Annotated in this window: 51 protein-coding genes and 1 tRNA gene (1 of these 52 cut by a window edge); 40 read left to right on the top strand and 12 right to left on the bottom strand. The window is 71.9% G+C overall.

From position 1 onward, the window contains the following. Both ACIQUC_RS06810 and ACIQUC_RS06805 read left to right on the top strand, forming a co-directional pair. Positions 1–214: the 3' end of a ribose-phosphate diphosphokinase gene (locus ACIQUC_RS06810; RefSeq protein WP_022907051.1), read on the top strand. Its footprint begins 764 nt before the window's first position; the window shows 214 of its 978 coding nt (coding positions 765–978); its start codon lies beyond the left edge, outside the window; its stop codon occupies positions 212–214. Then, positions 211–990, top strand: coding sequence for a putative protein N(5)-glutamine methyltransferase (locus ACIQUC_RS06805; RefSeq protein ID WP_402264746.1), 780 nt, complete (start codon positions 211–213; stop codon positions 988–990). The genes ACIQUC_RS06810 and ACIQUC_RS06805 overlap by 4 nt, the downstream gene beginning before the upstream one ends. Positions 991–1,111: 121 nt before the next feature. Here ACIQUC_RS06805 and ACIQUC_RS06800 read toward each other — a convergent pair whose 3' ends face one another. Further along, entirely contained in the window at positions 1,112–2,695 is a 1,584-nt protein-coding gene (locus ACIQUC_RS06800; protein WP_402264743.1) for a molybdopterin-dependent oxidoreductase, read from the bottom strand. Positions 2,696–2,959: 264 nt separating this feature from the next. Between ACIQUC_RS06800 and ACIQUC_RS06795 the strand changes: the two genes are divergently transcribed. Further along, on the top strand, positions 2,960–3,649 hold the full coding sequence (locus ACIQUC_RS06795) for a hypothetical protein (protein WP_402264741.1): 690 nt from the start codon (positions 2,960–2,962) through the stop codon (positions 3,647–3,649). 224 nt (positions 3,650–3,873) lie between these two features. On the opposite strand, the gene gndA is transcribed toward ACIQUC_RS06795, so the two are convergent. Then, positions 3,874–5,331 (bottom strand): NADP-dependent phosphogluconate dehydrogenase, encoded by a 1,458-nt coding sequence (gene gndA, locus ACIQUC_RS06790; protein WP_402264738.1) that lies wholly within the window; start codon positions 5,329–5,331, stop codon positions 3,874–3,876. 111 nt (positions 5,332–5,442) lie between these two features. On the opposite strand from gndA, the gene ACIQUC_RS06785 reads away from it, so the two are divergent. Beyond that, entirely contained in the window at positions 5,443–5,982 is a 540-nt protein-coding gene (locus ACIQUC_RS06785) for a gluconokinase (RefSeq protein ID WP_402264736.1), read from the top strand. Here ACIQUC_RS06785 and ACIQUC_RS06780 read toward each other — a convergent pair. Continuing rightward, entirely contained in the window at positions 5,969–6,196 is a 228-nt protein-coding gene (locus ACIQUC_RS06780) for a hypothetical protein (RefSeq protein WP_402264733.1), read from the bottom strand. The genes ACIQUC_RS06785 and ACIQUC_RS06780 overlap by 14 nt on opposite strands. A gap of 214 nt (positions 6,197–6,410) precedes the next feature. On the opposite strand from ACIQUC_RS06780, the gene ACIQUC_RS06775 reads away from it, so the two are divergent. The 6 genes from ACIQUC_RS06775 to ACIQUC_RS06750 all read left to right on the top strand — a co-directional run bounded on the left by ACIQUC_RS06775 (position 6,411) and on the right by ACIQUC_RS06750 (position 10,472). Then, a complete protein-coding gene (locus ACIQUC_RS06775; protein WP_402264731.1) occupies positions 6,411–7,718 on the top strand; it encodes a sensor histidine kinase in 1,308 nt (435 codons plus the stop codon). After that, entirely contained in the window at positions 7,715–8,407 is a 693-nt protein-coding gene (locus ACIQUC_RS06770) for a response regulator (RefSeq protein WP_402264728.1), read from the top strand. The genes ACIQUC_RS06775 and ACIQUC_RS06770 overlap by 4 nt, the downstream gene beginning before the upstream one ends. 41 nt (positions 8,408–8,448) lie before the next feature. Then, the gene (locus ACIQUC_RS06765) at positions 8,449–8,652 is read left to right on the top strand and encodes a hypothetical protein (RefSeq protein WP_402264725.1); all 204 of its coding nucleotides are present in this window, start codon (positions 8,449–8,451) and stop codon (positions 8,650–8,652) included. After that, positions 8,649–9,029 carry a type II toxin-antitoxin system death-on-curing family toxin gene (locus ACIQUC_RS06760; RefSeq protein ID WP_022907041.1) on the top strand — a complete coding sequence of 127 codons (381 nt, stop codon included), beginning with the start codon at positions 8,649–8,651 and terminating at the stop codon, positions 9,027–9,029. Before ACIQUC_RS06765 ends, ACIQUC_RS06760 begins: the two co-directional genes overlap by 4 nt. A gap of 67 nt (positions 9,030–9,096) precedes the next feature. Next, positions 9,097–9,897 carry a sugar phosphate isomerase/epimerase family protein gene (locus ACIQUC_RS06755; RefSeq protein WP_402264723.1) on the top strand — a complete coding sequence of 267 codons (801 nt, stop codon included), beginning with the start codon at positions 9,097–9,099 and terminating at the stop codon, positions 9,895–9,897. Further along, complete coding sequence (locus ACIQUC_RS06750) at positions 9,894–10,472, top strand: GNAT family N-acetyltransferase (RefSeq protein WP_402264720.1); 579 nt, start codon at positions 9,894–9,896, stop codon at positions 10,470–10,472. Before ACIQUC_RS06755 ends, ACIQUC_RS06750 begins: the two co-directional genes overlap by 4 nt. On the opposite strand, the gene uxaC is transcribed toward ACIQUC_RS06750, so the two are convergent. Together uxaC and ACIQUC_RS06740 are read right to left on the bottom strand one after the other, a co-directional pair. Next, the gene (gene uxaC, locus ACIQUC_RS06745) at positions 10,469–11,908 is read right to left on the bottom strand and encodes a glucuronate isomerase (RefSeq protein WP_402264717.1); all 1,440 of its coding nucleotides are present in this window, start codon (positions 11,906–11,908) and stop codon (positions 10,469–10,471) included. The two genes, ACIQUC_RS06750 and uxaC, sit on opposite strands and share 4 nt — an antisense overlap. Positions 11,909–11,919: 11 nt before the next feature. Next, on the bottom strand, positions 11,920–12,957 hold the full coding sequence (locus ACIQUC_RS06740) for a LacI family DNA-binding transcriptional regulator (protein WP_402265690.1): 1,038 nt from the start codon (positions 12,955–12,957) through the stop codon (positions 11,920–11,922). Between the two features lie 254 nt (positions 12,958–13,211). Between ACIQUC_RS06740 and ACIQUC_RS06735 the strand changes: the two genes are divergently transcribed. The 13 genes from ACIQUC_RS06735 to mfd all read left to right on the top strand — a co-directional run bounded on the left by ACIQUC_RS06735 (position 13,212) and on the right by mfd (position 30,225). Beyond that, positions 13,212–14,570: an ABC transporter substrate-binding protein gene (locus ACIQUC_RS06735; RefSeq protein WP_402264714.1), complete on the top strand. Its 1,359-nt coding sequence runs from the start codon at positions 13,212–13,214 to the stop codon at positions 14,568–14,570. Then, positions 14,570–15,598, top strand: a complete 1,029-nt coding sequence (locus ACIQUC_RS06730) for a carbohydrate ABC transporter permease (RefSeq protein WP_022907261.1) — start codon at positions 14,570–14,572, stop codon at positions 15,596–15,598. Before ACIQUC_RS06735 ends, ACIQUC_RS06730 begins: the two co-directional genes overlap by 1 nt. Then, positions 15,595–16,545, top strand: a complete 951-nt coding sequence (locus ACIQUC_RS06725) for a carbohydrate ABC transporter permease (protein ID WP_402264710.1) — start codon at positions 15,595–15,597, stop codon at positions 16,543–16,545. The genes ACIQUC_RS06730 and ACIQUC_RS06725 overlap by 4 nt, the downstream gene beginning before the upstream one ends. Before the next feature lie 93 nt (positions 16,546–16,638). Next, positions 16,639–17,475 carry a sugar phosphate isomerase/epimerase family protein gene (locus ACIQUC_RS06720; RefSeq protein WP_402264707.1) on the top strand — a complete coding sequence of 279 codons (837 nt, stop codon included), beginning with the start codon at positions 16,639–16,641 and terminating at the stop codon, positions 17,473–17,475. Next, a complete protein-coding gene (locus ACIQUC_RS06715) occupies positions 17,472–18,662 on the top strand; it encodes a Gfo/Idh/MocA family oxidoreductase (RefSeq protein ID WP_402264704.1) in 1,191 nt (396 codons plus the stop codon). Before ACIQUC_RS06720 ends, ACIQUC_RS06715 begins: the two co-directional genes overlap by 4 nt. Beyond that, positions 18,659–19,546, top strand: a complete 888-nt coding sequence (locus tag ACIQUC_RS06710) for a sugar phosphate isomerase/epimerase family protein (RefSeq protein WP_402264701.1) — start codon at positions 18,659–18,661, stop codon at positions 19,544–19,546. Before ACIQUC_RS06715 ends, ACIQUC_RS06710 begins: the two co-directional genes overlap by 4 nt. Then, positions 19,543–20,841 carry a mannitol dehydrogenase family protein gene (locus ACIQUC_RS06705; RefSeq protein ID WP_402264698.1) on the top strand — a complete coding sequence of 433 codons (1,299 nt, stop codon included), beginning with the start codon at positions 19,543–19,545 and terminating at the stop codon, positions 20,839–20,841. The genes ACIQUC_RS06710 and ACIQUC_RS06705 overlap by 4 nt, the downstream gene beginning before the upstream one ends. Continuing rightward, positions 20,838–22,190: a D-mannonate dehydratase ManD gene (gene manD / locus ACIQUC_RS06700; protein ID WP_402264695.1), complete on the top strand. Its 1,353-nt coding sequence runs from the start codon at positions 20,838–20,840 to the stop codon at positions 22,188–22,190. Before ACIQUC_RS06705 ends, manD begins: the two co-directional genes overlap by 4 nt. A gap of 17 nt (positions 22,191–22,207) precedes the next feature. Further along, entirely contained in the window at positions 22,208–23,137 is a 930-nt protein-coding gene (locus ACIQUC_RS06695; protein WP_402264693.1) for a hypothetical protein, read from the top strand. A 409-nt stretch (positions 23,138–23,546) separates the two neighbouring features. Beyond that, positions 23,547–24,995: an RbtT/DalT/CsbX family MFS transporter gene (locus ACIQUC_RS06690; protein ID WP_402264690.1), complete on the top strand. Its 1,449-nt coding sequence runs from the start codon at positions 23,547–23,549 to the stop codon at positions 24,993–24,995. A gap of 279 nt (positions 24,996–25,274) precedes the next feature. After that, complete coding sequence (locus ACIQUC_RS06685) at positions 25,275–25,895, top strand: 50S ribosomal protein L25/general stress protein Ctc (protein WP_402264687.1); 621 nt, start codon at positions 25,275–25,277, stop codon at positions 25,893–25,895. Between the two features lie 30 nt (positions 25,896–25,925). Then, positions 25,926–26,510, top strand: a complete 585-nt coding sequence (gene pth, locus ACIQUC_RS06680) for an aminoacyl-tRNA hydrolase (RefSeq protein WP_402264684.1) — start codon at positions 25,926–25,928, stop codon at positions 26,508–26,510. A 100-nt stretch (positions 26,511–26,610) separates the two neighbouring features. Further along, positions 26,611–30,225, top strand: a complete 3,615-nt coding sequence (gene mfd, locus ACIQUC_RS06675) for a transcription-repair coupling factor (protein ID WP_402264682.1) — start codon at positions 26,611–26,613, stop codon at positions 30,223–30,225. Between the two features lie 271 nt (positions 30,226–30,496). On the opposite strand, the gene nhaA is transcribed toward mfd, so the two are convergent. Then, the gene (nhaA, locus tag ACIQUC_RS06670) at positions 30,497–31,675 is read right to left on the bottom strand and encodes a Na+/H+ antiporter NhaA (protein ID WP_402264680.1); all 1,179 of its coding nucleotides are present in this window, start codon (positions 31,673–31,675) and stop codon (positions 30,497–30,499) included. A gap of 121 nt (positions 31,676–31,796) precedes the next feature. On the opposite strand from nhaA, the gene ACIQUC_RS06665 reads away from it, so the two are divergent. The 8 genes from ACIQUC_RS06665 (at position 31,797) to ACIQUC_RS06630 (ending at position 40,157) form a co-directional block, all read left to right on the top strand. Further along, positions 31,797–32,555: a MazG family protein gene (locus tag ACIQUC_RS06665; RefSeq protein ID WP_402264677.1), complete on the top strand. Its 759-nt coding sequence runs from the start codon at positions 31,797–31,799 to the stop codon at positions 32,553–32,555. 237 nt (positions 32,556–32,792) lie between these two features. Next, positions 32,793–34,037 carry a histidine--tRNA ligase gene (hisS, locus tag ACIQUC_RS06660; RefSeq protein WP_402264674.1) on the top strand — a complete coding sequence of 415 codons (1,245 nt, stop codon included), beginning with the start codon at positions 32,793–32,795 and terminating at the stop codon, positions 34,035–34,037. A gap of 98 nt (positions 34,038–34,135) precedes the next feature. Continuing rightward, positions 34,136–35,419: a phosphopyruvate hydratase gene (gene eno / locus ACIQUC_RS06655; RefSeq protein ID WP_022906199.1), complete on the top strand. Its 1,284-nt coding sequence runs from the start codon at positions 34,136–34,138 to the stop codon at positions 35,417–35,419. Positions 35,420–35,760: 341 nt separating this feature from the next. After that, positions 35,761–36,294 (top strand): septum formation initiator family protein, encoded by a 534-nt coding sequence (locus ACIQUC_RS06650; protein WP_031261700.1) that lies wholly within the window; start codon positions 35,761–35,763, stop codon positions 36,292–36,294. Positions 36,295–36,329: 35 nt separating this feature from the next. After that, positions 36,330–36,878 carry a DUF501 domain-containing protein gene (locus ACIQUC_RS06645; protein WP_022906197.1) on the top strand — a complete coding sequence of 183 codons (549 nt, stop codon included), beginning with the start codon at positions 36,330–36,332 and terminating at the stop codon, positions 36,876–36,878. Between the two features lie 39 nt (positions 36,879–36,917). Further along, complete coding sequence (locus ACIQUC_RS06640; protein ID WP_022906196.1) at positions 36,918–38,405, top strand: NAD(P)/FAD-dependent oxidoreductase; 1,488 nt, start codon at positions 36,918–36,920, stop codon at positions 38,403–38,405. 74 nt (positions 38,406–38,479) lie between these two features. Continuing rightward, a tRNA-Leu gene (locus ACIQUC_RS06635) sits at positions 38,480–38,553 on the top strand. Between the two features lie 272 nt (positions 38,554–38,825). After that, positions 38,826–40,157, top strand: coding sequence for a threonine/serine exporter family protein (locus tag ACIQUC_RS06630; RefSeq protein WP_402264669.1), 1,332 nt, complete (start codon positions 38,826–38,828; stop codon positions 40,155–40,157). Positions 40,158–40,302: 145 nt separating this feature from the next. Here ACIQUC_RS06630 and ACIQUC_RS06625 read toward each other — a convergent pair whose 3' ends face one another. Both ACIQUC_RS06625 and ACIQUC_RS06620 read right to left on the bottom strand, forming a co-directional pair. Next, positions 40,303–41,976 (bottom strand): class I adenylate-forming enzyme family protein, encoded by a 1,674-nt coding sequence (locus ACIQUC_RS06625; protein WP_402264666.1) that lies wholly within the window; start codon positions 41,974–41,976, stop codon positions 40,303–40,305. 124 nt (positions 41,977–42,100) lie between these two features. Further along, the gene (locus ACIQUC_RS06620; RefSeq protein WP_402264663.1) at positions 42,101–44,470 is read right to left on the bottom strand and encodes a hypothetical protein; all 2,370 of its coding nucleotides are present in this window, start codon (positions 44,468–44,470) and stop codon (positions 42,101–42,103) included. Between the two features lie 240 nt (positions 44,471–44,710). Here ACIQUC_RS06620 and ACIQUC_RS06615 point away from each other — a divergent pair, with 240 nt between their 5' ends. Continuing rightward, a complete protein-coding gene (locus ACIQUC_RS06615; protein WP_402264661.1) occupies positions 44,711–45,292 on the top strand; it encodes a LemA family protein in 582 nt (193 codons plus the stop codon). 22 nt (positions 45,293–45,314) lie between these two features. Next, positions 45,315–46,214, top strand: a complete 900-nt coding sequence (locus ACIQUC_RS06610; protein WP_402264658.1) for a M48 family metalloprotease — start codon at positions 45,315–45,317, stop codon at positions 46,212–46,214. Between the two features lie 166 nt (positions 46,215–46,380). Here the strand turns inward: ACIQUC_RS06610 and ACIQUC_RS06605 are convergent, their stop codons facing one another. Further along, on the bottom strand, positions 46,381–47,640 hold the full coding sequence (locus tag ACIQUC_RS06605; protein ID WP_402264655.1) for a winged helix-turn-helix domain-containing protein: 1,260 nt from the start codon (positions 47,638–47,640) through the stop codon (positions 46,381–46,383). 95 nt (positions 47,641–47,735) lie between these two features. On the opposite strand from ACIQUC_RS06605, the gene ACIQUC_RS06600 reads away from it, so the two are divergent. Continuing rightward, a complete protein-coding gene (locus ACIQUC_RS06600) occupies positions 47,736–49,001 on the top strand; it encodes an AI-2E family transporter (RefSeq protein ID WP_049973540.1) in 1,266 nt (421 codons plus the stop codon). 45 nt (positions 49,002–49,046) lie between these two features. Further along, on the top strand, positions 49,047–50,291 hold the full coding sequence (ilvA, locus tag ACIQUC_RS06595) for a threonine ammonia-lyase (RefSeq protein WP_022907929.1): 1,245 nt from the start codon (positions 49,047–49,049) through the stop codon (positions 50,289–50,291). Positions 50,292–50,362: 71 nt separating this feature from the next. On the opposite strand, the gene greA is transcribed toward ilvA, so the two are convergent. Together greA and ACIQUC_RS06585 are read right to left on the bottom strand one after the other, a co-directional pair. After that, on the bottom strand, positions 50,363–50,851 hold the full coding sequence (gene greA / locus ACIQUC_RS06590; protein WP_031262982.1) for a transcription elongation factor GreA: 489 nt from the start codon (positions 50,849–50,851) through the stop codon (positions 50,363–50,365). Between the two features lie 67 nt (positions 50,852–50,918). Then, positions 50,919–51,470: a DUF4307 domain-containing protein gene (locus tag ACIQUC_RS06585; protein WP_022907931.1), complete on the bottom strand. Its 552-nt coding sequence runs from the start codon at positions 51,468–51,470 to the stop codon at positions 50,919–50,921. Here ACIQUC_RS06585 and mca point away from each other — a divergent pair. Together mca and ACIQUC_RS06575 are read left to right on the top strand one after the other, a co-directional pair. Beyond that, positions 51,444–52,334, top strand: a complete 891-nt coding sequence (mca, locus tag ACIQUC_RS06580; protein WP_402264650.1) for a mycothiol conjugate amidase Mca — start codon at positions 51,444–51,446, stop codon at positions 52,332–52,334. The two genes, ACIQUC_RS06585 and mca, sit on opposite strands and share 27 nt — an antisense overlap. Continuing rightward, positions 52,331–52,660, top strand: coding sequence for a hypothetical protein (locus ACIQUC_RS06575; RefSeq protein ID WP_022907934.1), 330 nt, complete (start codon positions 52,331–52,333; stop codon positions 52,658–52,660). The genes mca and ACIQUC_RS06575 overlap by 4 nt, the downstream gene beginning before the upstream one ends. A 115-nt stretch (positions 52,661–52,775) precedes the next feature. Here the strand turns inward: ACIQUC_RS06575 and ACIQUC_RS06570 are convergent, their stop codons facing one another. Beyond that, entirely contained in the window at positions 52,776–53,519 is a 744-nt protein-coding gene (locus tag ACIQUC_RS06570; RefSeq protein ID WP_402264646.1) for a hemolysin III family protein, read from the bottom strand. Positions 53,520–53,618: 99 nt separating this feature from the next. On the opposite strand from ACIQUC_RS06570, the gene ACIQUC_RS06565 reads away from it, so the two are divergent. The 3 genes from ACIQUC_RS06565 to ACIQUC_RS06555 all read left to right on the top strand — a co-directional run bounded on the left by ACIQUC_RS06565 (position 53,619) and on the right by ACIQUC_RS06555 (position 57,414). Then, complete coding sequence (locus ACIQUC_RS06565; protein WP_031262986.1) at positions 53,619–54,404, top strand: isoprenyl transferase; 786 nt, start codon at positions 53,619–53,621, stop codon at positions 54,402–54,404. A gap of 146 nt (positions 54,405–54,550) precedes the next feature. Continuing rightward, the gene (locus ACIQUC_RS06560) at positions 54,551–55,660 is read left to right on the top strand and encodes an aminotransferase class V-fold PLP-dependent enzyme (RefSeq protein WP_022907937.1); all 1,110 of its coding nucleotides are present in this window, start codon (positions 54,551–54,553) and stop codon (positions 55,658–55,660) included. Between the two features lie 392 nt (positions 55,661–56,052). Next, complete coding sequence (locus tag ACIQUC_RS06555; protein WP_402264643.1) at positions 56,053–57,414, top strand: PhoH family protein; 1,362 nt, start codon at positions 56,053–56,055, stop codon at positions 57,412–57,414. The last annotated feature ends 257 nt before the right edge of the window (positions 57,415–57,671 follow it).

The raw sequence follows: 57,671 nt of genomic DNA, 5'->3' as shown, positions 1-57,671 counted from the left end.
CGCTGCGACGCACGCGGTGTTCTCCGACCCGGCGACCGAGCTGCTGCAGAGCGAGTTCATCGACCGGGTCGTCGTCACCGACACCCTGCCGCTGCCCGAGGACAAGCGCTGGGACCGCCTCGAGGTCCTGCCGATCGCACCGCTCATCGCCCGCGCCATCCACGAGGTCTTCGACGACGGGTCGGTCACCTCGATGTTCGACGGCGCCGCTTGACCGCACCCGTGCGTGACGCGCTCGCGGCCCGACTCCGGGCCGCGGGCAGCGTCTTCGCCGAGGACGAGGCCGACCTGCTGCTCGAGGCCGGCGACGGCGACGCGGTCCGCCTCCGCGCGCTCGTCCAGCGGCGGCTCGGCGGCGAACCACTCGAGTACGTGCTCGGCTGGGCGGCCTTCGACGGGCACCGTCTGCGCGTGACGCCGGGTGTCTTCGTGCCGCGTGCCCGCACCACGGTGGTCGTGGAACAGGCTGCTCGGCGGTTGCGCCGCTACGACCGGGTCGTCGACCTCTGCTGCGGTGCCGGGGCGATCTCGATCGCCCTGCTCCAGCGTGTGGGTGCGCTGGACCTCGTCGCGTCGGACGTCGATCCGGCGGCGGTCGACGTCGCGGCCGAGAACATCGGCGACCGCGGCATCGTCGTGGCCGGCGACCTCTTCGCGCCGCTGCCGGACCGGTTCCGTGGCGTGGTCGACGTCATCGCCGTGAACGCCCCCTACGTGCCGACGGCGTCCATCGCCACGATGCCGTCCGAGGCCCGCGACCACGAGCACCGGGTTGCGCTCGACGGGGGAACGGACGGCCTCGACCTGCACCGGCGGATCGCCGCGGGTGCGGGGGAGTGGCTCCGCCCGGGCGGCGCTCTCGTCATCGAGGTCTCCACCGGGCAGTCCGAGGCGTCGGCAGCTGCCTTCGCGGCGGCCGGGTTCCAGGTGTCGGTGGAGTCGGACGACGAGGTCGACGGCACCTGCGTCGTGGCGACGCGTCCCGCCTGACGCGACGCCAGTCGCGGGGCCGACCCGCGCCTCCTGTCCGACCCGCGTCTCCGGTCTGCCTCACGTCTCCGGTCCGACCCGCGCCGCCGTCTGCGGCACAGCCGGTCAGCCGGACAGGCGGTCAGGCGGCGCGGACCTCGACCGTGTGCCATCCGCTCGCGCCGTTCGGTGCGGGCGGCCGTTCCACGCTCGTCTGCACTTCGCCGTCCGCGCTCACGGCTCGGACCTGGATCCGGTGCGATCCCTTCGTCGGGGTCCAGCGGTAGACCCACTGCCGCCACGTGTCCGCCGAGACGGAGTCCGCGAGGGTTGCCGTCTCCCACGCCCCGTCACCGATCCGGACCTGCACGGCCTTCACCCCGGTGTGCGGCTGCCAGGCGACCCCGGCGATCGCGACGGTCGTCCCTGCGTCGACGGTCGAACCGGCACGCGGGGTGTCGATGCGAGACTCCAGCTTGACCGGGCCACGCTCCGACCAGCCGCGAGGCGTCCAGTAGCCCTGTGCATCGGCGAAGCGGGTGATCTCGAGCTCGGTGACCCACTTCGTGGCGGAGACGTACCCGAAGAGTCCGGGCACCACCATGCGCACCGGGAAGCCGTGTTCCGGCGGCAGTGGCTCGCCGTTCATCCCGACCGCCAGGAGCGCCGCCGTCCCGGCGTCCTGCAGCACGTCGAGCGGCGTCCCCGCGGTGAACCCGTCGACGCTGCGCGACAGCACCATGTCGGCGCTCGCGTGCGGCGCGGCCCGCTCGAGCAGCTTCCGGATCGGGTAGCCGAGCCACAGCGCGTTCCCGATGAGGTCACCCCCGACCTCGTTCGAGACGCAGCTGAGGGTCGCGTGGTGTTCCTCGAGCGGGAGGGCGAGCAGGTCGTCCCAGGTCAGCTCGACCTCGTGGTCGACCGCGCCGTGGATGCGGAGCTTCCAGTCGGCGGTGTCCACCGACGGCACGCGCAGCGCAGTGTCGATCCGGTAGAAGTCGCTCGTCGGCGTGACGTACGGCGTGATGCCGGGTACGTCGAGGGACGCTCCCGCCGGGACCGCGGGCGCCGCGGTGGCAGGGGCAGGCAACCGGATCGCCCGCCGTGCCGCGGCGGTGGCCTGCGCGGCGGCGGTCCCCAGTCGTGCGGCGCCACCGACCATGACCGCGACGGCCGCCGCCGTGACGCCCCAGACGAGGAACGCGCGCCGTTCGGCGGACGCGGGCCGCGCGGCCGCCGACGGCACGGCTGCGGCGGACTCCCACCGACGGAGCCGGGCGGTGAGGAGTCGGAGCACGACGACGGCTGCCGCGACGCCGAGGACCGAGGGGGCACCGTCCAACGTGCCGCTGCCGGAGCGGGTGGTGACGGCCAGGAGCGAGAGGACACCGCCGACGGCGAACACGACGGCGCCGAACGGCGGGCGCGCACGCTCGAGCACGCCCGCACCTGCGCTGACCGCCGCGACGATCACGGACATCAGGACGAACAAGGCGATCTTGTCGCCGGTGCCGAACAGCGACACCATGAGGTCCTTCGCGCCGGGCGGGGCGAGGTCGATGACCGCCGACCCGACCGCGACGAGCGGGCTGCCTGCACCGCTGAGCACGAGGGCTCCGAGTTCCGCGGCGGCGAAGAACGCGAGCGCGGCGACGATGCCGATCGCGGCAGCGAGCAGTCGGGGGCGCGGGACCGCCGCGGGGGCGGGCGCGAGATCAATGGTCACGAGCCGAGCGTAGGTCGACCCCACCGCGTGTGTGCTGACAGTCGCGCACACGGTGGACGGGACCGGCGGCGGCACCGCCTGTGGAGGACCCGTACCCCACCACCGATCCGCACCCCGACCACTGGCCCGCATCCCGACCACTGGCCCGCACCCCACCACCGGCCCGCACCCCACCCCACCACCGGACCGCCCCGTCCACCGGTTCGTCGGGCGTTCACCGGCACCGGCCAGCCGACGGCAGGTGGACCATGCGAGGATCGGGGTGTGCTGAGGCGTCCCGACCGTGTCCCGGGCTTCGGTCGCGCCTGGCGGCGGAACCGCCACCCGATGTCGCAGGCACGGCGGCTCCTGGTGCTCCGCTGGGTCATCGTCGGGGTCTGGGCCGCGCTGCTCACCGCACGCATCATCGTCGTCTCCACCACGCCCGACGCCGACCTGACGTACTTCGGTGTCGCCGAGGTCGCCGTGATCGGTGCCGGCCTCCTCGTCATCGCCGGTGCCGTGCTGCGCGGCTGGACGCTCCGCCGCCGGCACGAGGACGAGGCGCTTGCACTCGCGATCCGTCGGATCGACCCGACCGTGTGGCTCGTCCCGGCAGCGCCGACCCCCGAACTGCGAGCCTCCGTCGCGGCCGTGCGTCCCGACGTCGCCCTCGGGCACCGGGTCACCTGGGCCTTCGGCGCGACCGAGGCGTCACTGTGGGAACTCGAGGAACGCCGAGCCACCAGACTGCTCGTCATCCGGTGGAGCCGGATGGTGCACGTCGGGCTCGAGGACGTGCACGGCGACGGCCGCTCGTGGGCGATCGCGATGCACTACGTCCGGCCCGACGACACGACCGCGGTGGCGACCTTCTTCGTCCGCTCGGCACCGGGTTCCAGACGGATGCTCGGCCGGGGGCCCCGGATGGAGCGGCTCGTGGCCGACCTCGCGCGCGAGCGCATCGTGGCCTGACCGCGAGACGGGAGCGCGAGCGGCGGGACGGACGACACCGAGCGGCGGAACGGACCACACCGCGAGCGGCGGAACGGACCACACCGCGAGCGGCGGAACGGACCACACCGCGAGCGGCGGAACGGACCACACCGCGAGCGGCGGGACGGACGACACGGCGAGCGGCGGGACGGACGAAAAACGGAAGGCCCCGCCGACCGACGGGGCCTTCCGTGTGGAGCGCGCTAGTGGGTCGAGGGCTCCTGCTCGACCTCGCGGCGGTCGTCGTCCGACCACAGCGTGTGGAAGGTGCCGTCCTTGTCGATGCGCTGGTAGGTGTGCGCGCCGAAGAAGTCGCGCTGTCCCTGGATGAGCGCGGCCGGTAGCCGGTCCGAGGCGAGCGAGTCGAAGTACGCCAGCGCCGACGAGAAGCCGGGCGCCGGGATCCCCGAAGCCGCGGCGATGCCGACGATGCGACGCCATGCGGCTTCGCCTTCCTGCACGGCGTTCGCGAAGTACGGGTCGACCAGCAGGCTCTCGAGCTTCGGGTTCTTGTCGTACGCCTCGACGATGCGGTTGAGGAACTGCGCACGGATGATGCAGCCGCCGCGCCAGATCTTCGCGATGTTGCCGAGGTCGATGTCCCAGTCGTACTCCTTCGCCCCGGCGATGATGAGGTCGAAGCCCTGCGCGTACGCGACGACCTTCGAGGCGTAGAGCGCCGCACGGACGTCGTCCTCGAACCCGTCGGGGACACGGGCGATGTCGGGACGGTCGGGGAACGCCTGCTGCACCGCGGCGCGCTGCGTCGGCTTCGACGACACCGCCCGGGCGAACACGGCCTCGCCGATGCCGGACACGGGGATGCCGAGGCCGACGGCGTTCTGCACGGTCCAGACGCCGGTGCCCTTCGACCCGGCCTCGTCGCGGATGACGTCGACGAGCGGCTTGCCGGTGTCGGCGTCGCGCTGCTTGAGGACCTCGCCGGTGATCTCGATCAGGTACGACTCGAGGTCGCCCTTGTTCCACTCGTCGAAGACCTTGACGAGGTCCTCGACGCTCAGCCCGCCGACGCGGCGGAGCAGGTCGTACGACTCGGCGATGAGCTGCATGTCGGCGTACTCGATGCCGTTGTGCACCATCTTCACGAAGTGGCCGGCGCCGTCGGAGCCGATGTGGGTCACGCACGGCTCGCCCTCGGCGACCGCGGCGATCGACTTGAGGATCGGACCGAGGGTCTCCCAGGCCTCCTTCGACCCGCCGGGCATGATCGAGGGGCCCTTCAGCGCGCCCTCCTCGCCGCCGGATATGCCGGTGCCGACGAAGTTGAGGCCCTTCTCGCGCAGGTCGTGCTCGCGGCGGATGGTGTCGTGGAAGTTCGCGTTGCCGCCGTCGACGATGATGTCGCCGTCCTCGAACCGCTCGGCGAGCTGCTCGATGACCGCGTCGGTGCCCTTGCCCGCCTGCACCATGATGATCGCGGTGCGGGGCTTGGACAGCGAGGCCACGAAGTCGTCGATCGACTCGGACGCGATGAAGCCGGCGTCGGCGTGCTCGTTCAGCAGTTCCTCGGTGCGGGCGTACGTGCGGTTGTAGACCGCGACGGTGTTGCCCTCCCGCGAGGCGAGGTTCCGAGCGAGGTTCGAACCCATCACCGCCAGACCGACCACGCCGATGTTCGCCTGTCCGTTGTTCTCTGCCACGAGGTCTCCTTCGTCCTGTCGTTCGGCACCAACCTACGGTCCGCAGCCTGGGACCGCCCGGGTGTTACGGCAACTGGGGACGACTGTTCACCGGCCCAATACGGTGGAGGGATGACCGAGCGCGCTGTCCTCCCGCCCCTGCTCGTGATGGGGGTCTCCGGTTCCGGCAAGTCGACGATCGGGCGGGCCCTCGCCGACGCCCTCGCCGCCGACGGGCAGCCGACGGTCTTCGTCGACGCGGACGATCTGCACCCCGCCGCGAACAAGGAGAAGATGCGGCAGGGCATCCCGTTGACGGACGAGGACCGCTGGCCCTGGCTGGACGCCTGCGCCGCCCGGATCGCCGAGGTCGAGGACTCCGGACACCGCTGCGTGATGGCGAACTCGGCGCTCAGGCGCGCGTACCGGGACCGGCTGCGCGGATCGGCACCGACGCTCGTGATCGCCTTCCTCGACGGGTCACACGACCTCATCGCCGACCGTCAGGCGCACCGCCACCACGAGTACATGCCGAGCTCGTTGCTCGACTCGCAGTTCGCCACGCTCGAGCGACCGCAGCCGGACGAGGCCGCCGTCACCGTGTCGATCGAGGGATCGGTCGACGAGACGGTGGCGGCGATCCTCGCCGCGCTGTCGGTCACTTCCGGCTGAGTTCGGACAGGCGTGAGCGGTACTCCTCCGCGTCGATGTCACCCCGGGCGAAGCGGTCGGCGAGCACCGACCGCGCGTCGGACCGCGCCCGCCAGCTGCCCCGCCGGAACACCCCGAACACGAGGAACACGACCAGGAACGCGACGAAGAAGAACACGGGGAAGACGAAGAACGGGAACCCGCCGCCGTGCCAGTAGGGCGCGGTGGTGAGCATGGTGACCTCCTGTGGTCGGTTCGGCGTCGCTGTCACGACCCTCCAAGACTCGGTACCGGAGGCGCGGTGCGCGTCCGTCCCGCAGCCCCACTTCCGTCTGCTCCCGCCGTCGTAGTGCCCGTTCTCCTCCACACCCGGCTGCTCCCGCGGGAGTAGTCCACAGGTCGTGCTCCCGCCCGATGCCGCGGGCGGGAGCCGACCCTAGGCTCGAGCCATGGACACCGACCGGACCCTCGCCGACCCGGCGACCGACGACCCCCGCTGGCGCGGGCGCCGTCGGTTCGCCCGGGTCGGACGAGTGCTGCCGGTGGCGTTCCTGCAGGTCCCCGGGACGCTCGTGGCATCGCGGTGGGCATCGGGCGCAGCCGACGGGTCCGCGGGCGGTCCGCCCTGGGCGCGCGGCGTCGCGGGCGGCCTCCAGCCCGTCGAGATCGGTCCGGCGGCCCTCGCCCTGCTCGTCGTCGGCGTCGTGGTGCTCCCGTGGCGGTGGCGGTTCCCCCGCTCGGTGCTCCTCGTGACCCTCGCGACGACCGTGGGGTACGCCGCCCTCGTGAGCCCGCGGGGCCCCTTCGTCGCCGCGCTCACCATGGCGCTGGCGAACGCGTGGCTGCGCGGACACCGGTGGTGGGCGACCGCCGCGGCCGGGGCGGCGGTGGTGCTGCTCCCGTCCGCCGAGCCCGTGCTCGGACGCTCCCCGGTCCTCGACCTCGGCGCGGTGCTGCTCGCGGTCGCCTGGGCGACCGTCACCCTCGCGGTGTCGGAGCTCGTGCGCGTCCGACTCGAACGGGTCGCGGAACGCCGACGGCAGCGTGCCGAGGCCGACCGGCGTCGCGCTGCCGACGAGCGGGTGCGGATCGCCCGCGAGCTCCACGACTCGGTCGCGCACAGCATGTCGCTCATCAACCTCCAGGCCGGGGTCGCCCTCCACCTCGGCGCCGACCTGCCCGACCAGACGCGGGGTTCTCTCGCCAACATCCGTGACTCCAGCCGCGAAGCCCTCGTCGAACTCCGCACCATCCTCGGCGTGCTGCGCTCCGTCGACGGAACCCCCGACCGAACCACCAACGGAGCCTCCGACGGAGCCGAGCGCACCCCGACCGCCGGCCTCGACCGCGTCGCCGACCTCGTGGAACGCGCGCGAGCCGCCGGTGTCGACGTCGGGTTGACCATCGACGGCGATCGTTCGACCGTGCACGGCATCACGGACCGGAACGCGTTCCGCATCGTGCAGGAGTCGGTGACCAACGTCATGAAGCACGCCCCCGGGCACCGAGCCGACGTGACGATCTCGATCGGTCCGGACGTCGTCGACCTGGTCGTCGCCGACCGCCCGTCGGGACCCCGATCGGCCGACGTCGGCTCGAGCGGACCGCTCGCCCCGACCGGCAACGGGATCATCGGGATGCGGGAACGTGCGAACGCCGTCGACGGCACCCTGTCCGCCGGCCCGACGACCGACGGCGGCTGGCGGGTGGCCGCCCGCCTCCCGGTGGTCGGTCCCGACCGAGAGGACCCCCGATGACCACGGACCCCACCGCCCCGGGCCCGATCCGCGTGCTCCTCGTCGACGACCAGGTGCTCGTCCGCGCCGGACTGCGTGCGCTCGTCGACGCCGAACCCGGGATGACCGTCGTCGGTGAGGCGGGTGACGGCGACGCCGCGGTGGACGTCGCACGGCGGGAGCGCCCCGACGTCGTCCTCATGGACATCCGGATGCCGGGCACCGATGGGCTCGCGGCGACGCAACGGATCTCGGCCGATCCCGACCTGGCCAGCGTGCACGTGGTCGTCCTCACCACCTTCGAAGAGGACGACTACGTGTTCGAGGCCATCCGTGGTGGGGCCGCCGGCTTCCTCGTGAAGGACACCGAACCGGCCGAGCTCCTCCGGGCGATCCGGACGGTCGTCGCGGGGGAGTCCCTGCTCTCGCCCCGGGCGACCCGCTCCCTGGTCGAGGCGTACGCCACACACGCGAAACCGTCGTCCCTCGCGCCGGAGCTCGACGTCCTCACCGATCGCGAGCGCCAGGTCATGCAGCTCGTCGCCGTCGGGATGACGAACGCCGAGATCGCCCAGCACCTCTTCGTCAGCCCGATGACCGCGAAGACCCACGTCTCCCGGGCGATGATCAAGCTCGGTGCCCGTGACCGCGCCCAGCTCGTCGTCTTCGCCTACGAGACCGGCCTCGTCACCCCGGGCTGGCGCCCGTGAACACCCTCGTGGCAGGTATCACGAGTGATACCATCAACTGCATGGCCATGACGCTCCGACTCGACGACGACGAAGCCAGCGCGCTGCGGAAGCGCGCTGATCTCGAAGCGCGCTCGATGCAGGAGATCGCCCGGGCCGCGATCCGTGAGTACATCGAGCACCACAGCCGGAGCGACCTGATCGACAGCATCCTCGACCGCGAACTCCCGCGGTACGCCGAGGCGCTCGACCGGCTCGGCAGGTGATCCACCTCACGACCGACGAAGCGCTGCACATCGCTCGTCGAACGCTCGGCGACGGGTTCCTCCTCCGCGACGTCGGGCTGCTCGAAGCTGCCGTCGCACGGCCGGCGACCTCGGTCGGCGGCACTGACGCCTACCCGACCATCGTGGAGAAGGCTGCGGCGCTCGTGCACTCGGCGGTGCGGAACCACGCCCTCGTCGACGGCAACAAGCGCGTCGGACTCATGCTCCTCGTCGTCTTCCTCGGCATGAACGGACGACGGCTGACCGCGACGAACGACCAGGCCTACGACTTCATCATCGCCGTCGCAGAAGGGCGCCTCGACGCAGTGCCCGAGATCGCTCGAGTCCTCTCCGAGCTCGTCGAGTCCGCCGACTGACGGCGGACACCGTGGCAACGGACGGCAACGGCTGCAGGACCGCGGCACCCCGGGTTGCATGGACCCCATGTCCTTCACCGGGTTCGGCGTCGTCGCCGGAGCAGCACTGACCGAGGCCGTCCGTCGCGCGGGCGCCGACCACGTGGAGCCGACGATCGCGGGCAATCTGGCGGTGCCGTCGGACGACATCTGCGGCTGGACGCGCAACGAGGCCTACGCCGGAGGCCGGTTCGGCTCGTTCGCGATCCTCGTCCCCGGTGCCCTCCGGCTGCTGACGGCCGACCCCGATGCGGTGCGCGCGTACTTCGCGGCCGTCCTCCCCATCGTCCGCTCCGTAGCCGAACCGGGCGCGAAGATCGTGTTCGGTTCAGGGGCCGCCCGCACGGCGCCCGACGGCATGTCCGGCGCCGAGGCCCTCCGCCGGTTCGCCGAGGTGCTCCGCACGGCCCGGGACACCGCTGCCGCGTCCGACCTGCGCATCGTCCTGGAACCGCTGAGCCGTTCGGAGACGAACGTCCTGCACTCCGTCGCCGAGACCGTCCGGTTCCTCGACGAGGCCGGCGTCGACGGTGTGGAGGTCGTCGCCGACCTCTTCCACATCCGGAACGAGGGCGAGTCGCTCGATGTCCTCCGCGAGCTCGGCACCCGCATCGGCCACGTGCACGTCAGCGATCGTGACCGTCGCCCACTCGGTGCCGCGGGCGGCGACGACGTGTGGCGCGACTTCCTCGCCGCCGTGCACGACGGCGGCTACCGCGGCTCGGTGTCGCTGGAGTGCACCTGGTCCGGCGACACCGCGACCGCCGAGCAGGAGATCGCTCGATCGCTCGGACTCCTCCGCCAATCGGGTGCCATGCTCGGGGCATGACGATCGAGGTGCGCCCCGCGACGTCCTTCGACGACGTCCGGACGATGGTGGGTCCGAAGCGCCCGGACGCGACCGTGTGCTGGTGCCTGAGCTACCGCATCCCGTCGGCGGAGAACCGGGCCCTCGGCGGCACGGCCCGTGGGGATCGCGTCCGCGCGCTGCTCGACGAGGACCTGCCGCCCGGTGTCCTGGCGTACGACGGCGACGAGGTCGTCGGTTGGGCTGCGGTCCACCCCCGCCCGGACACCACGTTCGCGCGCAACCGGAAGGTCCCGCACCTCGACGATCCGGACGACCGGAGCGTGTGGAGTGTCTGGTGCATCCGGGTGCGACCGGGCCACCGGGGCGGGGGCATCTCGCACGTGCTCCTCGCGGGCGCGGTCGACTTCGCGCGCGACCACGGCGCCCGGGTGCTCGAGGGGTACCCGGTCGACAACCGCGGCGAGAAGGTCGACCTCACCATGGCGTACGTCGGCACCCGCGCCCTGTTCGAGCACGCGGGCTTCGAGCACGCGGCGGACACCACCTCGGTGCTGAACGGTTTCCCCCGCGTGCTCGTGCGGCAGACGCTCTAGAGCTTGAACGTCGCCTTCGGGATGTCCGACACGATCCGACGTGCCGTCCGCACGGCGTCCTCCTCCGACAGCTGGTGCGTCACCACGAGCGACGCCAGGTAGGCCGCGTCCGCCCGTCGGGCCATGTCGTGCCGCGCGGGGATCGAGCAGTAGGCGCGGGTGTCGTCGATGAACCCCGAGGTCTTCGTGAACGACGCCGAGTCGGTGATCGCCGCCCGGTAGCGGCCGATCGCTGCGGGGGTGTCGATGAACCACCAGGGAGCGCCCGCGTAGACGGCGGGGTAGAAGCCGGCGAGGGGCCCGATCTCGCGCGAGAAGACGGTCTCGTCGACGGTGAACAGCACGAGGTGGAATCCAGGCGCCGTGCCGAAGGACTCGAGCAGGGGACGCAGGGGCTCGGTGAACGAGCCGACGGCGGGCAGGTCGTGCCCGGTGTCGGGTCCGAAGCGCTCGAGCGTGGGCGCGTGGTGGTTCCGCAGCACACCGGGGTGGAGCTGCATGACGAGACCGTCCTCGACGCTCATCTCGGCCCAGCGGTAGAGCATGTCGTGCCGGTACGCGACGGCCTCCGACGGGGTCACCCCGGACGGGCCCTGCATCGCGGCCGCGTGGATCCGCGAGCGCTCCGAGGCCGACAGCGGCGTCGACCCGGCGTCGAGGACGCCGGTGTCGGTGGCGGTGGCACCGTGCTGGACGAAGTACTGGCGACGTGCGCGCAGTGCCGCCAGCAGCCCGTCGTGGGTCCCCGTGTCGATGCCGGCGGCCTCCCCGATCGACGCGACCACGTGCCTCCAGTCCGACCGCGACGGGTCGAAGACGGCGTCCGCGCGGAACGTGGGGACCACCCGGCCGGTGAACGTGGGGTCGGCGGCGAGCCGCGCGTGCGCGGCGAGGTCGGCCGTCGGGTCGTCGGTGGTCGCCAGCACCTCGATGCCGAAGGCGTCGAACAGGGCGCGGGGACGGAACGCGGGCGTGGTGAGCAGCTCGGCGATGTGGTCGTACTGGGCGTCCGCGTTCGCGGCCGACGGCTGCTCCGTCAGGCCGAAGACGTCGTGCAGCTCCGTCTCGAACCAGTAGCGGACCGGGGTGCCGAGGAAGTCGTCCCAGTGCTCGGCCAGGTTCCGCCAGACGGCGCGACCGGTAGGCACGGCACCGGTTCCCGACAGGTCGACGCGACCCAGCGCCTCCAGTCCGACACCGTTCGCGTGCAGGAGCCGCAGGACGTAGTGGTCCGGGGTGATGAGCAGCGACGCGGGGTCCCGGAACGGCTGGTCGTCCGCGATGAGCGTGGCGTCGACGTGTCCGTGCGGCGAGATGATCGGCGCGTCCTTGACGGCGTCGTGGACCGTGCGGGCGACCGCTCGCGCTCCCGGTTCTGCGGCGAAGAGCCGGTCCGGGTGCGGGGCGAGCGGTGTGGCGGTGGTGGTCTGGGTCATCGTCGACTCCTTCAGGACGCGTGGGGGACGGGTGCGGGACCGGTGGACTCGCGGACGGTGAGGTGGGTCGGCAGCGCGACCGCACCGCTCATGTGCTCGCCGGGCAGTTCCTCGGCGGGGATCGCGCCGAGCCGTCCGAGCAGCATCCGGATCGCGACCCGTCCGGCGCGTTCGATCGGCGAGGTCATCGTGGTGAGCGGTGGGTTGCAGAAGTCGGCGCCGAAGATGTCGTCGCACCCGACGATGCTCATGTCCTCGGGCACGCGTACCCCGCGCTCCCGCAGGCGGGCGAGCATGCCGATGGCGATGAGGTCGTTGAAGGCGATGCAGGCGGTGGCCCCGGCGTGCACGGCGGCGTCGGCGGCCGCGGCACCCGAGTCGACGAACGGCGCGTGCGGTCCGACGCGGGCGACCCGCACACCGAGGCGCTTCGCGACCCGGACGAGGGCGCGCCACCGCCGTTCGTTCGACCACGAGCTGTCCGGACCGGCGACGTACAGGACGTCCCGGTGCCCGAGCGAGACGAGGTGCTGCACGGCCTGCTCGACCCCGCCGGGGGTGTCGATGAGCACCGACGGGACTCCGGCCGGCCGACGGTTCACGACGACGAGCGGCGTGCGCTCGGCGAACCGGGCGATCTGCGCGTCGGTCAACCGGGACGCGGTGAGCACGGCGCCGTCGGCCTTGCCCGCGATCGCGCTGAGGGCGGCCATCTCGGCGTCGGCGGACTCCTCGGTGTCGACGAGCAGCTGGGTCCACCCCGCGCCGGCGAGCTGGTGCTGCGTGCCGCGGATGACGTCGAAGTAGAAGGGGTTCGTGATGTCCGACACGAGCACGGCCACCGCACGGGTGCGACCGGAGGTCAGGGCGCGGGCCTGCGAGTTCGGCACGTAGCCGAGCTCCCGCGCCACGCGCTGGATCCGCTGCTGCGTCGCCTGGTTCACGCGGTCCGGCAGGGAGAGGGCACGCGAGACGGTGGAGGGGGCGACGCCGGTCGCGTCGGCGATGTCGCGGATGGTCACCCGCCGGGCGGTGTCGGCCTCGCGCACGGTCTCCCGCCGGGCGGCGTCGGCCTCGCGCACGGTCACCCGCCGCGCGGTGTCGGTGTCGGTCACGGTTCCTCCGTCGTCCGGGCCGGGGCGTGGGTGCACCGGTGCGGTCTGCCGGTGCCTCGATGCGCCGGTGCAGCGACCGTAAACCGGTCTGGCAACAAGTGGCAACCGATTGCCGCATGTTGCCAGTGGCGCGACAGTGGTGCCACCGGGCAGTGCCGCCCGGAGGAGGTCTCGAGGAGGAAACCCCCGTGAACACGCGAAGACTCCATGTCCGCACCGTCATCGGTGCCGCGGCCGTGATCGCCCTCGCCGCACTGTCCCTCCAGGGATGCGCGGTGGTCAACGGCAGCGGCGACGACCCCAACACCCTCCGCGTCATGATGGGCGCGGACACCACGTACCCCAAGGAACGCAAGCAGTGGCAGCAGGACGTCGCCGCCGAGTTCCAGCGGACCACCGGCGCGAAGGTGCAGTGGGAGACGTACTCCTCCGCGCAGGAGGAGCTGACCGCCATCCAGACCAGCGTCATCTCCGGGCAGGGCCCCGACGTGTACGCGATCGGCAGCACGTTCACCCCGACCGCGTACGCCACCGGCGCCTTCGTCGAGATGGGGTCGAAGGAGTGGAAGGCCGTCGGGGGCAAGGACCAGTTCGACCCCGCGTCCTTCGGCATCTCCGGACCGAGCACCTCGAAGCAGATCGGCATCCCGTTCGCCAGCCGGCCGTTCGTGATGGCCGTGAACAAGGACCTGCTCGCGAAGGCCGGCATCACCCGGATGCCGACGACGTGGGACGAGCTCACCGCCGACGCGAAGGCCACCACCAGCGGTGACGTGCACGGCATGGCGATCGCCTACGCCGACGGCTTCGACCCGTGGAAGTTCATCTGGGGCATGGCGCAGAACGCCGGCAACACCATCGTGTCGAAGAACGGCAAGGCCGAGATCGACACGAAGGCCGTGCAGAACGCCTACCGCACCTACTTCGACTGGGTCACGAAGGACGGCGTGGTCGACAAGGCCGCGATCGGGTGGAACAACGCCCAGGCCCTCGCGCAGTTCACCGAGGGCAAGGCGGCGTTCTTCCCGATGACGACGACCACGGCGATCAACTCGTTCACGAACACCCCCGTGGACGGCAAGTACGAGTTCGCACTGCTGCCGACGGTGCCCCCGGGAGCGACGTCGCGTCCGAGTGACGGGATCGAGGCCGCGAGCATCCTCTCCGGCGACAACTGGGTCGTCGCGGACTACGGCACGAAGCAGGACCTGTCGTTCGACTTCATCAAGCAGCTCAGCACGCCGAAGGCCCAGTTGGAGTACTACCGGCTCTTCGGCAACCTGCCCACGAACGCCGACGCCGCGGCCCAGCTGGCGGCCGACAACCCGCAACTCGCCCCGATCATCCAGGCCGGGAAGCTCTCGAAGCCCACCGCCTTCACCGGCGCCTGGTCCGACATCCAGCTGTCGCTCGTCGACGTCGTCGTGCAGTCCATCCCGCAGCTCAAGAGCGGCTCGGTCTCCGACGACCAGCTCCGGAAGCGTCTGCAGGACGCGCAGCAGGACGCCCAGTCCACGCTGAACCGCCAGAAGAACGGAGGCCTGTGATGACCGCCACGCAGACCCGGCCCGACGCGCAGCGTTCGCGGCCCCACGAGGTCCGCCCCGTCGGCAAGACGCCGTTGTACAAGCGGGAGCGTCCGCTCTGGATGCTCCTGCCCGGCGGCGTCCTCATGCTCGCCGTCATCGTGGTCCCGCTCCTGGTGGGCGTCTTCATCGCGATGCTCGACCTCGACCAGTACACGCTCCGTCAGTGGTTCAGCGCCCCGTTCATCGGGTTCCAGAACTTCGCCGAGGCGTTCACGGACTCGCCCCTGCTCCACTCGATCTGGATCTCGGTGTCCATCTCGGTGCTCGTCACCGCGGTCACGGTGCCGATCGGCGTCGCCGCGGCGATCTCCACGCAGAACCGGTTCCCGGGTCGCGGACTCGTCCGGTCGATCTACCTCGTCCCCTACGTCCTCCCCGCCTTCGTCGTCGGCACGTTCTTCCGCACGATGCTGCAGCCGCAGGGCGTGGTCAACTCGATCCTGCACACCGACGTGCTCTGGCTGAACGGCTCGGCGTCGTACTGGGCGCTGGCCGGCGTCATGATCTGGACGAGCTGGCCGTTCGTCTACCTGCTCTCGCTCGCCGGACTGCAGGCGGTCGACAACGAGGTGCACGAAGCCGCCGCCCTCGACGGGGTGACCTGGTGGGCGAAGCTCCGCTACATCATCTTCCCGTACCTGCGCGGACCGCTCTCGCTCGCGATCATCATCTCGATCCTGCACAACATCAACAACTTCACCCTGCCGTTCGTGCTCTTCGGGATCCCGCTGCCGTCGAGCGTCGAGGTGATGCCCGTCCTCACGTACATCGCCAGCTTCCAGTCGTTCCGCTTCGGGCTCTCCGCCGCGATGGCGATCTGCTCGCTCGTGATCGTCGCGATCCCGCTCTTCGTCTACCTGCGGGCCGTGAAGCTCGACACCGGCGACGACGCCGGACCCGACCGCCGGCAGCGCCGGGCCGACCGGGCGACCCTCGCCGCGGCGACCCCGGCCGCCGCCGCAGACATCGACGGAGCCCGAGCATGAGCGCCTTCACCACTACCCGGACCCGCCCCACCGCGACGCTCACCGAGAGCATCACCGCCGGGGACCGCGGCCGCCGGCACAAGCGTCCGTACGACACCGACGTCACCCGACTGCTGCCCCGGTGGCTGCTCGTGACCGTGATCGCGGTCATCATCGCGTTCATCGCCGTCCCCGTGCTCTACATCCTGTTCGGCTCGGTCAACTCCGACGTCGCGGTCGCTCGCGGCGAGTACTTCCCCTCGGAGTTCACCCTGTCGAACTACGTCGAGATCTGGTCGACCGTCGCGCTCGGGCAGGGCCTCGTCAACTCGATGCTCACGGCCGGGGCCGTCGCCGTGGCGAGTGCGGCGCTCGCCGTGTCCACCGCGTACGTCCTCGTCCGGTTCCGGTTCCTCGGGCGGTTGACGATCCTCCGTGGACTGCTCGCGCTGCAGTCGATCCCGGGCACGCTCCTGCTGCTCCCCGTCTTCGTGGTGTTCTCGAACATCGCGAGCGCCACAGGCATGCAGATCATCGGCACCCGCTGGGGCCTGTTCGTCACCTACCTGACGTTCGCCCTGCCGTTCTCGACCTGGGTGATGGTCACCTACCTGCGTGGCCTCCCGAAGGAGCTCGAGGAAGCGGCCCGCATCGACGGTGCCTCGAGCACGAAGATCCTCACCAAGATCGTCCTGCCGCTCTCGTGGCCCGGCATCGTCGTGTCGGCGATCTTCGCCTTCCTGCTCGGCTGGAACGACGTCCTGTTCTCGACGATCATGACGACCCCGAACACGCGCACGGTGGCGGTCGTCCTGCAGGTCCTCGGCACCACGCAGGAGGGCGGCGCCGTCCCGATCTACGGTCAGATGATGGCCGCGTCGATCGTCTGCGCCGTGCCGGTCGTCGCGCTCTACCTCATCTTCCAGCGCTACCTCGTCGGCGGTCTCACCGCCGGTTCCGTCAAGTAGCGCTGTGCAGTCTTCCGACTTGTCCACAGTCTGCCTGGAGGCGCGGTGCCAGCCCGCCCCGCGCCTCCAGACTGCCTCCATGAAGGGAATGCAATGACCCAGCCCAGTTGGGAGCTCTCCGGTTTCGGCGACGAGATCGACGCCGACCCGGCGATCCAGGTCGCGGTGCTGCAGGCGCTCGGCGCCAGCGCCATCGAGGTCCGCAGCGCCTGGGGGGTGAACGTCGTCGACCTCGACGAGGACCAGCTCGCCGGCCTCCACCGCCTGTTCGAGGAACGCGGGCAGACCGTGTCCGCCATCGCCTCGCCGATCGGCAAGGTGTCGGTCGACGAGCCCGTCGAGCACGAGGTCGGACGACTCGGTCGCGCGATCGCTGCGGCGCACGCTCTCGGCACGACGAACATCCGGATCTTCTCCTTCTACTTCGCGGGGCGGCAGCCCGAGGACGTCCGTGACGACGTCCTCGTCCGGATGCGGGCGCTCGCCGACCTCGCCGAGCGCGAAGGGGTGACCCTGCTGCACGAGAACGAGAAGGACATCTACGGCGACGTCCCCGCACGCGTGCTCGACATCGTCGAGAGCGTCGGCTCGCCCGCGCTCCGGCTCGCCTGGGACAACGCGAACTACGTGCAGTGCGGCGTCAAGCCGTTCACCGACGGGTGGGCCCAGCTCGCGCCGTACGTCGACTACCTGCAGGTCAAGGACGCCCTGGCCGCCGACTCGTCGGTCGTCCCCGCGGGCGAGGGCGACGGCGAACTGCTGCAGACCCTCACCGCGCTGCGCGACGCCGGGTACTCCGGCTACGCCTCGCTCGAGCCGCACCTCAGCGACTTCACCCACCTCGGCGGGTTCTCCGGCCCCGCGGCCTTCGGTCGCGCCGGTCGCGCCCTCCGGAAGCTCACCGACCAGATCGGAGTCACCCTGCGATGACCACCCCACTGAAGTTGGCAGTCGTCGGCGCCGGCGTCATCGGACGCCACCACGCGAAGGTCGCCGTCCACCACCCCGACCTCGAGGTCGTCGCCCTGGTCGACGCGATCTCCGCCGCCGCCACGAGCGCCGCCGACGAGATCGAGGCGATGGGCGTGACGCGCCCCGTCACCACCGCGACCATCGAGGAGGCGATCGCGCAGACCGACATCGACGTCGTCGCGATCTGCTCGCCGTCCGGCATGCACGTGCAGCTCGCCGAGGCCGCCCTGGCCGCCGGCAAGCACGTCGTCATCGAGAAGCCCCTCGACACCACGATGCCCCGCGCCCGGCAGATCGCCGCGCTCGCCGCCTCGGCCCGCGACCGCGGGCTCGTCACGAGCGTCATCAGCCAGCACCGGTTCGACCCGGCGTCGGCAGCCGTGGCCCGGGCCGCGCACGACGGCGGGTTCGGCACGGTGACCTCGGGTCTCGCGAGCGTCGCCTGGTACCGGTCGCAGGGCTACTACGACTCCGGCGACTGGCGCGGCACCTGGGCGCTCGACGGTGGCGGCGCGGTGATGAACCAGGGCGTGCACACCGTCGACCTGCTCGTCTGGGTACTCGGCCGTCCGGTCGAGATCTCGGCGCAGACCGGCCTGCTCGCGCACGACCGGATCGAGGTCGAGGACACCGCCGTCGCCACCGTCCGGTTCGCCGGCGGTGCGCTCGGCGTCATCCACTGCACGACGGCCGCCTACCCCGGGCTCTCCGCCCGGTACGCCGTCTACGGCACGCACGGGTCCGCCATCGTCGACGACGACCGGCTGGCCTACTTCCACATCGCGCCGGACACCGCGACGCTCGAGTCGGCCTCCACCACGGCGAACGCGTCCGCGGTCGAGGGCGCGGTCGACCAGAAGGAGGAGGTCGTCCCGCCGGAGCACGTCGTCGGCGGCCCGGCCGAGCCCGACCACTTCGCCGCGGGCCACACACGGCAGTACACCGACATCGTCGCCGCGATCCGCGACGGCCGCGACCCCGGTGTCACGGTCGACGCCGCCCTCGTGTCCCTCGCCACCGTCCGCGGCCTCTACGTCAGCGCGACGCTCGGCGAGCCCGTCCGCATCGACGACGTGATCGAGGGCAAGTACGACGACGTCGTCCCCGTCGTCGGCGCCCACGCAGCAGAAGGAGCCACCCGATGAAGTTCTCCGTGTTCACCGCCTCCACCCCCGACTGGACCCCGTCCGAGGCCGCGTCGACCCTGGCCGAACAGGGCTGGGACGGCATCGAGTGGCGCGTCGTCGACGACCGTCCCGCACCCGGTGCGACGGTGCCCGCCAGCCGCTCGTTCTGGGCCGGCAACAAGTCGACGTGGCAGTTCACCGGAATCGAGGACCAGGTCGGCGAGATCGCCCGGATCACCGACGCCGCCGGGCTCGAGTACTCCGGCATCGGCGGCTACCAGCAGGCGTCCGACCACCACGGCGTCGACACGATGCTCCGGGTCACGAGCGAGCTCGGCGCCCGGCAGGTCCGGGTGACCATGCCGCACTACCGGCAGGAGCGCGAGCGCACCGGCGAGACCTACCCGCAGATCTTCGACCGCACCCGCGCGGACCTCGAGTGGGCCGTCTCCCGCGCGACCGAGCTCGGCGTGAAGGCACTCGTCGAGCTGCACCACATGACGATCACGCCGTCGGCGTCGGCGGCGCTCCGGCTCGTGGACGGCCTCGACCCGGCGCACGTCGGCGTCATCCACGACCTCGGCAACCTCGTCATCGAGGGGCAGGAGGACCACCTCGCGGCGTTCGAGCTGCTCGGCCCGTACCTCGCCCACGCCCACGTGAAGAACGCCCGGTGGGTCGACACCGGCGACACCCGCGCCGACGGGTCCGCGATCTGGCAGAACGAGTGGGCGCCCCTGCGCGCCGGCCAGGCGCCCGTCGCCGACTACCTCGACGCCCTGCGCCAGCACGGGTACGACGGCTGGGTCACGATCGAGGACTTCTCCACCGACCTCCCGCTCGAGGCCCGCACCGCCGACAACCTGGCGTACCTGCGGTCCCTCGTACCGGTGTCGGCATGACCGACCGCCGACCCGGCATCGTGCACCTCGGGGTGGGTGCGTTCGCGCGCGCCCACCTCGCCTGGTACACGGCGCACGCGGACGGTGAGCCGTGGGGCATCACCGCCTTCACCGGACGCTCACCGGACACCGCCGACGCGCTGAACGCCCAGGGCTGCCGGTACACGCTCGTCACCCGGGCGGCCGACGGCGACGTCGCCGAGGTGGTCGACACGATCGCGGCCGCCCACCCGGGCAGCGACGACACGGCCTGGAGGCACGTGGTCGCGTCCCCGGAGACGACCATCGTCACGCTGACGGTCACCGAGCAGGGCTACCGGTCCGGCTCCGACGTCCCCGCGCGGTTGGTCGCGGGGCTCGATGCCCGGCGCGCCGCCGGCGGCGGTCGGATCGCGCTGATGTCGCTCGACAACCTGACCCACAACGGCGACGTCCTCCGCGAGGCGGTGCTCGACGCCGTCGGGGACGAGGGCCTGGGTGCCTGGATCGAGTCGAACGTCGCGTTCCCCAGCTCGATGGTCGACCGGATCACCCCGGCCACGACCGACGCCGATCTGCGCGACCTCGCCGGGCTCTCCGGTGCGCTCGACGGTGACCGGGTGCCGGTGGTCACCGAGCCGTTCGCCGAGTGGGTGCTCGAGGACGCCTTCGACGGCATCGACCGTCCCGCCTGGGAGACCGCGGGCGTGCGGCTCGTCGACGACGTCACGCCGTACGAGCAGCGGAAGCTCTGGCTGCTGAACGGGTCCCACTCGCTGCTGGCGTACCTCGGCCTGCAGCTCGGCCACGAGACCGTGGCGTCCGCGATGGACGACCCGGTGTGCCGCGCCGCGGTCGACCAGCTGTGGGACGATGCGGCTCGCGAACTGCCGCTCCCGGCCGACGAGGTCACCGCCGCACGGGATGCCCTGGTGGACCGGTTCCGGAACCCGCGCATCCGGCACACCCTGCGGCAGATCGCGTCCGGTGGGTCGCAGAAGCTGCCCGTCCGCGTCGTCGACTTGGTGCGCCACCGGCTCGACCGCAGCCCCTCCGACGGCATCGGCCCCGGAGCCGCCACGGCCCTCGCCGCGTGGTGGCTGCACTGCACCGACCAGCCCGAGTTCGTGGACGACGCCGGAGCCCCCGGGCCAGACTCTGACGTGCACGACGTGCTGCGCGTCATCGCCCCCGACCTCGACACCACCCGCGTGGTCGCCGCGATCACCGCGGCGGCCGACCGCATCCGGGCAGCCCGCGCCGCTGCCGGCACCACACCCGCCCGCACGGGCGCCGACGAAGGAGTCCCCGCATGACCGACACGACCACGAACCCCGCGGCCCCGGTGCCGGGCGCGACGGACCAGGCAGCCGCGACCGACCCGACCGCCGGACGCCCGGACACGTGGGCGTCGGCCGACCGCGGTCAGCTGATCGACCGCGCCGAGGTCATCGTCACGAGCCCGAACCGCAACTTCGTCACGCTGAAGATCACCACGGTCGACGGGGTCACGGGCCTCGGCGACGCGACGCTGAACGGTCGTGAGCTCGCCGTCGCCACGTACCTGTCCGAGCACGTGGTCCCGCTGTTGGTCGGTCGTGACGCGAGCCGGATCGAGGACGCCTGGCAGTTCCTCTACCGCTCGTCGTACTGGCGCCGCGGCCCCGTCACGATGGCCGCGATCGCCGCCGTCGACATGGCGCTGTGGGACATCAAGGGCAAGGTCGCGGGGATGCCCGTGTACCAGCTGCTCGGCGGGGCCTCCCGCACCGGGCTCATGGCGTACGGCCACGCGTCCGGCAAGGAGCTGCCGGAGCTGTTCGACTCCATCCGCGAGCACCAGTCTGAGGGCTACCGGTCGATCCGGGTGCAGACCGGCGTGCCCGGCCTCGAGTCGATCTACGGGATCGCGTCGAACAAGACGACCTCGGGGAACGAGGGCGTCCGCTACGACTTCGAGCCCGCGCAGCGCGGCGCCTTCCCCGCGATGGAGGACTGGGACACCCGGGCCTACCTGCGGCACGTGCCCACCGTGTTCGAGGCCGTCCGGAACGAGTTCGGACCCGAACTGCCGCTGCTGCACGACGGCCACCACCGGATGACCCCGCTGCAGGCGGCGAAGCTCGGCAAGTCGCTCGAGCCGTACGACCTCTTCTGGCTCGAGGACTGCACCCCGGCCGAGAACCAGGAAGCCCTGAAGCTCGTCCGACAGCACACCACGACGCCGCTCGCGATCGGCGAGGTCTTCAACACGATCTGGGACTTCAAGGACATCATCCGCGACCAGCTCATCGACTACGTCCGCGGTGCCGTGACGCACATGGGCGGCATCTCCCCGCTGAAGAAGACGATGGACTACGCGGCGATGTACCAGATCAAGTCCGGGTTCCACGGGCCGACCGACATCTCGCCGGTGGGGCTCGCGGCGCAGATGCACCTCGGGTTGGCGATCCACAACTTCGGCATCCAGGAGTACATGCAGCACGGCCCGAAGACGAACCAGGTGTTCCGGCAGACGTTCACCTTCACCGACGGCTACCTGCACCCGGGCGACGAGCCGGGCCTCGGGGTCTCGCTCGACGTCGACGAGGCCGGCAAGTACCCGTACGAGCAGGCGTACCTGCCGTTCAACCGCCTCGCCGACGGCACCGTCCACGACTGGTAGCAGGCAAGCTGTGCCGCATGGGGTTCGCGGACGTGGCGAGGGAACTGCTCCTCGTCGCGCCCGCGGACTTCGCCGCCGAGCGCACGGTTCGTCAGCGCTCGGTCCGCAAGGACGACCGTGCCCTCGCCACGGCGATCGGCAGACTCCGGAAGCCGGCACCCGCCGCGTGGGTCATCGACCTGCTGGCGCACGAGGGCGCCCTCGACGACGCGGTCGACCTCGGGCCCGCGATCCGCAAGGCCCAGGCGGACGCCGACCCGGCCGTGATCCGGCAGCTCCGACGTCAGCGGGCGAGTGTGGTCGACGCGCTCGCGCAGGCCGGTGCCGACCTCGCCTCGGACGCCGGCCACCCGGTGACCCGGGCCGTGCTCGACCAGGTGCGGGCGACCATCGAGGCGGCGATGGCGGATCCGCACGCCGGTGCCGCCGTGCGCTCCGGGCTCCTCGTCCGCGCGCTCGAGAGCGCCGGGTTCGACGAGGTGGACCTCGACGGGGCGCTCGCCGATCCCGATGCGGTCCCGGACGCCTGGTCCGGGAGCGACGCACCACCCATCTCCATCACCAGCGCGAGGGGTGCCCGGAAGGGGAATCGTGCCTCCCGACCGACGGCGACGGCCTCGCGCGACGTACCGCACCCGAACGCCGCCCCCGAGCCCGAGCGCGACCCCGAACCGGAGCGCTACCTGGCGGCCGAGCGGAAGGCGGCACGCGAGGCGGAGACCGCGGCCCGCTCGGAGTCGCGCGACGCCGACGCCGCGCTCGACGCAGCAGCGGGCGACCTCGAACGCGCAGAGGAACATCGCTCGGAGCTGCGACGTGCCCTCGACCGGGCTGACGCCGAGGTCGCCCGGCTCGAAGCGGCGCGCGACGAGGCGGAGGCGGCGAGCGACCGGGCGCGGGACGTCCTCCACGCCGCCCAGGAGCACCGGCGCGGCCTCGGCCACTGAGCGGCCCGGCGCCACCTGCACGTTCCTTCCCATGGCGCGTGACGTGGAATGCAGGATCGGGCGTACCTGGTCGAAAGAATCGACCGGGTACGCCCGGAACGACCGCGTACGCCGCGATACCCCGCGTGCGGCCTGCCGGGCCACATCGTTACCCAACAGTTGTCGTTCTTGACGGGATGCGTTGGAGCGGTCTAATCTCGGGCACCATGCTTCGGGCCGGCGATGGTCCGCCGGGCACGACCCCCGCAGCAGCACCGGGCGGCCCGGGTACAGGACTCGCATCATCGCCGACGCACCACCCGCCCGCAGCCCCTGCGCGGACGGTCGGTGCGCGGCGCGCGGCGCACCCCGGAGACATGCCGCGATGCCGGGTCGAGCACTCCGGGGCGCCATCCAGGAGAGACGACGCATGTCGGAACCCCGCACCAACCGAACCAGCACCCTGACCCCGCCGAGCGGCACCCACGTCCCCGCCGACGGAACCGCCGCCGGAGCCGCGGCCGGAACCGCCGCCGGAGCCGCGGCCGAACCCGCGACCCGAACCGCGACCGGACCCGCCGCCCCACCGCCACCGTCCACGGCACGCGAGGGGCTCCTCGCCCGCCTCGGCATCCCACACGCCCTGCGCTGGGGCTTCCTCGGCGTCCTCGTCTTCATGACGGGCGACGGCATCGAGTCGAACTTCATCGCACCGCACATCGCCGGCGTCCTCGGCAGCGGCGGCACCGACAGTGCCGCGATGATCATCGGCATCTACGGCGTCGCCGTCCTGGTGGCCTCGTACTTCGCCGGTGTGCTCTCCGACCTCTGGGGTCCCCGCCGGGTGATGACCATCGGCGCCGTCCTCTGGGTGGTGTTCCAGGTCGCGTTCCTCGCGGCGCTGCCCACGGCGTCGGTCGGGCTCATCGCGCTGACGTACTTCCTGCGCGGCCTCGGCTTCCCGCTCTTCGCGTTCTCGTTCCTGTGCTGGATCAACCACACCGTCGCCCGCGAGCGGAACGCCACCGCCGTCGGCTGGTTCTACGTGGTCTTCACCGGCGGGCTGCCGACGCTCGGCTCGCTCATCGCGATCGGCAGCATCCCGGCGTTCGGCGGCGGATCGCTCGGCGAGACGTGGTCGATGGCCCTGTCGCTCGTGTTCGTCGTCGTCGGGTGGGCGATCGTCCGCTTCGGCGTGCACGAGTCCACCGGGCTCGGCCGGATCGCACCGCGCTCGCACTCCGCCGCCCGGGTGATCGCCTCCGGCATCGAGGTCTGCATCAAGCGGCCGAAGGTCCTGCTGGCGGTGCTCATCCGGCTCGTGAACACCGCGCCGGAGTTCGGCATGTTCGTGATCATGCCCGCGATCATCGGCACCGAGCTCGGCTGGGGGCAGTCGAAGTGGCTCACGATGACGGTGATCGTCTACGCCGGCAACATCCTGTTCAACGCGTTCTTCGGCGCCCTCGGTGACCGCATCGGGTGGATCCGCACGGTCAAGTGGTTCGGCATCGGTGCCTCCGCGATCGGGCTGCTCGCCTGGTGGTACGTGCCGCACCTCGTGCCGGCCGGCTCCGAGTGGGGCTTCTGGCTCGCGACCGCGGCCGGCACCGTGTTCGGCATCATGCTCGCCGGGTTCACCCCGATGGGCGCGATCGTCCCCGCCTTCGCCGGCGAGGAGCGTCGCGGCGCGGCCATGGCGATGTACGCCACCGCGGCCGGCGGTGCGACCTTCCTCGGGAACGCCGTCGTCAGCGCGGTGCTGCCGTGGGGCGGCCCCGGCGGCGTCGTCTGGACGTTCGTCGCGCTCTACGCCCTCGCATTCGTGGTGCTCTCCCTCCTCAAGGTGCCGGAGGGTGCCGAGGCGGCCGGTCACTGACGGTACCCCCTGCAGGACGGGAGGCGCGGTGCGGGCCCGCACCGCGCCTCCCGTCCTCCTGTACCGACGTCCAGGACGCGGTGCGACACGCCCGGATCGGTCCTGCTAGACTCGGTGACTGACTTCGGCGAGGGCCGCGTACGCGCGGCCGTGATCGACGCGGTGGGAGACCCGGCCCAGCTTGGGAGCGTTCCTCACGCGTGCACGCGTTCGAGTCGCAACACCACAGACCCCCACGATGCCGGCACCCCGGTGTCGTCCCCGAGACCAGGAGACACCATGGCCGACTACACCAAGCTCGCAGCGGAAGTCCGCACCAAGTTCGGCAAGGGCGCTGCCCGCAAGCTCCGCGCCGCCGACAAGATCCCGGCCGTCGTCTACGGCCACGGCACCGAGCCGAAGCACATCACGCTGCCCGGTCACGAGACCATGCTGCTCGTCCGCACGGCGAACGCGGTCGTCGACCTCGACATCGAGGGTGCGGCCCAGCTCGCCCTCGTCAAGGACGTCCAGCGTGACCCGGTGCGCCAGATCATCGAGCACATCGACCTCGTGGTCCTCCGCCGCGGCGAGAAGGTCACGGTCGACGTGCCCGTCGTCGTCGAGGGCGAGTCCTTCTCCGGCACCATCCACGTGCAGGACCTCAACACGGTCTCGCTGCTCGTGCTCGCCACCTCCATCCCCGAGCACGTCGTGGTCGACGTCGAGGGCCTCGAGGACGGCGCGCAGATCCACGCCTCCGAGCTGCAGCTCCCCGAGGGTGCCGAGCTCGAGACCGACGGCGAGGCGCTGGTCGTCGCGATCGTCACCCCGCGTGGCACCGCCGACGACGACGCCGCCGACGAGGCGGGCGCCGAGGCCGGTGCCGAGGGCGGCTCCGCCCCGGTCGACGGCGAGTAACACCCCTTCGCGGACATCTGGCCGACGCTGATGACAGGCAGGACGCTCGTCGTGGTCGGGCTCGGGAACCCCGGGCCCGGCTACGCGGGCAACCGTCACAACGTCGGCCAGATGGTCCTCGACGAACTCGCCGCCCGCATGGGAGCGACGTTCAAGAAGCACAAGACGCCGAACCAGGTCGCCGAGGGGCGCCTGGTCCCGGGCGGACCCCGCCTGGTGCTGGCGAAGCCGGGGTCGTTCATGAACACCTCGGGTGGCCCGGTCTCGAGCGTGCTCGGGTTCTACAGCGCCACCCCGGCCGACCTCGTCGTCGTGCACGACGAGCTGGACCTGCCGTTCGACACCGTCCGCCTCAAGGGCAGCGGCGGGCACGGCGGGCACAACGGCCTGCGCGACATCATCAAGGCCACGGGGACCAACGAGTTCACCCGCGTGCGGATCGGCATCGGCCGTCCCCCGGGGCGCCAGGACCCGGCCGACTACGTGCTGCGCGACTTCTCGCCGACCGAGAAGAAGACGCTGCCGAACCTGCTGGCCGACGGTGCGGACGCGGTCGAGGCGATCGCCGACCTCGGGCTCCTCGCCGCGCAGCAGCGCGTGCACGCCCCGTCCTGACCGGCGCCGCGCGCCTCCGGGCGTCCGCCGCTCGCCGTCCGCTGTTCGCCGTTCGCGCAGAACGCGGGCGCTGTCGGTCGTGGCCGGTACCATCTCCTGAGTGACGATCTCGGGCATCATCCCTGCGCTCTCGCGCGCCTCCGCGTTCGATCGCGTCCTCCGCGCCGCGCCCCGCGACGCCGACTTCTCGGTCGTCGACGGCCTGCGCGTGCCCCTGCTCGGCGCCCTGCTGGCCGAACGCAACGGGCCGCATTGCCTGTTCGTGATCACGGCCACCGGGCGCGAGGCGGAAGCCGTCCGCTCGTCGGTCGGCAGCTACCTGCCCGATGCCGAGGTCCTCGAGTTCCCCGCGTGGGAGACCCTGCCGCACGAACGGCTCAGCCCGAGCGCGCAGACCGTCGGCACGCGCATCGCGACCCTCCGCAAGCTCGCCGCCTGGCAGGACGCCCCCGCGGCCCAGCGCCGCACGACGGTGGTGGTGGCGAGCGTCCGCGCGGCGCTGCAGCCCATCGCCGGCAACCTCACCTCACTCGCCCCGATCGTCCTCGCGACCGACTCCCGCGGCAACGACCTCGGCACGATCGCCGGGCAGCTGGTGGACATGGCCTACGCCCGGGTCGACCTCGTCACCCGGCGCGGGGAGTTCGCCGTGCGCGGTGGCATCCTCGACGTCTTCCCACCGACCGCCGACCACCCCGTCCGCGTCGACTTCTTCGGCGACGAGATCGAGGCGATCAAGGCGTTCTCCGTCGCCGACCAGCGCACGACGGACGACGACCTCGGCCGCGTCGAGCTCACGGCCTCCCGCGAACTGCTGCTGAGCGACGACGTCCGGCAGCGGGCGCGCGAGATGCTCCACGAGTTCCCGAACCTGTCCCAGATGCTCGCGAAGATCGCCGAGGGCATCCCGGTCGAGGGCATGGAGTCCCTCGCCCCGGCCCTCGTGCAGGACCTCGTGCCCGTCACCGACTACCTGCCGGCCGACGCGGTCGTCGCGGTCCTCTCGCCCGAGCGGGTGAGCGGTCGGGCGCACAGCCTCGCCGAGACGAACACCGAGTTCCTGCAGGCCGCGTGGAGCGCCGCGGTCGCCGGTGCCCAGGCGCCGATCGACCTCGACGCCGGCAACTTCCTCACCGTGCAGCAGCTCAAGAACGGGCGGGGGCAGCGCACCTGGTGGACGGTGTCGCCGTTCGACTCCGGGCTCGACGAGGGCGACTCCGACCGGGTGCTCACCGACGCCGAGGCCGCAGCCGAGGCGGGGGAGTACATCCGCGTCCGGGCCGAGGCGGTGCCGAGCTTCGCCGGCAGCGCGGACGGTGCGATCGCCCACGTGAAGCAGCTCACCGACGACGGGTGGGCCGTCGTGGTGACCGCCCAGGGCCAGGGACTGGTCGAACGGGCGGCGCAGGTGCTCGCCGACGCCGGTGTCGCAGCCCGAGCCGAGGCCGTCACCGCGCCTCCCGAGCCGGGGGTCGCCCTGGTGACCACCGCCGCCGTCGAGGCGGGCTTCGCCGTGCCGGACCCGCGCATCGTCGTGATCAGCGAGGCCGAGTTCTACGGTCGCAGCGTCCAGCAGGGCGCCCGCACCGTGAAGAAGCTCGCGAGCCGGCGCAAGAACGTCGTCGACCCGCTGCAGCTCAAGCCGGGCGACGTCGTCGTGCACGCCACGCACGGCATCGGCAAGTTCGTCGAGCTCGTCTCGCGCGAGGTCTCGAGCGGCGGCCGCAACGCGGTCAAGACGCAGCGCGAGTACCTCGTGCTCGAGTACGCGCCGTCGAAGCGCGGGTTCCCGGGCGACAAGCTCTTCGTGCCCACCGACCAGCTCGACCAGCTGTCGCGGTACGTCGGCGGCGAGTCCCCGACGCTGTCGAAGATGGGCGGCTCCGACTGGGCCTCGGCGAAGAGCAAGGCGCGCAAGGCGGTCCGCGACATCGCCGTCGACCTCGTCAAGCTCTACTCGGCGCGCATGGCGTCGAAGGGGCACGCGTTCGGCCCGGACACCCCGTGGCAGCGCGAGCTGGAAGAGGCGTTCCCGTTCGCCGAGACCGCCGACCAGCTCACCACCATCGACGAGATCAAGCGCGACATGGAGAGCCCGATCCCGATGGACCGGCTGCTGTCCGGCGACGTCGGCTACGGCAAGACCGAGGTCGCGATCCGCGCAGCGTTCAAGGCGGTCCAGGACGGCAAGCAGGTCGCCGTGCTCGTCCCGACGACGTTGCTCGTCCGCCAGCACATGGAGACCTTCCAGGAGCGCTTCGCCGGCTTCCCGGTGCACCTGCGCGCCCTCAGCCGGTTCCAGACCGAGAAGGAGTCGAAGGAGACCATCGCCGGGCTCGCCGACGGCACCGTCGACATCGTCATCGGAACCCACCGGATCCTGTCGCAGGGGATCGCGTTCAAGGACGTCGGGCTCGTGATCATCGACGAGGAACAGCGGTTCGGCGTCGAGCACAAGGACCAGCTGAAGAAGCTCAAGACGAACGTCGACGTGCTCGCGATGTCCGCGACGCCGATCCCGCGGTCGCTCGAGATGGCCGTGACCGGCATCCGCGAGATGTCCACCCTCGCCACGCCGCCCGAGGACCGACACCCGATCCTCACCTTCGTCGGACCGCAGTCCGACCTGCAGGTCGCCGCCGCGATCCGTCGCGAGCTCCTGCGCGAGGGGCAGGTGTTCTACGTGCACAACCGGGTGAAGGACATCCAGTCCGTCGCCGCGCACCTCGCCGAGATCGTGCCGGACGCCCGCATCGCCGTCGCGCACGGGCAGATGTCCGAGTCGACGCTCGAGCAGGTGATGGTCGACTTCTGGGAGCGCCGCTTCGACGTCCTCGTCTCGACCACCATCATCGAGACCGGCCTCGACATCGCGAACGCGAACACCCTCATCATCGACAAGGCCGACAAGTACGGACTGTCGCAGCTGCACCAGCTCCGCGGTCGCGTCGGCCGTGGTCGCGAGCGCGGCTACGCGTACTTCCTCTACGACGCCGACAAGCCCCTGTCCGAGACCGCACAGGACCGCCTCGAGACGATCGCGGCGAACAACGAGCTCGGTGCGGGCATGCAGGTCGCCATGAAGGACCTCGAGCTCCGCGGCGCGGGCAACCTGCTCGGTGGCGAGCAGTCCGGGCACATCGCGGGCGTCGGGTTCGACCTGTACCTGCGCATGATCGGCGAGGCCGTCTCGCAGTTCCGCGGGGACGTCGCCGAGGGCCAGACCGAACTCCGCCTCGAGATCCCCGTCGACGCACACATCCCGGACGACTACGTCGAGTCCGAGCGGCTCCGGCTCGAGGCGTACCAGAAGCTCTCAGCCGCCTCGGCTCCCGCGGCGCAGGCCGAGGGCATCGACATGGTCCTCGACGAGCTGACCGACCGGTACGGGCAGCCGCCGCAGGCCGTGCTCACCCTCGTCGAGGTCTCGCGCCTCCGCCGGATGGCGCAGCAGGTCGGGCTGTCCGACGTCGTCGTCATGGGCTCCAACCTGCGGGTCGCGGGCAAGGAGCTCGCGGACTCGGCGCAGGTGCGGCTCAAGCGGATGTTCCCGGGCGCTCGGTGGTTCCCGCAGCAGGACGCGGCGAGCATCCCGCTGCCGAAGCCGCACGGCGAGACCCTGCCGGACGACGCGCTCATCCAGTGGGTCGAGAGCATCCTGACCGCCGTGTACGGGGCGTCGAAGGCGCCGGCGGAGTCGACGCCGGCCGCGTAGCGCGCCCTGGTGGCGCGTCCGCTCGGACGGGAGGCGCGGTGCCGGCTGGCACCGCGCCTCCCGTCCGGCGGCGGTCGCGTCGCGCGCTCGCTTGCGTGCGTGCGGGCGTGCGGTGTGGACTCAATGCGACATCGTCGATGTCGTACGACAGCAACAACGTCGCCTGAGCGCGCGTGCAACGGTGCGCGCGTGCAACGTAGGACATCGTGGTCGTCGTACGACGGCGACAATGTCGTTCCGAGACGGCGCCCCGCGGGCTCGCGGCGCCCCGCTACTCGGTCGCCTCGGCCTCGGAGAGTTCCCTGCGCGCCCGGTACCGCCGCGCGCGCAGGCTGACCACCACGGCGGACGCCACGATCGCGATGCCCGAGCCGACCAGCACGGCGAGCACGCCCTCGTCGAGGATCTCCTCGTTCCGGGCGAACGCGAGCTCGTTCATGAGCAGCGAGACCGTGAACCCGATCCCGCCGAGCACCCCCACCGTGACGATCGACCAGAACGACAGGGTCGAGCGGCCCGGCGCGCGGAAGATCCGGGTCGCGACGGCACCGAACAGCGTGATGCCGATGACCTTGCCGACCGGCAGCGCGAGGACGACGGCCCAGAACGTGGGGGAGAGCTGGCCGATGCCGACGGCCGGCACCACCACCGCGGCCGAGGCGAAGGCGAACACCGGCAGGACGATCGCGTTCGACCACGGCTCGACGTTCTCGTGCAGGGTGTGGCCGGGTCGGCGGGGCAGGACGAGTCCGAGCGCCACGCCCGCGATCGTCGCGTGCACGCCGGAGTGGTAGACGAGCCACCACGTCACGACGCCGAGCACGACCATGCCCGCGATGACCCAGGCCTGACCGGGACGCCCGGGGCGCAGGGCCTTGCCGAGCAGCCAGAAGAGTGCGAGCACGGCGACGGCCCCGGCGAGGGCGAGGAAGTTCGTGTCGTGGGCGAACACCACCGCGATGATGATGATCGCGATGAGGTCGTCGAGCACCGCCAGCGCCAGCAGGAACACCCGGAGCGTCGAGGGCAGGCCGCGTCCGAACATCGCGAGGACGCCGAGCGCGAAGGCGATGTCCGTCGCGGTCGGGATCGGCCAGCCGTGACCGTACGGGGTCCCGGCGGTGACCGCGAGGTAGACGCCCGCAGGGACGAGGACGCCGCCGACGGCCGCGATGGCGGGGATGACCGCCGTCTTCGGGTTGGACAGTTCGCCGGCGACCAGCTCGTGCTTGAGCTCGATCGCGACGAGCAGGAAGAACACCGCGAGCAGGCCGTCGCTGATCCAGTGCGACACGGACAGGTCGAGTCCGACGGCTCCCCACGGGGCGTGCACGTGCAGGAGGTGCTCGAGCCCGGGGCCGAGCGGCGAGTTCGCCACGACGAGGCCGAGGACGGCCGCGGTGAGCAACGCGATGGCGCTGAACCTGGGGGAGCGGAAGAGTGCGGGCATGGAGCTCCGTCGGAGAGGGGTCGGGTGATGGTCCGTCGACCAGACTTCCCGACACGCCACGTACAGCATACCGGGTGGGCCCCGGCGGCGTCCACGGTGCGGTGCGTGGCACGATGACCGCATGACCGCCGTCTCGGACCTCGTCGCCGTCGTCGACCGCCTGCTCGACCCGGACGGAGGCTGCGTCTGGAACCGCGCGCAGACCCATGCGTCGCTGGCGCGTTACGCGGTCGAGGAGTCGTACGAGCTCGTCGACGCGATCGACTCCGGCGACGAGGTCGAACTCCGCGAGGAGCTCGGCGACGTGCTCTACCAGGTGGTGCTGCACGCCGGGCTCGCCGAGTCGTTCGACCTCGAGGACGTGGCCGCCGGGGCCCGCGACAAGATGGTGCGCCGACACCCGCACGTGTTCGGCGACGAGCGGGCGGACACCGTCGAGGACGTCGTGCGGGTCTGGCGCGCGGCCAAGGCGGCCGAGAAGTCCTCGCGGCGGAGCGTGTTCGACGGGGTCCCGCGGGCGATGCCCCCGATGGAACGGGCGGTCAAGCTGCTGGAACGCCTGGAGGAACGGGGAGACGCCGACACGGTCGTCGCGTCCGTCGTCGCCTCCGCTGGGACGGGCGCGAGCGGGAGCGCGGGCACGGAAGCGGGCGCGGGTGCGGAAGCAGGCGCGGGCACGGAAGCGGGTGCGGAAGCGGGCGCGGGCACGGAAGTGGGCGTGAACGCAGACTCGGGCACGGGCGTCGACCTGGTGGACCCGCGGTGGGGGACCGACGTGCTGACGATGATCGCCGACGCTCGGGAGGCCGGGATCGACCCGATCGCGAGTCTGCGGGCAGCGGTCGTGGAGTTGGAGTCGGTGGGACGCGTCGGGGAGTGAGCGGGTGCCCTCCCAACCCGAAAAAAGGAGGGCACCCGCCAGCGGGCGGACGGCACCGCCAGGGAAGAGGTGCCGAGGGACCAGCCCGCTCGAACCGCGGGGCACACTGCAGCACGTTGCCCTCGCGAACGATCCGACAGGTGGATCAGGCACCTGCCGAACCGAGGTTCTGGATGAAGAATATCAGCAGGTCGGCGGGTGTGCAAGTCGGCGGGGTCGATCTGCCAGAATCGACGCATGGCTCCGACCGTGACGGCTCCCCGTGGCATGCGTGACTTCCTCCCGGCAGACAAGGCCCGGCGCGAGCACGTCCTCGGGGTCATCCGGGGTGTCTACGCGCACCACGGCTTCGACGAGATCGAGACGCCGGTGGTCGAGGACGCCGCACGGCTGCACTCGGGCCTCGGCGGCGACAACGAGAAGCTCGCGTTCGCCGTCATGAAGCGCGGGCTCTCCACCGAGGACCTCCAGGCCGCCGGATCACCGCTCGACCTCGCCGACCTCGGCCTGCGGTTCGACCTCACCGTGCCCCTCGCCCGCTTCTACGCGACGCACCGCGCCGAGCTGCCGTCCGTGTTCCGGTCGGTGCAGATCGCTCCGGTCTGGCGCGCGGAGCGGCCGCAGAAGGGGCGCTACCGGCAGTTCGTGCAGTGCGACATCGACATCCTCGGCGAGCCGGGGCAGCTGGCCGAGATCGAGCTCATCCGGGCGACGACGGCGGCCCTTGACGCGCTCGGCGTCGAGGACACCACCATCCGGATCAACGACCGACGGATCCTCCTGGCGCTCCTCGCCTCGTGGGGTGTCACCGACTCGGCCGTTGCCGACCGCGCGCTCATCACGATCGACAAGCTCGACAAGATCGGGCCGGACGGCGTGGCGGCGGAACTCCGCGAGACCGTCGGCGTCGACCTGCCCGGGCTCGAGGACACCATCCGCACGCTCGAGACCGCCGACTGGGACGCGGTCGACGGCGCACCGTGGCTGGACGCCGAGGCGTTCGGTGACCTGCAGCAGCTCCGTTCCGCGCTCCCCGGCGTCGACCTGCGCTTCGACCCGACGCTCGTGCGTGGCATGGGCTACTACACCGGCACGATCTTCGAGGTCGCGCACCCCGACTTCGGCTACAGCCTCGGCGGCGGCGGTCGCTACGACGGCATGATCGGCCGGTTCCTCGGGCAGGACGTCCCGGCGGTCGGGTTCTCGCTCGGCTTCGAGCGGCTCGTCGACCTCGTGACCCTCCCCGAGTCGGCCGAGTCCGACTCGGTCGTGCTGGTGTACGACAAGGACGTCGACCCGGTGCGGCTCGCGGCGCTCAAGGCCGAGGCGCTCGCGGGGCACCGTCGTGTCCGGCTCGAACGACGCACGAAGAACATGAAGAACCTGCTCGCCGGTCTCGTCGCGCAGGGGTTCGACGCCTTCGCCACCGTGGGGGTGGACACGCACACGCTCGAGGGTGTGGAGTTCCGTCCCCTGGCGTGAGTTCTCCACCGTCGCCCGTCATGCACGCCTCGTGTTCACCTGCGCCTCGCTAGGATCGACTCCGCAATCACCACAACCGAACGTGTAGGGAGTACCCCGTGGCCCAGATCGATGCCGTAGGCGCACGCGAAGTCCTCGATTCCCGAGGCAACCCGACGGTCGAGGTCGAGGTCCTCCTCGACGACGGCGTCGTCTCGCGCGCGCTCGTCCCGTCCGGTGCCTCCACCGGCGCGTTCGAGGCGTACGAGCTCCGCGACGGAGACGCTTCCCGCTACGGCGGCAAGGGCGTCCTCAAGGCGGTCGACGCAGTCCTCGACGAGATCGGTCCGGCGCTCGAGGGCTTCGACGCCACCGACCAGCGCCTCGTCGACGCCGCGCTCATCGAGCTCGACGGCACCGAGAACAAGTCGCGCCTCGGTGCGAACGCGATCCTCGGCGCCTCGCTCGCGGTGGCACGTGCCGCTGCCGACTCGGCCGACCTGCCGCTGTTCCGCTACCTCGGCGGCCCGAACGCGCACACGCTGCCGGTCCCGCTCATGAACGTCGTCAACGGTGGCGCCCACGCCGACACCAACGTCGACATCCAGGAGTTCTTCCTCGTGCCCTACGGCGCCGAGTCGTTCTCCGAGGCGCTCCGCTGGGGCGTCGAGACCTACCACGCACTCAAGGGCGAACTGAAGAAGCAGGGCCTCGCGACCGGCCTCGGCGACGAGGGCGGCTTCGCGCCGGAGCTCGCGTCCAACCGCGCGGCGCTCGACTTCCTGCTCGCCGCGATCGAGAAGGCCGGCTTCACCCCGGGCAAGGACATCGCGCTGGGCCTCGACGTCGCCTCGACCGAGTTCTTCCACGACGGCAAGTACGCGTTCGAGGGCAAGCAGCTCTCGGGCGAGGAGTTCACCGCGTACTTCGCCGACCTCGTCCGCGACTACCCGCTCGCGACGATCGAGGACCCGCTGGCCGAGGACGACTGGGCCGGCTGGAGCCACCTGACCGCCGAGCTCGGCGACAAGGTGCAGATCGTCGGCGACGACCTGTTCGTCACGAACCCGAAGCGTCTGCAGCGGGGCATCGACGAGAAGGCCGCCAACTCGATCCTCGTCAAGGTGAACCAGATCGGTACCCTTACCGAGACGCTCGACGCCGTGTCCCTCGCGCACCGTCACGGGCTCACCTCGATCCTCTCGCACCGTTCGGGCGAGACCGAGGACACGACGATCGCGGACATCGCGGTCGCGGTCGACGGCGGCCAGATCAAGACCGGCGCCCCGGCTCGTTCGGACCGCGTCGCGAAGTACAACCAGCTGCTCCGCATCGAGGAAGAGCTCGGCGACGCGGCGGTCTACGCCGGCCGCTCGGCGTTCCCGCGTTCGGCCGCGCTGTAACCAGCGTTCCGACGAGACGCCGTCCTCCCCTCGGGGAGGGCGGCGTCTCGTCGTCCGGGCGCCGAGGTCGCACGACGTGCCGGGCGCTGACCGCCGAGGTCGCACGACCTGCCGCCTCTGCCGGACGTGGGCGGCCGATCGTGCGACCTCGGCCGGACGCGGGCGGCCGATCGTGCGACGTCGACGGCTCGCCCGGGGCGAGTACGCGGTGGACGCGACCGGGCGCCGGGCGTACGCGGCGGGGCGGGGCCGAGCCGCGCCTCCTGGCCCGCGGGCTGGGAGGGCACCGAACGGCCGCGTGCCGACCGCGCCCCACGCCGCCGGCGGGTTATCGTCGGAGCGTGCCCAGCCAGAAGCCCCGTGTCCGCCGCGTACCCGTGGCGCTGCCCGAGGGCGGCGCGTCCGAGCAGCCGTGGTACCGCTCGATCCGGTTCTCCGGGTTCAGCCTGCTCATGCTCGCGATCATCGTGCTCTTCGTCGTCGTGCTCGCGCCGTCGCTGCGGACACTGATCCAGCAGCAGGAGCAGATCGCCCAGCAGCAGCGCGAGGTCGCGAGCCAGAAGGCCGACGTCACCCAGAAGAAGAAGGACGTCGCGCGCTGGGACGACCCCGCCTACATCGAGGCGCAGGCCAGGGACCGGCTCCTCTACGTGTACCCGGGCGAGGAAAGTTACCTCGTGATGGGCAACCAGGACCAGAAGGACGACGGGCGCCCGACGACCGACTCCGGGACCCCCGTGAGCTCCACCGTGCAGACGCCCAAGGTCGACTGGCTGCAGGCGATGCTGTCGTCGGTGCTCACCTCCGGGCTCACCGACGAGACCACGCAGCAGCTCGTCGCACCGGACGTCTCCGGCACCGGCGACACGAAGTAGGACGACGCGCGGGACTCCGGTAGGCTCACGTTCCCGTGACGACCCCTCCCTTCGACCCGCCCTCCGACCGCGACGTCCAGGTCGTGTCGGCGCAGCTCGGCCGACCGGCTCGTGACGTCATCGGGATCGCGGCACGCTGCGTCTGTGGCAACCCCACGGTCGTCTCCACGAAGCCCCGCCTGTCGAACGGCACCCCGTTCCCGACGTTCTACTACCTGTGCCACCCCGCGGCCACCGCTGCGGTCAGCACCCTCGAGGCGAACCAGGTGATGCCGGAGCTGGCAGCCCTGCTCGAGGACGACACCACCGCGGCCGCGTACCTCGCGGCGCACGAGTCCTACCTGGCCGATCGCGAGTCGATCGAGCACGTCGACGAGATCGACGGCATCAGCGCCGGTGGCATGCCCACCCGCGTGAAGTGCCTGCACGCCCTCGTCGGCCACGCCCTCGCCGCCGGACCCGGCGTCAACCCCATCGGCGACCTCGCGCTCGAGCGCGCGGACTGGTCGCCCTCCCGGTGCGAGTGCCGGGCGTATGATGGCGGTGCAGACGCTGGAGTCGGGGCGGGTGGCGGCGAAGTCTGACTCGACTCCCCGAACCCCCATCCAAGGAGATCATCCCCCGTGCCCAAGATCCTCGTCGTCGGCGGCGGTTACGCCGGTTTCTACACCGCCTGGAAACTCGAGAAGCACCTTCGTCAGGGCGAAGCCGAGGTCGTGATGGTGGACCCGCTGCCGTACATGACCTACCAGCCGTTCCTGCCCGAGGTCGCCGCCGGCTCGATCGAGCCGCGCCACGCGGTCGTCTCGCACCGTCGTCACCTCAAGAAGACGCGCGTCGTCACCGCGAAGGTCACGAACGTCGACCACGCGAACAAGACGGCGACGATCACCCCGGCCGAGGGCGATGCCTGGGAAGAGTCGTACGACCAGATCGTCATGACCGCCGGCGCGGTCTCGCGCACCTTCCCGATCCCGGGTGTCGCCGACGAGGCGATCGGTCTCAAGACCATCGAAGAGGCCGCGGCGATCCGCGACAAGATCCTCACGAACTTCCACAAGGCCGCGACCCTGCCGGCCGGCCCGGAGCGCGACCGTCTGCTGACCGTCGTGGTCGTCGGTGGTGGCTTCGCCGGCATCGAGGTGTTCGCCGAGCTCCGGTCGTTCGCCTCGGACCTGCTCAAGAGCTACCCCGAGCTGTCCTTCGACGACACCCACTTCCACCTCGTCGAGGCGATGGGCCGCATCATGCCCGAGGTCTCGCTCGAGACGTCGCACTGGGTGCTCGAGAACCTCGCGCAGCGCGGTGCCACGGTGCACCTCGAGACCCAGCTGGCCTCGGCGGTCGGCGGTGTCTGCGAGCTCAAGACCAACGACGGTGCGATCGAGAAGATCGAGTCCGACCTCATCATCTGGACCGCCGGCGTCATGGCGAACCCGATGGTCAAGGGCACCGACCTCCCGCTCGAGCAGCGTGGCCGCATCCGCGTGCAGCCCGACCTGCGCGTGGTCGACGACAACGGCGTGATCGCCGACGCGTGGGCCTGTGGTGACGTCGCGGCCGTGCCGGACCTCACCGGTGGTGGCGTGGGTGGCTTCTGCGTGCCGAACGCCCAGCACGCCGTCCGCCAGGCGAAGCAGCTCGCGAAGAACCTCGTCGCGACGATGCGTGGCGAGGCGACGACCGACTACAAGCACGAGAACCTCGGCGCCGTCGCAGGCCTCGGTCTCGGCATCGGTGTGTTCCAGTCCGGCAAGTTCGCGATGAAGGGCTTCCTCGCCTGGGGCGCCCACCGCGGCTACCACGGTCTGGCGATGCCGTCGTGGGAGCGCAAGTGGCGCGTCATCGGCGACTGGGTGGGCGGCTTCTTCCTCGGCCGCGACATCGCGTCGCTCGACGACCGTGAGACCCCGCGCGCGGCGTTCGAGGCGTTCGCGTCGCGCCCGAAGCCCGCGGCCGAGTCCCCGGCGGCTCCGATCGAGGCGTCGAAGCCGACCACCGCTCCGGAAGAGGGCAAGCCCGCCGGTGCGGCCGGCCCCGCGTACGGTGAGCCGGCGAAGGACGTCTCGAACGACGCCGAGCCGGTGAAGGCCGAGGCGGACGCCAAGTAGCGACACGCACGACGACCGAGGCGGTCACCCTGACGGGTGGCCGCCTCGTCTTCGTCGGTAGGCTGTTGCGGCCCGCCCCCGTGGCCCAACCGGTAGAGGCACGCGACTTAAAATCGCCGAGTTGTGGGTTCGAGTCCCACCGGGGGTACGCACCGCGCGGTCGCGCCGCCGCGCCGGTCCGCCGCGCCGGTCCGCCGGTCCGCCGCGCCGGTCCGCCGCGCCGGCGCGCCGGTCCGGCGCGCCGCCGAGACTCGGCCAGGCGGACAGTTTCGCGGCCACGGCACCACGAAACTGTCCGCGGAGCCGAGACTCGGGCTCCCACGGCCGGTCCGCGCGGACCGGGCCGCCGCCGCGCGGGCGCGCGGCCTCCCGCCGCGCGGGCGCGCGGCCGGGCCGCGGCGCCAGCTAGCATCGACACTCGTGGTCGGACTCGGAAGCGCCATCGCCCAGCTGCGCAACACGCTCCGCCGCCCCGAACCGCACGTCGAGGTGATCGACGGCGAAGCGGTCCCGGTCGGCATGCTCCTCGGCACCCTCGGAGCGCTCCTCCTCGACGCCGGCAGCTCGGTCACCGACGTCCGTTCGGCGCTCGAGAAGGCCCGGGACGCCGCCGGCATCGGCCCGGAGCTCGCCGTGGGCGTCCTGCCCGCACTCGTCATCGTCAGCGAGACCGCCACCGGTGCCGCGACGATCGTGAACGCCGAGGGCATCGAGCTCTCCGCGCGGCAGTCGGCCCGCGCCAACCGGGTCGTGCTCGGCCTCGAGAGCGGCTCCATCGCCCTCGCCGAGATCCCGGCACGCGTCCGTGCGATCCGCGCCAGCACGCGTCTGCCGGCACCGGTGCCGTGGATCCTCGGCAACGCCCTGACCTCGGCGGGCCTCGCGGTCGTGTTCCGCTGCCCGTGGTGGGCGGTCCTCGTCGCGCTCGGCGTCGGTGCCCTCGTCGGCGTGATCAGCATCGTGCTGCGGCGCTTCCGCGAGGCGCTCGCGATCGTCCCGTTCCTCGCCGCCTTCGTGTCGACGACCATCGTCGGACTCGTCGCCGCGGGCACCGGGTTCGACCACGTCCCGCTCTTCGCCGTCTGCGCCCCGGTCGCCGTGTTCGTCCCCGGGGCGCTCATCACGAACGCGCTGCTCGAGCTCACCGCGGCGGACATCGTCACCGGGTCGTCGAGGCTCATGCAGGGCATCATCATGCTCGGCTTCATGGCCGCCGGCATCGCCGCGGGCAGCGCGCTGACCGGCCTGCACGTCGACCCGTCGTCCGCGGCGCTCGTCGGCGAGGTCGCCGGTGTCGGCACCGATCGCGGCGGGTGGGAGGCCGTCCCGCCCTACTGGGTGTCCTGGGTGGCGGTGGTGATCCTGGCCGTCGGACTGGGACTGGTGTTCCAGTCCGGGTGGCGACTCACCCTCGTCTCGGTGATCGTCATGACGTCGGCGTACGGCCTGCTCACCGGCATCACCCCGCTGGGCGGCAGCGTCGTCGCGACGGGGGCGACCGCCGCGCTCCTGTTCATCGCGACGCGCGTGCTCGAGCGGATCGTCCCGGCGATCCCGGCCAACGTGTCGTTCTTCCCCGCGTTCCTGCTCCTGGTACCAGGCACGGTCGGTCTGGTCGCGGTGGCGACCTTCGACCCGGTGGCGCTCGCGACGCCCCTGGCGACCTTCGTCAGCCTGTGCGTCGGCACGAAGATCGGCGGACTGCTGCCCGGTCTGTTCCGGCGGAACGCGCCGCACCGCGGCCAGGTCTGACCCGGCGGCTCGAAGAGCGTGGGTCGGGCCGGTGCGTGCCCGCCACCCACCGGCCGGGAGGCGCGGGGCGGGCCCGCACCGCGCCTCCCGGCCGACCCGTGGTGCGTCTGCGCCGGGGGCGACGCGTCGGCGCGGTCCGACCCCGTCAGGGTTCGATGAGGCGGCCGGCGGCCTGGTCCTCGGCAGCGGTCGCCTTGGCGAGGTAGTGCACCTTCTTGCCCGTCGCGTTGTAGGGGAGTTCGGCGACGAAGCGGTAGCGCCGCGGTCGCTTGTAGCGGGCGAGGCCGGGGTGCGACCCGGTCCACTCCTCGAGGGCAGCGGCAGCCGCGACGTCGTCCTCCGGCAGCCGGTCCGGGGCACGGACGACGTACGCCGTGACGACCTCGCCCCACTGCTCGTCGGGGATGCCGACCACGATCGAGTCGGCCACGCCGGGGTGCTCCTGCAGCGCGGCCTCGACCTGCACCGGGTGGACGTTCTCGCCGCCGGAGATGATCATGTCGTCCTTGCGGCCGACGATCGTCACGCGCTCGTGCTCGTCCCACGTGGCGAGGTCGCCCGGGTAGAACCAGCCGTTCGCGAACTTCTCGGCCTCGAGCCCGGGGTTCCGGTACGAGTACCCGGACTTCACGGTGCGGACCGCGAACTCGCCGATCTCCGAGCCGTCCTTCGGCACCGTGTCGCTCGGGTCGGCCAGGCGGTCCTCGTAGACGCGGACCACGGCGACGTCGTCGTCGGTGGACGCGCGACCGGTGGAGCCGGCGCCGTCGGGGAAGTCCTCGGGGCGGAGGAAGGTGTTCCAGAAGGTCTCGGTCGTCCCGTAGCCGTTGAAGATGCGCGGCGACAGGAGCTCCTGGTAGCGGAGCGCGGCGGCACGGTCGAGCGGCGCACCCATCGTCACGATGCCGTGCAGCGAGGACAGGTCGCGGGGCCGCTGCTCCTGCGCGTTGGCGAGCTGCACGAGGTTCGGCGGGGCACCGATGAGGAAGGTCAGCTGCTCGGACTCGACGAGGTCGAGCACGCGGTCGGCGTCGAAGTGCCGGAGGGTGGTGAGCTCGGCCCCGACGTAGAACACCGGGTTCGGGCCGCCGGAGTACAGGCCGCCGCGGTGGAAGAGCGGCGACATGTTCAGCGTCTTGTCGAACGGGCTCAGCGGGAAGTGCATGATCACGTCGTGCGCGCTGAGGACCTCGACGAGGCTCGGGAGCGGGACGGGCTTCGGTCGTCCGGTCGTGCCGCTCGTGTAGAGGCGGGTCGTCTCGTCGTACGTGCTGCGCGGTTCGGTCGCAGCGAGCTCGTCCGCCGTGACGGGGTCACCGGCGAGGAGCGCGGCGAACGCGGTGTCCCCGGCCCGGGTCCCGTCACCGACGACCACGAGGTGCTCCGGCGTGTGGTCGGCGGTGGCGAGGGCGGCCGAGACGTCGGGCGTGCGCACGGCGTCGTACACGAGGACGACGGGCGCGGAGTCCTCGATGATGAAGGCGACCTCGTCCGACGCCAGGCGGAAGTTGGTGGGGGAGAAGACGGCGCCGATGCGGTGTGCCGCGAGGTAGAGGATCGCGAACTCGGGGGAGTTGAAGAGCTCGACCATGACCACCGAGCCACGACCGACCCCGTGGCGCACGAGCCACCCGGCCACGCGGTCGACGTCCGCCCCGAGCTCGGCGTACGTCCACGAGCGGTCGGAGTCGGGGTCGCGGAGCGCCGGTCGCCCGGCGAAGCGGTGGGTGTTGCGCGCGAAGCCGTTGGCGTAGGTGTAGCTGTGCTCGAAGACGTCCCGGAAGCGGGTCGGGTCGTAGTCGGATCGGGTCTCGGTCATCGTCGCTCCCAGCAGCGGTCGTGGTGCTGCTCGCACCGGTCGTGGTGCCGCGCGCACCGGTCGTCAGCGTATCCGGGATGCGAGCCTCTGCGGCAGCCCGAGCGCGACTCGGATTGAGTCATGCTCAGGCGCGCTGGTCGACGCGGGCTGCGCGCTGCCACCAGGCCGCGGCGACGGCTGCCGCGGCACAGCAGGCGGCGACGACGAGCAGGGCGACCGGAGCGACGTGTGTGCCGGCCGGCCCGGAGTAGACGGCCGCGGCCAGCGCCACGGCGACCGCCGAGATCGCCGCGTACCGACCACGGGAGCGGGCGAGCAGGGACGCCCCGGCGGACCCGGCCAGCGGGAGCAGGGTGACCACGACGGCCCCGAGCCCGCCGACGCACAGCGTGATCGCGAACTCCGACACGAAGGACATCCAGAAGCCGGAGCCCGGCGTCACCGAGTGGAGCACCCAGCCGGCCGCCGCGACGACGAGCAGCGCGATCGACCGCCAGGTGGCGCTGCGGGCACCGGCGACGATCGAGGAGCCGAGCCGGAGCGCCTGGGTGTCGAGGTCCGGTCGGCCGACCGGGACGAGGACGGCCCCGACGATGACGGCGGGCGAGAGGTCGAAGGTCCGGGTGATGCCGCACGCCACCAGGGCGGCGAGCACCAGCCACGGGGAGAACCGGAAGCCGATCGTGTCCCGGTCGGTCCCCGCAGCCCACCGCGACGCGAGGACGATCGTCGTCGTCAGGACCGCCGCCCCGAGCAGGACCGCGATCGCCAGGCGGACGTACCGGGCCTCGAGCGAGACGCCGACGCCGAGCAGGGTGGCGAGCCCGACCACGAGCACGGCGACGGTGATCGACGCCCAGGTCGGCAGCGCGTCGTCGCCGCGCCGCCGTTCGGCTCGGGGACGGTTGCGACCGAGGAGCCCGGCGAACGGCGAACGGATCCGGCCGCGGGCGACCCCGCCGACGACGGCGAGCGGGCCGGCGATGAGCACGAGGAAGCCGGCTGCGACGGCCGAGGCGACGATGACGGTGCGCCACGAAAAGGCCGCCTGGATCGTCGGGACGGTCGTGTCGTACTCCGTCGAGGCGGTCCAGTCGCCGGCCGGGCCGGACCAGTCGAGGCCGCGGCCGCCGGTGCTGCCGGCGCCACCCGACCCCGCGCCGCCGCTGCCCGCGCCACCGGACCCCGTGCCGCCGGTGCCCGCGCCACCGTTCCCCGCGCCGCCGGTGCCTCCGCCATCGGTCCCCGCGCCGCCCGTGCCTCCGCCGGAGCCGTCGGACCCACCGGTGCCCGTGCCGGTCCCGGTACCGGCCCCGCCGCCCGGCGCGCTCGGGGTGCCGGACGCGGTGCCGCTGCCCGTCGACCCGTCGCCGGGCGTGCGCGTGGTGCCGGTGAGGACCACCCGCACGGCCGCCGACGTCGGCGAGAAGTTCCCGGCCGCGTCGTGCTGGGCCGCCGTGAGCGCCACCGTGCCGCCGCGGAGGGTCGAGCCGTCCGTGGTGCAGGACCACCGCCCGGACGCACGCACCTCGGTCCGGCACACCGGCGCGTGGTCGGCGTAGACCGTGAGGGCGGCACCGGCCTCGCCCGTGCCGCCGATCGTGACGGGCTGGACCCGCACGCGGTCGCCGGACCCGGGCTCGGTGATCCGCGGGGCCGTCGGCGCGGTCCGGTCGAGCGTCACGGTCACCGGCGCCGAGGCCGCACTGCGGAGGTCCGAGCGGTACCCGTCGGCCGTGCTCGCCGTCTGCGTCGCCGTGACCGTGAGCCGGGCGTCGGCGCCGCCGAGGACGATGGTCCACCGCCCGTCCACGCCGACCGTGGCGGTGCGGTCCGCCGACGACCCGGACACCGAGAGCGTGACCGTCGAGCCGGCGTGGCCCGTCCCGCTCACCGGGCCGTTCGTGGTGCGCGACGAGGTCACCACCGGCGGCACGACGACGTCGGACGCCGGGGTGCGCGCCGAGCCGAGCCCGGGGAAGCTCTCGTCGGAGACCGTGAAGACCTGCTGCGGTCCGCTGCGCACGGTCGCGAGGCACGCCCAGGAGCCGTCGTCGCCGACGGTGGCGGTGCAGCCGGTCCGCCCGGTGGCGGCCGGTCCGGTCACGCGCAGGGTGTGCGCCGGCGTACCCGACCCGCTGAACCGCACGGTCCCGGTCGTGATGTCACCGGGGTCGTCGATCGACGGGCGGACCGGGGGTCGGCTCGGCGAGGTGCCGGGCGGGGCCGGGGTCAGGTGGCCCTGCGGATCCGGCGTCGGTGTCGGGGTCGTCGTCGGCCCCGGGGTCGACAGCGCGAGCGACGAGGTCGTCGGGTCGGTGTCCGGTGTGGCCCGAGGGGTGTCGGTCACGGCGGTGGCGGGCGCGCTGGCGAGCGTCAGCAGGGTGGCGACGAGTGCGGCGGCCCCCGCGAGCGCCAGCGTGATCCGGGTTCGCCGAACGGGGCCGTCGCCCCCGACGGCCCGGTCGTCCACGTTCTCCCCGCGCGCGTTCATCCGAGTCCATCCCACGTGATCGGGACGCTCGGGTCAATACGTCGAACGGATGATGTCCGCCCGCCGAGCGACACGCCGGGCAGCCCGAGCGCGCGGTGTGTGCGACTCGGGAATCGACCGTGAACCGTCGCCGGGCGGGCGGGAGGGGAGCCGGACGGTCGGTACAATCGTCCTCGGCCGTGACGCGGGCCCGACGGCCCCGTCACACCGCGATCCCGACGCGAGAAGGAGTACGCCCTCATGGACACCGGACTCATCACGACGCTGATCGTCGTCGGAGTGGTGGTGGTCCTCCTCGTCGTCGTGGGGATCTACCTGTGGGTCACCTACAACTCGCTCGTCACGCTGAAGGTCCGCGTCGACGAGGCGTGGAGCGACATCTCGGTGCAGCTCAAGCGCCGCGCGGACCTCATCCCGACCATCGTCGAGACGGTCAAGGGGTACGCCACGCACGAGAAGTCCGTGTTCGAGGCCGTCACGAAGGCCCGTGCCGAGACGCTCAGCGCCGGGGACGCCTCGAGCGCCTCCACGGCCGAGGGGCACATGCAGAAGGCGCTCAAGAGCGTGTTCGCGGTCGCCGAGGGGTACCCCCAGCTGCAGTCCAGCCAGAACTTCCTGCAGTTGCAGTCCGAGCTCGTCGACACCGAGGACAAGATCCAGTCCGCCCGACGCTTCTACAACGGCGGCGTGCGCGAGCTGAACACGAAGATCCGGGTCTTCCCGAACTCGTCGTTCGCGAAGAGCCGGGGCTTCTCCGAGGCGTCGTTCTTCGAGACCGCCGAGCCCGCGGCCATCGCCGAACCGCCGCGCGTCCAGTTCTGATCCGCCCGGAGACTGCTGCGACGTGTACAGCGCGATCGCGCGCAACAAGCGCAACACGGTCCTCATCGTCCTGGTCTTCCTGCTGATCATCGGTGCGCTCGGGTTCCTCGGCGGCTACCTCGCCGGCAACGTGTCGATCGGTGTGATCGTCCTCGTGGTCGCCCTCGGCTACGCGGTCGTGCAGTACTTCGCCGCCGGACGCCAGGCCACCGCGATCGCGGGCGGCATCGAGATCGACCGGACCACCGAGCCGCGGCTCTGGCGCACCGTGGAGAACCTCGCGATCGCCACCGGGATGCCGATGCCGCGGGTCTTCGTGATCGAGGACCCGTCGCCGAACGCCTTCGCGACCGGCCGTGACCCCGACCATGCGATCGTCGCCGCGACGACCGGGCTGCTCGCGATCATGGACGACCAGGAGCTGCAGGGCGTCATGGCGCACGAGCTCGGGCACGTCCGGAACTACGACATCCGCGTCTCGACGATGGTGTTCGGCCTGGTCGTCGCGGTCGGCCTCATCGCCGACGTCCTGCTCCGCATCTCGATCTTCAGCGGGCTCGCCGGCGGTCGGAACCGGAACAACGACAACGGCGGCACGAACCCGGTGCTGCTCGTCGCCGGCATCGTGGCGGTGATCGTCGCGCCGATCGCCGCGGCGGGCGTGCAGGCCGCGGTCTCCCGGCAGCGTGAGTACCTGGCTGACGCGACCGGTGCGATGACCACGCGTCACCCCGAGGGACTCGCCCGCGCGCTCGAGAAGCTCGGTGCGTACGGTCGGCCGATGCAGACGCAGAACTCGTCGATGGCGCACCTCTGGATCGCGGACCCGATGCGCCCCGGACTCATGGACCGGATGTTCTCGACGCACCCGCCGCTGCCGGACCGGATCGCCCGTCTCCGCGCGAGCCTCGACCGCTTCTGACCGGACGTCCCACGCCCGCGTCGGCGGCCCGTTCGCCAGGAGGCGCGGGCCCAGTCCGTCCCGCGTCGGCGGCCCGTTGGCCAGGAGGCGCGGGTCGGGTTCGTCCCGCGTCAGCGGTCCGTTTGCCAGGAGGCGCGGGCCCAGTCCGTCCCGCGCTGGCGGCCCGTCAGACGGCCGGGTCCGGTGCCGCGCTCGCGTCGGGGTCGTCGGCCGCCACGTGCGGCACGAGCCCGACGCCGAGCGCTCCGGCGACCGCCGCTGCAGCCGTCCCGCGGTCGGTGACCTCGACCCCGTCGAGGCCCTGCCACGCAGCCGTCCGGCGGAGCGTCTCGGCCAGCCGTTCGGCATCGAGTCGCTCGCCCGGCTCCTCCCACGCCGTGCGGACCCGCAGGACCCCGCGCTGCCGGTCGCTCTTCAGGTCGACCCGCCCGACGAGCCGGTCGTCCTGCAGCACCGGCAGCACGTAGTACCCGAACACCCGCTTCGGTGCGGGCGTGTAGATCTCGATCCGGTAGTGGAAGCCGTACATCCGCTCGGCCCGTCGCCGGAACCAGACGACCGGGTCGAAGGGACTGAGGACGGCGTCCGCCGACATCCGACGCGGCACCCGGGCGTCGGCGTGCATCCAGGCCCGCTCGCCCCAGGACTCGACCTGCACCGGCACGAGCTCGCCGGCGGCCGCGAGCTCGGCGATCGCCCGGGCGGTGTCGTCGGACCGCAGCCGGAAGTAGTCGGCGACGTCCGCGCGGGTGCCGACGCCGAGCGCACGCGATGCCCGCCGGACGAGCTCGAGGACGGCGTCGGGGCGTGCCGGTGCCCCCTCGAGCGTGCCGGCCGGCAGGACCTGCTCGGGGAGGGCGTAGACCCGTTCGAAGCCGGAGCGACCGGCGCTCACCACGTCGCCCCAGCGGAACATCTGCTCGAGGCCGGTCTTGACGTCGCTCCACCCCCACCACGGCCCACGTCGGACGTTCGCCTCGTGCTCGACCGCGCTGGCCGGCATCGGCCCCTCGGCCGCAAGGAGCGCCCGCAGTTCGCGGCGGACGCCCTCCGTCCGACGGACCCCCTCGATCCGGTTCGGCCAGGCGTCCCGCGCCCGCAGGGCGTCCATCCGCCACCGGAAGAGCGGCAGGTCGGCACGGTCGACGAAGGCCGCCTCGTGCGCCCAGTACTCGGCGTAGGGGCCGCACGCCGTCATGGTGCGGCGGTCGAGCGTGGCGCGGTCGTAGGCGCCGAGGCGGGCGAACAGCGGGAGGTAGTGGCTGCGCTCGAAGACGTTGACGGAGTCGATCTGCAGCAGGCCGAGGCGCGCGAACCCCGCCGTGAGGGCACGCGTCGACACCCGGTCGGCCGGCGGTACGCCGAAGCCCTGGGCGGCCAGCGCGACACGGCGGGCCTCGGCGGCGGAGAGCGTGGTCCTGGCCATGGGACCGAGGCTACCGATCGCCGCCGACACCCCGGGGAGACCCGTGTATGCCGCATCTGGTACCTGTCAGGACGCACATCGCTACACTCGCGGTCATGGCATGGGGCAGAAAGCAGCAACCGACGCATCCGGACCCCGTGGTCGAGGAAGCCGTCCCGACGGGCATGCGCATCGCCGGCGCGTGGTCGTGGCGGATCCTGGTCGTCATCGGCGTGATCGCGGTCTTCATCTGGCTGATGACGATCTTCAGCCAGATCCTCATCCCGTTCCTCGTCGGCATCGTCGTCTCGGCGCTGCTCGTGCCGATCTCGAACTGGATGCAGCGCCACCACGTGCCGAAGTGGCTCGCGGTCGTGATCAGCCTGCTCGGCGGGCTGGCGGCGATCGGTGCCCTGGTGTGGCTCGTGGTCGACCAGATCATCGCGTCCTACCCGTCGCTGCGCGACCGCACGGTGGAGCAGTACGCGAACATCAAGGACCTCGTCCTGAACTCCGGCCTGGGCATCACGCAGAGCGACGTCAACGGCTGGTTGAACGACGGCACGAAGTGGCTGCAGGACAACAGCGCTTCGATCCTGTCCGGGGTCGCGAGCGCGGGTTCCGGTGCCACCCACGTGTTCGAGGCGCTCTTCATCATCCTGTTCACCACGATCTTCCTGCTCATCGACGGCAAGAACGTCTGGCGGTGGGCCGTCCGGCTGTTCCCGAAGAAGGCCCGCGCGACCGTCGACGGTGCCGGGGTCGCCGGGTGGATCACCCTGACGAGCTTCATCCGTGTCCAGATCTTCGTCGCGTTCGTCGACGCCGTCGGCATCGGACTCGGCGCGTACATCGTCGGCCTGTTCTTCGGCGGCATGCCGCTCGTGATCCCGATCGCGGCCTTCGTGTTCCTCGGTGCGTTCATCCCCGTGGTCGGCGCGATCGTCACCGGCTTCCTCGCCGTCTTCGTCGCCCTGATCTTCAACGGTCCGCTGGCGGCGGTCCTCGTGCTCGGCGTCGTCCTGCTCGTCCAGCAGATCGAGGGCCACATCCTGCAGCCGCTCGTGATGGGCAACGCGGTGAAGGTGCACCCCCTCGCGGTGGTCCTCGGGGTCACCGCGGCCTCCGGGCTGGCCGGCATCGCCGGGGCGTTCTTCGCCGTGCCGCTCATCGCGACGGTGAACACGATGGTGATGACGATCGCGAGCGGTCGCTGGCGGGGACTCGACTCCGAGCACGTGCTCGAGGCCACGCCGAAACGCGGGCAGCACGGGCAGCTGCAGCTCATGCGACGACGTCGGCACAAGGTCGGCGACGAGGTCCCGGCACCCGGCAGCAAGCCGCAGGCCACTGCGGCTGAGGGAACGGCCAGCACCAACTGACGTCACGGGTTCGTCAGGAGCGCCCCGAACGACGATGATGGACCCGTGACCGACACCACCACGCCGCTGATCCCCACGCTCGACGACATCGAGAAGGCTCGCGTGACGATCGCCGGGGTCGCTCGTGTCACGCCGATGGAGACCTCGCAGTTCCTCGCCGAGGTCCTCGGGTCGCCGGTCCACCTCAAGTGCGAGAACCTGCAGCGCACCGGGGCGTACAAGGTCCGCGGTGCGTACAACCGCCTGTCGACGCTCACCGCCGAGCAGCGGGCCGCCGGCGTCGTGGCCGCGAGCGCCGGCAACCACGCGCAGGGCGTCGCCCTCGCCGCGCGCGAGCTCGGGATCCCGGCGACGATCTTCACCCCGGTCGGTGTCGCCCTGCCGAAGCTCCAGGCCACCCGGCACTACGGCGCCGAGGTCGTCCTGCGCGGGCACTCCGTGGAAGAGGCCCTGAGTGCGGCGAAGGACTTCGCGAACCGGACCGGCGCCGTGTTCATCCCGCCCTTCGACCACCCCGCGGTCATCGCCGGACAGGGGACCCTCGGGCTCGAGATCCTCGAGCAGGTGCCGGACGCCGACACCGTCGTCGTGCCGATCGGCGGTGGCGGGGTCATCTCCGGGATCGCCCTCGCCGTCAAGGGCATCGCCGAGCGCACCGGTCGCAGCATCCGCGTCCTCGGGGTGCAGGCCGAGAACGCCGCCGCCTACCCGAGCTCGATCGAGGCCGGTGAACCCGTCACGGTGCACACGAAGCCGACGATCGCGGACGGCATCGCGGTGGCGCGGCCGGGCGACCTGAACTTCCCGATCATCCGCGACCTCGTCGACGACATCGTGACCGTGTCCGACGACGACGTCGCCCGCGCGCTCCTGGTGCTCCTCGAGCGGGCGAAGCTCGTCGTCGAGCCCGCCGGCGCCGTCGGTGTCGCGGCGATCATGTCCGGCGCCGTCCGCGACACCGGGCGCACGGTCGTCCTGCTCAGCGGCGGCAACATCGACCCGCTCATGATGGAACGCGTCATCACGCGCGGTCTCGTCGCGGCGTCGCGGTACATCGGGATCCGGATCATGCTGCCGGACCGTCCGGGGCAGCTCGCCCGGGTCTCGCAGGTCATCTCGGAGGCCGGCGCGAACGTCGTCGAGGTCCTCCACACCCGCCACGGCCAGGGGCTCGTCATCAACGAGGTCGCGCTGGACCTGTCGATCGAGGCCCGCGGACCGGAGCACGCGCAGGAGGTCATCCAGCGCCTCCGCGAGGTGGGCTTCCGGCCGGAGCTGCTGGAGCACTGACACCCGTCACCCCATGACAGGAGGCGCGGTGCCAGCTGGCACCGCGCCTCCTGTCATGGCAGAGGGTGCGTCTACGGCTCGTAGCGCTCGACCTTGGTGACCTCGACGGCGATCTCCTTGCCGTTGGGCGCCGTGTAGGTGGTCGTGCCGCCGGCGCGCAGGCCGACGATGGCCGCGCCGACCGGGCTGACCGGGCTGTAGACGGTGAGGTCCGAGCCCTCGCCGACGATCTCGCGGTTGCCGACGAGGAACGTCGACTCGTCACCGGCGATGACGGCGGTCACGACGGTGCCGGGCTCGACCGTGCCGTCGAAGTCGGCTTCGCCGACGGTGGCGTGCTTCAGGAGTTCGGTGAGCTGACGGATGCGGGCCTCGATCTTGCCCTGCTCGTCCTTGGCGGCGTGGTAGCCGCCGTTCTCCTTGAGGTCGCCCTCTTCGCGGGCGGCTTCGATGCGGTTCGCGATCTCCTGGCGACCTTCACCGGACAGCGTCTCGAGCTCGGCCGTGAGGCGGTCGTGCGCCTCTTGCGTCAGCCACGTGACCTGGGTGTCGTTGCTCATGGTGATTCCCTTCAGCATGGAACGAGACCGGCCGGTGTGGCCGGTCTCGTCCGCGAATCACAGCAGTCTAGGGAACCCAGCAGTCGTGGATCAAGCCGGTCACGCCCCGTGACACGGTGTTCACAGGGGTGCTGATGCTGCGCACGCGTTGATCGGATGCGGGCACCCGGATCTCGCGCCACCCGACGATCGTGTACGACTTGTCGAGGACCTGGACGGCGCACTTCGCGACCGTTCCGGGGTCGACCGAGATCTGTGTGTGCACCACGACCTCGTGGTCGGAGACGACCTGGTACCCGACGTCGTCGGTGTCGAGTCCGTGGCTGGTCTGCCCGGGGCCGGCCCAGATCACCCAGACGATGAAGACGAGGGCGACGGCAGCGGCGGCGACGATGCCGATCAGCCGGGTGCGGCGGGCACGCCCGGGGGTGCGGCCGTAGCGGTCGTCCAGCGTCGCGGTGGTGCCGGCGGACGGCTGAGGTGCCGATGGGTGCTGCGGTTCGGACAGTTCGGGGCTCCCGGGGTGATTATCCTGATCCCAGGGTAGTTCACGTGATGCTGTGTGCTGCCACGCGACCAGTGAGGAACCCCAGTGCCGTACCGCCTGTTGGCCGTCCACGCCCATCCCGACGACGAGTCGAGCAAGGGAGCGGGGACCGCGGCGAAGTACGCGGCCGAGGGCAACGAGGTCCTCGTGGTCTCCTGCACCGGCGGCGAGGCCGGCGACATCCTCAACGAGCAGCTCGGCGAGCCCGCCACGACCCGCGCGCACCGCGACATGGCCGGCTACCGGCGCACCGAGATGGCCGGAGCCCAGGCCGCGCTCGGCATTGACCACCTGTGGCTCGGCTACCACGACTCCGGGCTGCCGGACGCCGACAAGGGCGAGACGGTCCGACCCGGGACCTTCTCCACCGTGCCGCTCGAGTACTCGACCGAGGCGCTGGTGCGGGTCATCCGTCGGTTCCGCCCGCACGTCCTCGTCACCTACGACGAGAACGGCGGCTACCCGCACCCCGACCACATCCGGACGCACGAGGTCTCGGTCGCCGCCTGGACGGCCGCCGCCGACCCGACCGCGTACCCGGACGCCGGGCCCGCCTGGTCGATCGCGAAGCTCTACTACGAGCGCACGATGAACCCCCGACGCTTCCGGACGGTCTTCGCGGCCCTGCAGGAACGCGATCCCGACAGCCCCGCGGTGGAGCAGCTCCGCGAGTGGGTCGAGCGGTTCGCCGACCGGCCCGACCTCGCCACCACCCACGTCGACGTGCACGAGTACTTCGACGCGCGGGACGCGGCGCTCCGGGCGCACGCGAGCCAGGTGCCGCCGGACAGTGCCTTCTTCTACTGGCCGAACGACCTCCTCGCGACGGTGTGGCCGACCGAGGACTACCAGCTCGTCGAGGCACGCGTGCCGACCGAGCTCCCCGAGTCCGACCTGTTCGCGGGGATCCCTGCCGACAAGGACACCACTGCGTGAGCACCATCCACGCGGCACTCGCCGCGACCCCCAGCCCGAGCCCGACCTCGACCGTCCCCGACGTGGACGTGACGCCGGGCGTCGCCGGCTTCATCGCGATCGCGGTCGTCGCGATCGTGACGATCCTGCTCGTCATCGACATGACCCGCCGCATCCGGCGGACGCGCTACCGCGCCGAGATCCGGGAGCGGCTCGAGGCCGAGGCGAACGGCACCGCGACGGGGCCCGACGGTGTCGGGCGTGACGGCGTCGCGACGGACGAGCCGGAGCGGCGCGCGGCCGAAGACGGCCGGGCCGACGTCGGGGACGACACCGAGCGCGGCTGACGCGACCGCGCGACCGGCGCGGTGGACGGGACCGGTGCGGTGGACGCGCGCGCGTGCGCGACGTCAGGGGCGGGGCGGGCGCGAGCCGTGCCTCCTGTCCGACCGACCGTCGCGGTCAGCGCACCGGGTCCAGCGCCACGATGAGCACGCCCGCCCACTGGGCCGCGAAGGCGACGACGGTGAGGGCGTGGAACACCTCGTGGAAGCCGAACACCATCGGGGACGGGTTCGGGCGCTTGAAGCCGTACACGAGCGCGCCGAGCACGTACGCGAGCCCGCCGGAGAGCACGAGCACCGTCATCGGCACGCTGGCCGCGAAGAACTGCGGCAGCAGCCCGAGCGCCGCACAGCCGAGGACGAGGTAGATCGGGACGTAGAGCCACCGCGGCGCGCCGATCCAGAGGACGCGGAACGCGATGCCGAGGGCCGCGCCGGACCACATCACCCAGAGCACCACGACCATCAGGGTGTGCGGCAGGGCGCAGATCGCCACGGGTGTGTACGTGCCGGCGATGAGCAGCAGGATGTTCGTGTGGTCGATGCGCTTCAGCACCGCCTTGACCTTCGGGCCCCACGGGAAGCGGTGGTACGTCGCCGAGACGCCGAACATGGCGAGCGACGTCGCCATGAACACCGCGCTGCCGACCTTCGCCGCGGGGGAGCCAGCCAGGGCGATGAGGACGACGCCCATCGCGATCGCGAACGGGAACGCCCCGAGGTGGATCCACCCGCGCCAGGCGGGCCGGGGCTCGGGCGTGCCGGCGGCGCGACCGGCGGCTGACGGTCCGGCGACCGTGCTCTGGGCCTCGTCGGTGAAGGGGACGTGGGGGAGGGTCCCGGTGTCGTGCTCGGCCTGCATGGTCCGACCGTAGGGCCAGATGCCGAACGAACGCCGAACACGTCCGGACCTCCCGGCGAACGCGGTCCGCTCCGAGGTCGGGTGCACTATGTTCGATCCGTGACCGGCAGGGTGGGATGGGCAGGACGAGGGATCCTCTACCGCGCCTACCAGAGCCGGATCCGTCGGCAGATCGACGGCTCGGCGATGCCGAAGCACGTCGCCATGATCGTGGACGGCAACCGGCGCTGGGCGAAGCAGCTCGGTCTCGAGTCCGCTGCGCACGGGCACCGGGCGGGCGCCGCGAAGATCCCGGAGTTCCTGACCTGGTGCGACGACCTCGGCATCGAGGTCGTGACGCTCTACCTGCTGTCCTCCGACAACCTGACCGGCCGCGGTGGTGAGGAGCTCGAGCAGCTCGTCGGCATCATCGCCGACCTCGCGGGCACCCTCGCGGACCACCGTGACTGGCGCGTGCAGCACGTCGGAGCGAACGAGGGGCTCCCCGGACCCCTCGTCGAGGCGCTGTCCGCCGCGGAACGACGGACGGCCGACCACACCGGCCTGCACGTGAACCTCGCGGTCGGCTACGGCGGGCGCCGCGAGATCGCCGACGCCATGCGCAGCATCGTCCGTGCGCACGGCGAGGGCGGCGGCACGCTCGACACCCTGGCCGAGGTGCTGACGCCCGAGCTCATCGGCGACCACCTGTACACGCAGGGGCAGCCGGACCCCGACCTCGTCATCCGGACGTCGGGCGAGCAGCGGTTGTCGGACTTCATGCTGTGGCAGAGCGCGCACAGCGAGTTCTACTTCGTCGAGGCGTTCTACCCGGACCTGCGCGAGGTCGACTTCCTGCGGGCCGTCCGCGACTTCGGGTTGCGGTCGCGGCGCTTCGGCGGCTGACGACCGGACCGCGCGCTCCGTCCCCGGGCAGGTGCCGTCGGGCACTGCCGTCGGCTGGCACCGGTGCGTGGATCGGACCGGGTGCGGTCCGTTCTCGCTGATCCCAGTAGACTCACAGGGTTTTCGTCCCACGGAAGGTTGCCCCTGTGAACATCGCCGAGTATGCCTCAGGCTTCGCCGAGGAGCCCGGCTACCTCGACCACGCCGCGTTCGGCCCCGTGCAGACCGCGGTCCTCGAGGAGCAGCGCGTGCTCGGGACGATCCAGGAGCACATGCGCTTCGGTGCCATGGAGACGCTCGACGAGCAGGACGCACGCGTCCGGACCGTCGCGGCCCGGTTGGTCGGCCGGCGCGAGGACCAGGTCGTCTCGCAGACCGCGACGACCCCCGGGCTCCTGCACACCGCGTTCGGGCTGACCGGCGGGGTGCTCGTCTCGGCCGACGAGTACCCGTCGCTGCCGTTGGCACTCGCGAGTGCGGCCTCGGCGACGGGCGGGCGCGTGCAGCCGGTCGTGATCGAGTCCGGTGCCGGGTGGATGACCCCGTCGCTCATCGAGTCGCGCCTCACCGACGACGTCACCGCGGTCGCGCTCTCGCTCGTCGACTGGCAGACCGGCTACCTCGCCGACCTCGCCGCCGTCCGCGAGGTCATCGGCGACCGCCTCCTCATCGTCGACGCGATCCAGGGCTTCGGCGTGGTGGACGCTCCGTACGAGGTCGCCGACGTCGTCGCCACGGGTGGGCAGAAGTGGTTGCACGCCGGCTGGGGCACCGGGTTCACGGCGTTCAGTGACCGCGCGCTCAACCGGCTGCGCCCCGCGTTGTCCGGCCCGCACGGGACGTCCGGGTGGCCCACCGAGGTCCCCGCCGTCCGCCCCGGTGCCGCCGGGTTCCAGATGACCCGGATCGACCCGGTGGCGCAGGCGCGCATGGCGGTGTCGCTGGACCGGCTCGTGGCCGTGGGCGTCCCGGCCGTGCAGGAGCGGGTCGCCGACCGCGTCGAGCGCGTGTTCGACATCGCCGACGAGTTCGGCCTGTCCGTCGAGTCCAGCCGCGACCCGCGCGAGCGGGCCGGCATCGTGGTGCTCCGGCCGCCGCAGGGGCGCCTCACCGCGCTGTCCGCCGCGTTCCACAACCACGGGGTGACGGTGACGACGCGGCTCGGGGTCGCGCGGGTCTCGGTGTTCGCGTCCACGACGGACGAGACCCTCGACATGTTCCGCGACGCCTGCCTCTCCTACGCCACGATGCAGTAGCGGCGCGGGGCGCGCCCGCGCAGCGCGCGCCGCGCTGCCAGCCGCGCTGCGCCCGCGACCTCACGGGGTGGGCGACAGTTCACGCGCTCTACAGCGCGAGAAGTGTCGCTGGGCCCGTGAATTCGCGCGGGGCGGAAGACGCGGGGCGGGAGACGCGGGACGCCAGGCGCGGGGCGGGCCCGCACCGCGCCTCCAGACCGGCGGGCGGTCGCGCTGTTCACGTGACCGTAACTCCGGAAACCGCGTGTCGCTCGCGCCGTGTCAGCGGTCCGACGTAGTTTGACGGCATCGGGCACCGCGCCCGATCGAAGCGGCCACAGTCGGTGCTTCGGGACCGCTCCAGTGGCCGCGTTCGAGGACATGGACCGGGCCGAGCGCGGCCCGGGGATGGAGTGGTCGTGACCTCTCAGAACGTCTCTCGCGGAACACAGCAGCAGTACACCGCGGACTCGTCCACATCGGTCGCCCAGCGCACGTACGTGCTCGACACCTCGGTGCTCCTCAGCGATCCGCGGGCACTGTTCCGCTTCGCGGAGCACGCGGTGGTCCTGCCCGTGGTGGTCGTCAGCGAGCTGGAGTCCAAGCGCAACGACCCGGAGATCGGGTACTTCGCCCGGCAGGCGCTCCGGCTCCTCGACGAGCTGCGGATCGAGCACGAGCGGCTCGACTTCCCGATCGCGATCGGCGACGGCGGCTCGTTCCGGGTCGAGCTGAACCACTCGAACCAGTCCGTCCTCCCGTCCGGGCTGCAGCTCGGCGACAACGACTCGCGGATCCTCGCGGTCGCGTCGAACCTCAAGAACGACGGCCTCGACGTGGTCGTCGTGTCGAAGGACCTGCCGCTACGCGTCAAGGCCTCGTCGATCGGCATGGCGGCCGAGGAGTACCGTGCCGAGCTCGCGGTCGACTCCGGCTACACCGGCATCGCCGACCTGCAGGTCTCCGGCGAGCAGATGTCCGACCTGTACGAGAACGAGGAGATCCGGTCGTCCCAGCTGGACGGCGTCCCGGTCAACACCGGTGTCGTGATCCACTCCGAGCGCGGCTCGGCCCTCGGCCGGGTGCACACCGCCGGCGCGGTGGCGCTGGTGCGCGGCGATCGCGAGGTCTTCGGGCTCCGCGGCCGCTCGGCCGAACAGCGGCTCGCGATCGACGCCCTGCTCGACCCGGAGATCGGCATCGTGTCCCTCGGCGGCAGCGCCGGGACGGGCAAGTCGGCGCTCGCGCTCTGCGCCGGCCTCGAGGCGGTCCTCGAACGCCAGCAGCACAAGAAGATCATGGTGTTCCGGCCGCTCTACGCGGTGGGCGGCCAGGAGCTCGGGTACCTGCCGGGCGACGCGGCCGAGAAGATGAACCCGTGGGCGCAGGCCGTGTACGACACGCTCGGTGCGCTGGTCTCCGACAACGTCCTCGACGAGGTCGTCGAGCGGGGCATGCTCGAGGTGCTCCCGCTGACGCACATCCGCGGGCGCTCCCTGCACGACGCGTTCGTGATCGTGGACGAGGCGCAGTCCCTCGAACGGAACGTCCTGCTCACGATGCTGTCCCGCATCGGCCAGAACTCGCGAGTCGTCCTCACCCACGACGTCGCGCAGCGCGACAACCTGCGGGTCGGCCGGCACGACGGGGTCGCGTCGGTGATCGAACGGCTGAAGGGGCACCCGCTGTTCGCGCACGTGACGCTGACGCGCTCGGAGCGGTCCGCGATCGCGGCGCTCGTGACGGAGATGCTCGACTCGCCGGACCTGGTCTAGCGGGGCCGCCCGCCGGCCGGGCCGCGCGGCGGCGCGGCGGCGCGGCGCGCGGCGCGCGGCGCGCGGGGACCTTTCGCGCTGGGCGACACGTCACGCCGTCGCGCGGCCGTGACGTGTCGCCCAGCGCGTGAAGACGGTGCATGAGACGGACAGGAGGCGGGGGGGCCGCCCGCCCCCCCCCCCCCCGGGGGGGGGGGGGGGGTGGGTTATGGGGGGTGAAGATGTTCACATAGAGGGGGCGGTGGAGCATGAACACA

The organism is Curtobacterium sp. NPDC098951 (assembly GCF_044759965.1).
GTDB lineage: Bacteria > Actinomycetota > Actinomycetes > Actinomycetales > Microbacteriaceae > Curtobacterium.
This window is presented reverse-complemented; position numbering and strand designations above follow the sequence as displayed.

Bases quoted from the DNA above. Each gene is read 5' to 3' on its own strand.
- ACIQUC_RS06725 (WP_402264710.1), top strand. From the start codon at position 15,595: ATGAGCGCCTTCACCACTACCCGGACCCGCCCCACCGCGACGCTCACC.
- ACIQUC_RS06625 (WP_402264666.1), bottom strand. From the start codon at position 41,976: ATGACCGAGACCCGATCCGACTACGACCCGACCCGCTTCCGGGACGTC.
- ACIQUC_RS06770 (WP_402264728.1), top strand. From the start codon at position 7,715: ATGACCACGGACCCCACCGCCCCGGGCCCGATCCGCGTGCTCCTCGTC.
- ACIQUC_RS06695 (WP_402264693.1), top strand. From the start codon at position 22,208: ATGGGGTTCGCGGACGTGGCGAGGGAACTGCTCCTCGTCGCGCCCGCG.
- uxaC (WP_402264717.1), bottom strand. From the start codon at position 11,908: ATGACCCAGACCACCACCGCCACACCGCTCGCCCCGCACCCGGACCGG.
- ACIQUC_RS06620 (WP_402264663.1), bottom strand. From the start codon at position 44,470: ATGAACGCGCGCGGGGAGAACGTGGACGACCGGGCCGTCGGGGGCGAC.
- ACIQUC_RS06685 (WP_402264687.1), top strand. From the start codon at position 25,275: ATGGCCGACTACACCAAGCTCGCAGCGGAAGTCCGCACCAAGTTCGGC.
- ACIQUC_RS06605 (WP_402264655.1), bottom strand. From the start codon at position 47,640: ATGGCCAGGACCACGCTCTCCGCCGCCGAGGCCCGCCGTGTCGCGCTG.
- ACIQUC_RS06690 (WP_402264690.1), top strand. From the start codon at position 23,547: ATGTCGGAACCCCGCACCAACCGAACCAGCACCCTGACCCCGCCGAGC.
- ACIQUC_RS06710 (WP_402264701.1), top strand. From the start codon at position 18,659: ATGAAGTTCTCCGTGTTCACCGCCTCCACCCCCGACTGGACCCCGTCC.
- ACIQUC_RS06780 (WP_402264733.1), bottom strand. From the start codon at position 6,196: ATGCTCACCACCGCGCCCTACTGGCACGGCGGCGGGTTCCCGTTCTTC.
- greA (WP_031262982.1), bottom strand. From the start codon at position 50,851: ATGAGCAACGACACCCAGGTCACGTGGCTGACGCAAGAGGCGCACGAC.
- ACIQUC_RS06570 (WP_402264646.1), bottom strand. From the start codon at position 53,519: ATGCAGGCCGAGCACGACACCGGGACCCTCCCCCACGTCCCCTTCACC.
- pth (WP_402264684.1), top strand. From the start codon at position 25,926: ATGACAGGCAGGACGCTCGTCGTGGTCGGGCTCGGGAACCCCGGGCCC.
- hisS (WP_402264674.1), top strand. From the start codon at position 32,793: ATGGCTCCGACCGTGACGGCTCCCCGTGGCATGCGTGACTTCCTCCCG.
- manD (WP_402264695.1), top strand. From the start codon at position 20,838: ATGACCGACACGACCACGAACCCCGCGGCCCCGGTGCCGGGCGCGACG.
- ACIQUC_RS06615 (WP_402264661.1), top strand. From the start codon at position 44,711: ATGGACACCGGACTCATCACGACGCTGATCGTCGTCGGAGTGGTGGTG.
- ACIQUC_RS06665 (WP_402264677.1), top strand. From the start codon at position 31,797: ATGACCGCCGTCTCGGACCTCGTCGCCGTCGTCGACCGCCTGCTCGAC.
- ACIQUC_RS06775 (WP_402264731.1), top strand. From the start codon at position 6,411: ATGGACACCGACCGGACCCTCGCCGACCCGGCGACCGACGACCCCCGC.
- ACIQUC_RS06750 (WP_402264720.1), top strand. From the start codon at position 9,894: ATGACGATCGAGGTGCGCCCCGCGACGTCCTTCGACGACGTCCGGACG.
- ACIQUC_RS06785 (WP_402264736.1), top strand. From the start codon at position 5,443: ATGACCGAGCGCGCTGTCCTCCCGCCCCTGCTCGTGATGGGGGTCTCC.
- nhaA (WP_402264680.1), bottom strand. From the start codon at position 31,675: ATGCCCGCACTCTTCCGCTCCCCCAGGTTCAGCGCCATCGCGTTGCTC.
- ACIQUC_RS06720 (WP_402264707.1), top strand. From the start codon at position 16,639: ATGACCCAGCCCAGTTGGGAGCTCTCCGGTTTCGGCGACGAGATCGAC.
- ACIQUC_RS06730 (WP_022907261.1), top strand. From the start codon at position 14,570: ATGACCGCCACGCAGACCCGGCCCGACGCGCAGCGTTCGCGGCCCCAC.
- ACIQUC_RS06715 (WP_402264704.1), top strand. From the start codon at position 17,472: ATGACCACCCCACTGAAGTTGGCAGTCGTCGGCGCCGGCGTCATCGGA.
- ACIQUC_RS06600 (WP_049973540.1), top strand. From the start codon at position 47,736: ATGGCATGGGGCAGAAAGCAGCAACCGACGCATCCGGACCCCGTGGTC.
- ACIQUC_RS06755 (WP_402264723.1), top strand. From the start codon at position 9,097: ATGTCCTTCACCGGGTTCGGCGTCGTCGCCGGAGCAGCACTGACCGAG.
- ACIQUC_RS06765 (WP_402264725.1), top strand. From the start codon at position 8,449: ATGGCCATGACGCTCCGACTCGACGACGACGAAGCCAGCGCGCTGCGG.
- ACIQUC_RS06705 (WP_402264698.1), top strand. From the start codon at position 19,543: ATGACCGACCGCCGACCCGGCATCGTGCACCTCGGGGTGGGTGCGTTC.